The 47,091-nt window shown below is 39.3% G+C and carries 36 protein-coding genes, 1 other RNA gene and 1 pseudogene; 34 read left to right on the top strand and 4 right to left on the bottom strand.

What is annotated here, in order from left to right:
• The 12 genes from IJ535_RS14195 to IJ535_RS11750 all read left to right on the top strand — a co-directional run.
• On the top strand, nt 1-88 hold an 88-nt coding region (locus IJ535_RS14195), incomplete at its 5' end, for a 50S ribosomal protein L31 (RefSeq protein WP_294303095.1).
• A 67-nt stretch (nt 89-155) separates the two neighbouring features.
• The gene (locus IJ535_RS11800; RefSeq protein WP_294292844.1) at nt 156-1,094 is read left to right on the top strand and encodes a DUF1385 domain-containing protein; all 939 of its coding nucleotides are present in this window, start codon (nt 156-158) and stop codon (nt 1,092-1,094) included.
• The gene (prmC, locus tag IJ535_RS11795; RefSeq protein WP_294303092.1) at nt 1,084-1,914 is read left to right on the top strand and encodes a peptide chain release factor N(5)-glutamine methyltransferase; all 831 of its coding nucleotides are present in this window, start codon (nt 1,084-1,086) and stop codon (nt 1,912-1,914) included. The genes IJ535_RS11800 and prmC overlap by 11 nt, the downstream gene beginning before the upstream one ends.
• A 13-nt stretch (nt 1,915-1,927) precedes the next feature.
• Nucleotides 1,928-3,001: a peptide chain release factor 1 gene (gene prfA, locus IJ535_RS11790; RefSeq protein ID WP_294303089.1), complete on the top strand. Its 1,074-nt coding sequence runs from the start codon at nt 1,928-1,930 to the stop codon at nt 2,999-3,001.
• Nucleotides 3,002-3,019: 18 nt separating this feature from the next.
• Nucleotides 3,020-3,871, top strand: coding sequence for a YitT family protein (locus IJ535_RS11785; protein ID WP_294303086.1), 852 nt, complete (start codon nt 3,020-3,022; stop codon nt 3,869-3,871).
• 268 nt (nt 3,872-4,139) lie between these two features.
• Nucleotides 4,140-5,528 (top strand): magnesium transporter, encoded by a 1,389-nt coding sequence (gene mgtE, locus IJ535_RS11780; protein WP_294303082.1) that lies wholly within the window; start codon nt 4,140-4,142, stop codon nt 5,526-5,528.
• 29 nt (nt 5,529-5,557) lie between these two features.
• Entirely contained in the window at nt 5,558-6,445 is an 888-nt protein-coding gene (locus IJ535_RS11775) for a ribokinase (protein ID WP_294303079.1), read from the top strand.
• Nucleotides 6,446-6,612: 167 nt separating this feature from the next.
• Complete coding sequence (locus tag IJ535_RS11770; RefSeq protein WP_294303077.1) at nt 6,613-7,896, top strand: PhoH family protein; 1,284 nt, start codon at nt 6,613-6,615, stop codon at nt 7,894-7,896.
• A gap of 215 nt (nt 7,897-8,111) precedes the next feature.
• Entirely contained in the window at nt 8,112-9,383 is a 1,272-nt protein-coding gene (locus IJ535_RS11765) for a DUF3298 and DUF4163 domain-containing protein (RefSeq protein ID WP_294303073.1), read from the top strand.
• 200 nt (nt 9,384-9,583) lie between these two features.
• Nucleotides 9,584-12,094 carry a response regulator gene (locus IJ535_RS11760; RefSeq protein ID WP_294303070.1) on the top strand — a complete coding sequence of 837 codons (2,511 nt, stop codon included), beginning with the start codon at nt 9,584-9,586 and terminating at the stop codon, nt 12,092-12,094.
• Between the two features lie 17 nt (nt 12,095-12,111).
• A complete protein-coding gene (locus IJ535_RS11755; protein ID WP_294303068.1) occupies nt 12,112-12,867 on the top strand; it encodes a response regulator in 756 nt (251 codons plus the stop codon).
• 63 nt (nt 12,868-12,930) lie between these two features.
• Nucleotides 12,931-17,169, top strand: coding sequence for a hybrid sensor histidine kinase/response regulator (locus IJ535_RS11750; RefSeq protein WP_294303066.1), 4,239 nt, complete (start codon nt 12,931-12,933; stop codon nt 17,167-17,169).
• A 694-nt stretch (nt 17,170-17,863) separates the two neighbouring features.
• Here IJ535_RS11750 and IJ535_RS11745 read toward each other — a convergent pair.
• Nucleotides 17,864-18,760 carry a DNA/RNA non-specific endonuclease gene (locus tag IJ535_RS11745; RefSeq protein WP_294303063.1) on the bottom strand — a complete coding sequence of 299 codons (897 nt, stop codon included), beginning with the start codon at nt 18,758-18,760 and terminating at the stop codon, nt 17,864-17,866.
• Nucleotides 18,761-19,087: 327 nt separating this feature from the next.
• Between IJ535_RS11745 and ispF the strand changes: the two genes are divergently transcribed.
• The 5 genes from ispF to IJ535_RS11720 all read left to right on the top strand — a co-directional run bounded on the left by ispF (nt 19,088) and on the right by IJ535_RS11720 (nt 23,186).
• Complete coding sequence (gene ispF, locus IJ535_RS11740; protein ID WP_294303060.1) at nt 19,088-19,630, top strand: 2-C-methyl-D-erythritol 2,4-cyclodiphosphate synthase; 543 nt, start codon at nt 19,088-19,090, stop codon at nt 19,628-19,630.
• Between the two features lie 193 nt (nt 19,631-19,823).
• Nucleotides 19,824-21,251, top strand: coding sequence for a cysteine--tRNA ligase (gene cysS / locus IJ535_RS11735; RefSeq protein ID WP_294303057.1), 1,428 nt, complete (start codon nt 19,824-19,826; stop codon nt 21,249-21,251).
• Nucleotides 21,236-21,676: a Mini-ribonuclease 3 gene (locus tag IJ535_RS11730; protein WP_294303054.1), complete on the top strand. Its 441-nt coding sequence runs from the start codon at nt 21,236-21,238 to the stop codon at nt 21,674-21,676. The genes cysS and IJ535_RS11730 overlap by 16 nt, the downstream gene beginning before the upstream one ends.
• Before the next feature lie 173 nt (nt 21,677-21,849).
• A complete protein-coding gene (rlmB, locus tag IJ535_RS11725) occupies nt 21,850-22,599 on the top strand; it encodes a 23S rRNA (guanosine(2251)-2'-O)-methyltransferase RlmB (RefSeq protein WP_294295172.1) in 750 nt (249 codons plus the stop codon).
• 8 nt (nt 22,600-22,607) lie between these two features.
• On the top strand, nt 22,608-23,186 hold the full coding sequence (locus IJ535_RS11720) for a sigma-70 family RNA polymerase sigma factor (RefSeq protein ID WP_294303046.1): 579 nt from the start codon (nt 22,608-22,610) through the stop codon (nt 23,184-23,186).
• A 45-nt stretch (nt 23,187-23,231) separates the two neighbouring features.
• Here IJ535_RS11720 and aroD read toward each other — a convergent pair whose 3' ends face one another.
• Nucleotides 23,232-23,993: a type I 3-dehydroquinate dehydratase gene (aroD, locus tag IJ535_RS11715; RefSeq protein WP_294303043.1), complete on the bottom strand. Its 762-nt coding sequence runs from the start codon at nt 23,991-23,993 to the stop codon at nt 23,232-23,234.
• Between the two features lie 184 nt (nt 23,994-24,177).
• On the opposite strand from aroD, the pseudogene IJ535_RS11710 reads away from it, so the two are divergent.
• A pseudogene (locus tag IJ535_RS11710) lies at nt 24,178-24,696 on the top strand (shikimate kinase); the annotation flags it as partial.
• A gap of 22 nt (nt 24,697-24,718) precedes the next feature.
• Here the strand turns inward: IJ535_RS11710 and IJ535_RS11705 are convergent.
• The gene (locus IJ535_RS11705; protein WP_294303040.1) at nt 24,719-25,525 is read right to left on the bottom strand and encodes a histidinol-phosphatase HisJ family protein; all 807 of its coding nucleotides are present in this window, start codon (nt 25,523-25,525) and stop codon (nt 24,719-24,721) included.
• Between the two features lie 220 nt (nt 25,526-25,745).
• Here IJ535_RS11705 and gap point away from each other — a divergent pair, with 220 nt between their 5' ends.
• From gap to gdhA, 14 genes are all read left to right on the top strand, one after another.
• The gene (gene gap, locus IJ535_RS11700; RefSeq protein WP_294303036.1) at nt 25,746-26,762 is read left to right on the top strand and encodes a type I glyceraldehyde-3-phosphate dehydrogenase; all 1,017 of its coding nucleotides are present in this window, start codon (nt 25,746-25,748) and stop codon (nt 26,760-26,762) included.
• Between the two features lie 276 nt (nt 26,763-27,038).
• Entirely contained in the window at nt 27,039-28,262 is a 1,224-nt protein-coding gene (locus IJ535_RS11695) for a phosphoglycerate kinase (RefSeq protein WP_294303032.1), read from the top strand.
• A 292-nt stretch (nt 28,263-28,554) separates the two neighbouring features.
• Nucleotides 28,555-29,301, top strand: coding sequence for a triose-phosphate isomerase (tpiA, locus tag IJ535_RS11690; RefSeq protein ID WP_074790640.1), 747 nt, complete (start codon nt 28,555-28,557; stop codon nt 29,299-29,301).
• A 129-nt stretch (nt 29,302-29,430) separates the two neighbouring features.
• Entirely contained in the window at nt 29,431-30,684 is a 1,254-nt protein-coding gene (locus IJ535_RS11685) for an SEL1-like repeat protein (RefSeq protein ID WP_294303022.1), read from the top strand.
• Entirely contained in the window at nt 30,671-32,050 is a 1,380-nt protein-coding gene (locus tag IJ535_RS11680; protein WP_294303019.1) for a CapA family protein, read from the top strand. The genes IJ535_RS11685 and IJ535_RS11680 overlap by 14 nt, the downstream gene beginning before the upstream one ends.
• Nucleotides 32,051-32,092: 42 nt before the next feature.
• Nucleotides 32,093-33,637, top strand: coding sequence for a 2,3-bisphosphoglycerate-independent phosphoglycerate mutase (gene gpmI, locus IJ535_RS11675; RefSeq protein WP_294303018.1), 1,545 nt, complete (start codon nt 32,093-32,095; stop codon nt 33,635-33,637).
• 49 nt (nt 33,638-33,686) lie between these two features.
• Nucleotides 33,687-34,553 (top strand): phosphoribosylaminoimidazolesuccinocarboxamide synthase, encoded by an 867-nt coding sequence (locus IJ535_RS11670; RefSeq protein WP_294303016.1) that lies wholly within the window; start codon nt 33,687-33,689, stop codon nt 34,551-34,553.
• An 84-nt stretch (nt 34,554-34,637) separates the two neighbouring features.
• Nucleotides 34,638-36,083, top strand: coding sequence for an amidophosphoribosyltransferase (gene purF / locus IJ535_RS11665; RefSeq protein ID WP_294303014.1), 1,446 nt, complete (start codon nt 34,638-34,640; stop codon nt 36,081-36,083).
• Between the two features lie 280 nt (nt 36,084-36,363).
• Nucleotides 36,364-37,815, top strand: a complete 1,452-nt coding sequence (purB, locus tag IJ535_RS11660; protein ID WP_294303011.1) for an adenylosuccinate lyase — start codon at nt 36,364-36,366, stop codon at nt 37,813-37,815.
• 167 nt (nt 37,816-37,982) lie between these two features.
• Nucleotides 37,983-39,746 carry a methyl-accepting chemotaxis protein gene (locus tag IJ535_RS11655; RefSeq protein WP_294303009.1) on the top strand — a complete coding sequence of 588 codons (1,764 nt, stop codon included), beginning with the start codon at nt 37,983-37,985 and terminating at the stop codon, nt 39,744-39,746.
• A gap of 110 nt (nt 39,747-39,856) precedes the next feature.
• Nucleotides 39,857-40,945: an FAD:protein FMN transferase gene (locus IJ535_RS11650; RefSeq protein WP_294303006.1), complete on the top strand. Its 1,089-nt coding sequence runs from the start codon at nt 39,857-39,859 to the stop codon at nt 40,943-40,945.
• Nucleotides 40,946-40,949: 4 nt separating this feature from the next.
• Nucleotides 40,950-41,327, top strand: coding sequence for a NusG domain II-containing protein (locus IJ535_RS11645; RefSeq protein WP_294303002.1), 378 nt, complete (start codon nt 40,950-40,952; stop codon nt 41,325-41,327).
• Nucleotides 41,328-41,342: 15 nt separating this feature from the next.
• The gene (locus IJ535_RS11640) at nt 41,343-41,843 is read left to right on the top strand and encodes a Gx transporter family protein (protein WP_294302999.1); all 501 of its coding nucleotides are present in this window, start codon (nt 41,343-41,345) and stop codon (nt 41,841-41,843) included.
• 106 nt (nt 41,844-41,949) lie between these two features.
• A complete protein-coding gene (gene gdhA / locus IJ535_RS11635; RefSeq protein WP_294302996.1) occupies nt 41,950-43,311 on the top strand; it encodes an NADP-specific glutamate dehydrogenase in 1,362 nt (453 codons plus the stop codon).
• Nucleotides 43,312-43,456: 145 nt separating this feature from the next.
• Here the strand turns inward: gdhA and IJ535_RS11630 are convergent, their stop codons facing one another.
• The gene (locus tag IJ535_RS11630) at nt 43,457-44,830 is read right to left on the bottom strand and encodes a citrate/2-methylcitrate synthase (protein ID WP_294302994.1); all 1,374 of its coding nucleotides are present in this window, start codon (nt 44,828-44,830) and stop codon (nt 43,457-43,459) included.
• Between the two features lie 236 nt (nt 44,831-45,066).
• Here IJ535_RS11630 and pckA point away from each other — a divergent pair, with 236 nt between their 5' ends.
• On the top strand, nt 45,067-46,680 hold the full coding sequence (pckA, locus tag IJ535_RS11625) for a phosphoenolpyruvate carboxykinase (ATP) (protein WP_294302991.1): 1,614 nt from the start codon (nt 45,067-45,069) through the stop codon (nt 46,678-46,680).
• A gap of 226 nt (nt 46,681-46,906) precedes the next feature.
• Nucleotides 46,907-47,089: non-coding RNA, 6S RNA (gene ssrS, locus IJ535_RS11620), on the top strand.
• Nucleotides 47,090-47,091: the final 2 nt, after the last annotated feature.

The raw sequence follows: 47,091 nt of genomic DNA, 5'->3' as shown, positions 1-47,091 counted from the left end.
TCCATTCTACACAGGCCAGCAGAAAGCTACACAGGCTCGTGGACGTATTGACAAGTTCAATAAGAAGTACGGCATTGACGCAAAGTAGTTTGTTATTTGGACTCTTAAGGGTTGAGATTCGTCTCAGCCCTTTATTACGTTAATTGGAGAATAAAATGAAGTATTCGGGTATTGGTGGCCAGGCTGTTATGGAAGGCGTAATGATGCGAAACGGTGATAAATATGCCGTTGCAGTCAGAAAGCCAGATAAACAGATTGCCATAGAGGTTAAAAACACCAGAGATATCAATGATATTTGGCATAAGATTCCAATTGTCAGAGGCGTAGTTTCCTTTTTTGATTCTCTTATAATAGGGCTTAGCACACTTATGTATTCGGCTAGCTTTTTTGAAGATGAAGATAGTGTAGATAAATCCACCCTATCAGAAGAGGAGCTTACTAAGCTTGAAAAGAAGGAAAAGGTCGAGATGGGAGGCACACTTTTTGTGTCATTTGTATTGGCACTTGGAATATTTTTTGCACTGCCATATTTTATATCTCTTGGCTTAAATCGCTTTGATTTTTCATCAGCTACAATTGCTTTTGTAGAGGGAATTATTCGCATAGGCATTTTTATTGGATATGTAATGCTGATTTCAAGAATGGAAGATATTAAGCGCACCTTTATGTATCACGGAGCTGAACACAAATGTATTAATTGTGTGGAGACAGGACTTCCACTTACTGTGGATAATGTTAGAAAATCCACCCGTTTTCACAAGCGATGTGGAACAAGCTTCATTTTTATTGTTTTTATAATTTCAGTATTTGTTTTTATGTTCATTACCTTTGATAATGTGTGGGCAAAGCTTTTATGCAGGCTGTTGCTCATACCAGTTATTGCAGGTATTTCTTATGAGTTCATCAGGCTTGCAGGCAGATATGATAATGCCTTTGTTAACATTTTTTCGAAGCCTGGTTTATGGCTTCAAAAGCTTACTGTTATGGAGCCGGATGATGATATGATAGAGGTTGGAATCGCTTCTGTAGAGGCTGTTTTTGATTGGAAGGATTTCCAGGAAAAAAATAAGGAGTGTTTTTCAAATGACATATAAGCAGGCTCTAGAAAAAGGAATCAAAATCTTAGAAGCTGAACGAATTATAGATGCCAGAATAGATGCCTGGTATTTGCTTTCTTATGTTAGCCAGCTTACTAAGGCCAAATATTTTCTTGTTCAAAATGAAGAAATAGATGAGCTTACTTTGTTTAAATACAAAGAAGCCTTGCTTAAAAGAGCGGAGCATGTGCCTCTCCAGCACATTACCGGTGAACAGGAATTTATGGGAATTAATTTCTGGGTAAATGAACACGTTCTTATTCCACGTCAGGATACTGAGACTCTTGTGGAGGAGGCACTTAAGGTAACTCCTTCAGGCAGTCACGTTTTGGATTTGTGTACTGGCAGTGGATGTGTTATTATTTCTCTTGTTGTTTTGGGACAGGGGATTACAGGTACAGGAATAGATATTTCTGATGAAGCCATTGCAGTTGCAAGGGATAACGGAAATAGGCTTGCTCCAGGCAGAATAGATTTTATAAAAGGAAATCTATGGAATCCAGTACTTGGTAAATACAACACAATAGTTTCTAATCCGCCATATATCCCTACAGAGGATATTAAAGGATTAGCAGAAGAAGTAAAAGATCATGAGCCACTTATTGCTTTAGATGGTGCAGAGGACGGCTTGTTTTTCTATAGACAGATAGTAGGTCATGCGGCAGAATATCTTGCCAGTGATGGCTGGCTATTGGTAGAAATAGGATTTGATCAAGGGCCAGATGTATATGCTCTTTTTGTAGAGAATGGCTTCAAGGATGTTGAGGTTGTTAAGGATTTGGCCGGAAACAATAGAGTAGTTAAAGGACATCTATAAACAGGAGGTTATTATGTTTGATAGATTAGAAGATTTAGTTTTGAGATACGAAGAGGTTATGAATCTTTTATCTGAGCCTGATGTTGCTAATGATAATGCAAGATTTAGATCTCTTATGAAGGAACAGGCTGAGCTTGCCCCAATCGTAGAGGCATACAAGCAGTATAGTGCTCACAAGCAGAACATCGAGGATTCACTTGCTCTTTTAGAGGAAGAGACAGACGAGGAGATGAAGGAACTTGCTAAGGAAGAGCTTAACGAATCTAAGGCAGAGGTTGAAAGACTTGAGCAGGAGCTTAAGATTTTACTTCTTCCCAAGGACCCTAATGATGATAAGAACGTTATCGTAGAAATCCGTGCAGGTGCCGGTGGTGAAGAGGCAGCTCTTTTTGCAGCTGAGATTTATCGTATGTACGTGCACTATGTTGAGTCACGTGGATGGAAGGTTGAACTTCTTGAAGCTGATGAGACAGGTATCGGCGGTATGAAGAATATCGAGTTCATGGTTAAGGGTACAGGTGCATACTCTATCCTTAAGTACGAATCTGGTGTACACCGTGTACAGCGTGTACCTGAGACAGAATCTCAGGGTCGTATCCAGACATCTACATGCTCTGTAGCAGTTATGCCTGAGGCAGAAGAGGTAGATGTTCAGATTGATGAAAAGGATATCCGTATCGATGTAATGCGTGCATCTGGTAACGGTGGTCAGTGTGTCAACACAACTGATTCGGCTGTACGTCTTACTCACTATCCTACAGGTATCGTTATCTACAGCCAGACAGAGAAGTCACAGCTTCAGAATAAGGAAAAGGCTTTCGCACTCTTACGTGCTAAGTTATATGATCTTGAGCTTCAGAAGCAGCAGGATGCTGAGGCGGCTGAGCGTCGTTCACAGATTGGTACAGGTGATAGAGCAGAGAAGATTCGTACATATAACTTCCCTCAGGGTCGTGTAACAGACCATCGTATTAATCTTACACTTTATAAGCTTGATAAGATTATGGATGGCGATATCCAGGAAATCTTAGATGCACTTATAGCTGCAGATCAGGCCGCTAAGCTTGCTAAGATGAACGATAAATAATTAAAAGTAGGTGGAATAATGAAGCAGATAATAAAAACAGCACTGATTGTCATTTTAGGAAATTTTACTTATGCCCTTGCTGTTGCATTTTTGATTGAGCCTTCGGGGCTTATTACAGGAGGCGGAACAGGTATTGCTTTGTTTTTCCACCATTTATTTGGTTTTAAAACGGCACACGTTGCATTTGTTATAAATACAATTCTGTTTTTGGTTGGCTGGCGTATTATGGGCAGAAGATTTGCAGCCAACACATTACTTTCAAGTTTTTGTTTTCCAATCGAATTACATATTTCCGAGATGCTTGCTTCTCATTATGCATTAACTGATGATATAGTGCTATGCACTGTTTTTGGCGGAATCATTATTGGAGCCAGCCTTGGAATTGTTATTCGTACTGGTGCATCTACAGGTGGAATGGATATCCCACCAATTGTTCTCAACAAATATTTTGGAATTCCAATATCAGGATTGATGTGGACCTTTGATATCTGCATTTTAGTTCTTCAGGCAATATTTACAGAAAAATCATTAGTGCTTTACGGCATTATCCTGGTTATTATTTACACTAATGTTTTAGATAGAATGCTGATTCTTGGTAAGGCTAAGACACAGATTAAGGTAGTGAGCAAGAAGAGCGAAGAAATCAGAAGAGCAATCCTTCAGGATATTGATAGAGGTGTTACTGTAATTTATGGCAGAACAGGATATCTTGGGAAGGATACTGAAATCACACTTTCAATTGTATCTACAAGAGAGCTTGCTAGAACAGAAAAGCTCGTACATGATATCGACCCAGAAGCATTTATTATTGTTAGCCGTGTATCAGAGGTTAAGGGTCGAGGCTTTACAGAACAGAAAAAATATTTGTAATACAGTTATTTATTTGCAAAATAGGGTTTACAAAAAGCCTTTTTGTATGTTATGTTTTTTGTGTACAATTCAAACAATTAATTTCTAATTCAAGAAAAGAAAGGAGAACAGCTATGGACAAATCAGACAGTCATGGGCGATTATGCTGCGACGAGACATTCATGATACAGATGAGTAGCTGTTCTTTTAAATAAAAGAGCTTAGTTTTCATGTGCAAGGAATGTCATCGTCTGAACATGACATTCTTTTTTTATAGCGGAGAAAGAACATGGAAACAAAAGAGATTTTAGAGGATAACAAGATCCAAGAAATTATCGATTTGCTACGCTCTAATTTAGGTGCAGAGGCTTTAATGGAGGCTCTTGACGATTATCATGAGAATGATATTGCCGAGGCATACGAGGCCTTAGATACAGAGGACCGTAGGAGATTATTCGGCGTACTTGGTGCCGAACGTCTATCAGAAATTTTCCCTTATATTGAGGATGTAGGTGAATATTTAGCAGAAATTACACCGGAGCAGGCGGCTGATGTCTTAGAGAACATGGATGCCGATGATGCGGTAGATGCCTTAGAGGACATCGAAGATGAAGCTCAAAGAGAGCAACTCATTTCTTTGATGGATAAGGAAGCATCTGCAGATGTACGACTTATCAATTCCTATGATGAGGATGAAGTAGGTAGCATGATGACTACTAACTTCATTGTTATCAAGCAGAATTTCACAGTAAAGCAGGCAATGCGTTCTTTGATTTCTCAGTCAAAGGATAACGATAATATTAACACTATTTACGTAGAGGATACTGATAATAAATATTATGGTGCTATTGAGCTTAGGGATTTAATACTTGCCAGGGATTACACACCACTTGATGATATTATCAGTCACAGCTATCCTAGTGTTAAGGCTGATGCCCTTATTTCAGAGACAATCGAAGATTTAAAGGATTACGCTGAGGATTCGATTCCAGTCCTTAATCCAAATGATGAGATTATTGGTGTTATCACATCTCAGGATATCATCGAAGCTGTAGATGATGAGATGGGTGAAGACTATGCTAAGTTGGCTGGTTTGACTGCCGAGGAGGATTTGAACGAAAGCTTACCAGAGAGTATCAAAAAGCGTATTCCTTGGCTGTTATTGTTACTGGGCCTTGGCCTTGTGACAAGCTCGGTAATAGGCATATTTGATAAGGTAGTTGCTTCAGTAGCAATCGTAGTAGTGTTCCAGTCACTTATTCTTGATATGGCAGGAAATGTTGGTACACAATCACTTGCTGTTACAATTCGTGTGCTTATGGATGAGGAAATTTCAGGTCTGGAAAAGGCTAAGTTTGTGCTAAAGGAAATGCGAGTTGGTGGAACAAATGGCTTTATCTTAGGAGTTCTGGCACTGTTTTTCGTTGCATTATATTTGCATGGACTTAAGGGCTATGTTTGGGCAGCAGCATTTAAGGTTTCAGGAATCGTAGGATTTTCACTTTTTATTGCTATGATAGTATCAAGCTTTATTGGAACCATTATTCCAATATTCTTCCATAAGATTAAGGTAGATCCTGCAGTTGCATCTGGTCCACTTATCACTACTGTTAACGATTTGGTGGCAGTTGTTACATACTATGGATTGGCAGGATTACTTTTAGTAGGTCACATTTAAGAACTGGCTTTTGTAATACGGGGGTGTTTATGAAAGTACTTAATTTTGGGTCTCTTAACTTGGACTATACTTATCAGGTAGCTCATATTGTAAGGGCAGGTGAGACAATACTTGCTAAGGAAGTTAATATGAACTTAGGCGGCAAGGGCTTTAATCAGTCTGTTGCACTTTCAAGGGCAGGGCTTGTATGCTTTCATGCAGGTCTTGTAGGAGAGGAAGGATTAGAGTTCTATGATGCCTGCGAGACTTTTGGAATCAAGACTGATTACATAAAAACAGTTACCGGTAGATGCGGACATACTGTAATCCAGGTAGATGAAAATGGACAGAATTCCATTGTATTATTTGGCGGAGCCAATCAAAAGAATTCCAAGGAATATGTAGATGAGGTTCTTAATAATTTTGATACAGGAGATGTAATCATTCTTCAAAACGAAATTAACGAATTGCCATACTTAATCGACCAGGCCTTTGCCAAGGGAATGACAATTGCTCTTAATCCTTCACCTTACGATGAAAGATTAGAAGAATGTGATTTAGGCAAGGTTTCGGTATTTGTCCTTAATGAAACTGAGGGGCAGCAGATGACAGGAATGACTACACCGGCTACCATTATATCTGCAATGGCTGCAAGCTACTCAAATGCTAAGATAGTTCTTACCTTAGGAGAGGGCGGTAGCATTTATCATCATGGGGATGAGGAATTGTACCAGCCGGCATTTAAGGTAGATGCGGTAGACACTACAGCAGCCGGTGATACATTCACTGGATATTTTGTTGCCGGACTTATTAAAAAGCTTCCTATGAGGGAAGTGCTTATTAATTCTTCTAAGGCGGCAGCCCTGGCAGTTACTAAGCATGGTGCTGCAAGCTCTATACCTTTTATGTCAGAGGTGGAGCTATTTAATACAGATTAAAAAGAGCGTAAAGCTCTTTTTTTATGCCAAAAACAAAAGTTAGACAATATAACAATATCAAGTGTAAAATTCACACAAATTACATATAAATATACAAAATATTGTAGAACTTAAAGGCTACTTAGTATAAAATTATATTATCAAAGTTAATAAAGGAGCGTGACCCTATGAAGAAAAACTACGTATTAGACACCAACATTTTGATTCACTGCCCTACAGCGCTTTTCGGTTTCGATGATAATAATGTTATTATCACAACCACTACTCTGCAGGAGCTTGATTCAAAGAAAACAGCCTATGCGGAGGTGGGCTACGGCGCACGTGAAAGCATTCGAAACATTGAATCTGTTGAAGGAGATTATGCTAATGGGGTTACGATGCCAAACGGCGGAACCTTTATTATTGAAAAAGAATCTGAATATGAAAAGCTGATTCCAGCAGAATTTACATTAGACAGACCAGACAATAGAATAATTAATTGTGTGCTTGGTATTGCTAAGAAATCCGAGCTAGAAACAATACTGGTAACAAATGATATTTCCATGAGAATCAATGCTACCATGTGTGGCTGTGTGGTACAGGGCTATCACAACGAAATGATTCTCGATAATGAAAACTATACTGGTAGAAGAGATATAACTCCAGAAGATTTGGAGAGCCCATTCAACAAAGGGTTTATTGAAAATGAATTTGGTATTTGTAAGGATGGCAGTAATTCAGCACTTTATACATTTAAGACAGACGGCTGGCATATCCTAAAGGATAGAGATTACTACACGCCATATTGTCAGCCTAGAAATGTTGGACAAAGATTTGCCCTCTATGCACTTTTGGCAAATCCCGATGAATTACCACTGGTGATTCTAAAGGGTAGTGCTGGTACAGCCAAAACCTTCCTTTCACTGGCAGCAGGTTTGCAGGGATATTATCACAATGGTTTTGATAGAATTATGATTACTAGAAGTAATACCCTTTCAGATAATGATTTAGGATTTTTGCCAGGTGATTTGGAAGAGAAGATGACTCCTCTTATTGCTCCATTTATGGATAATCTACAGGTACTTTTAAAGGGTCAGAACGAGGAGAAGGAACAAATCAAAATGCAAATAGAGGACATGTTTGAGACAGGCATAATTGAGATTTGTTCATTGGCATACATGAGAGGTCGTTCACTGGTTAATTCATTTATCATAGTAGATGAAGCTCAAAACTGTACAATAGGACAGATATTAGAGATTATCACACGTGCAGGCAAGGGCTCAAAGGTTGTGCTTTTAGGTGATCCAGATCAGATTGATTCACCAAAGCTTGATAGAAAAAATAATGGTCTTACTTTTGCGGCAGAGAGAATGAAGGGCTCCACACTTTGCGCTCAGATTACCTTTGAAGAAAGTGAGACAGTTAGAAGTCCATTAGCGGCCGAGGGAGCCAAGAGATTAGTTATTAAATAGCTTATTTCCTAGTTTTCTATAATAAATCCTCCTTTCATCAGGATTCCTCGTGGGGTCGGGGAATCCTGATCTTTTTTTGGAGTGATGTAATAGCTAACCGTATTTCTTAAATAAATGTAAAGAATTCTAAAATATTAAGTGTACTACTTGAAATAATACGGACTTTATGTATACTGAATCTTAACTAGGATTTGTTTAAACATTGGAGGTGTGTAATGAAAAGAAGATTAGCACTTGTACTTGCCTTGACACTTGCTGTTACAGCTTGTGTTGGATGTGGTAAAACAGAAAATACTAAAGATACAGCTGTTACAAATAATCAGGAGCAGAAGGATAATAGCAATAAGGAAGAAGCGGTGGCAGAGCCTTCAAAACCTGAATATGCAATCACATCTGTTTCAGCAGAAGGATATGATTACTTTGAAGGAAGCATAGAATGCTTGCAGATAACAGACGACAAGCATGAAGCACTGGCTACGGCTATAGATGAGTTTTTCGATGGCCGCGTATCAAACTTTAATGAAGGCGTGGAAGACCAGAATAAAGAAGCCGAGCAGCAGAATGAAGAACAAAAACAGTATGCTGAAGAAGAAGGCTTTGATTACGAACCAATTAAATATCAGGAATATGAAAATGTTAAGGTAGTTAGAGCTGATGAGAATATTCTTAGCTTTGTTATAGAATCTTCTTATTACTCAGGTGGTGCCCATGGTGGTGCAATGTATGGTGGATATACATTTGATGTTAACACTGGTGCACAGCTTTCAGTGAAGGATTATGGCGATGAAAGTAAGATTGCCGCCACATCAAAGGATTTCATACTTACTACTATAGAGGAATCTCCTGAGGCTGCTAAAGAAACTCTCTTTGATGATGATGTAACATCTTACAAGCAGGTAATAGAGGATTATTTTACAGGTGATGCCTTGCCAGAAAACTATCTTGATCATACTGGAATTACATTTATGTTCCAACAGTATGATTTGGCACCTTATGCAGCAGGAATTGTAAGCTTCACTGTTCCATATTCTGCCTTTGAAGACTTTAATGAAGCATATATTCCAGGAGATGAGTTATATACTAAGGAGCTTTCGCTTCAAGGCTTTAATGACAAATTTGATGTAAAGAACAATGGTGAGCTTGCAACAGTATGTTTAGTTAATGAGACTTCCGATGATGGGGCATCTTCATATCAGCTTATTGTAGGGGATGCCAATGTATCTCGTGACTTAGGTGAATATGAATATGCATCAGGTACATACGTCCATGGAAAGGATGGTAACTACGTAATAATTACTGCTAGTGGAAAGGTTGTTTTGTTTGAGGTATCTAATGGTATCAGAGAACTTGGTACACTAGAAACAGATAAGAACGTTAAGGAAATTAAAACTGGCGAGATAGTCCTTGCTGAACTAAGCTATGATGAAAACGGTGAAAGCTGGGGCGAAAGTGAAGTTCATAAATTTTCAAAATCAGGAATAGAATAACTAATAGAATAACTAATGAAAAGGGTGTTTGCTAACACCCTTTTTTCATAATTATGTGGTATATTGCAGTGGCGGATGTATTTGATGCACTGTCTTCAAAGAGAGCATAATTTATTGATGCTAAGGATGAGGTATTGCAGGTTATGGAAAAATATAAGGAATAGGTTAACGGAGACACAAAGGCTTGGGAGATTTTTAAGATGATGGATTTTTTACGAGAATTCCAATTAAGTGTAATGCTCTTCTTGAGTGGAGCTTGTGGAGTACTTATTATACTCACCAAGAACACTAGAACTGTGTCTAGAAGAAGAAGAGGTGCACTTTTATATATGCAAATCTCAGCTATGCTGTTGTTGATAGCAGATAGATTTGCTTATATATATAGAGGTGATGTTAGCACCACTGGCTACTGGATGGTTAGAATATGCAATTTTTTAGTGTATTTACTATCTTTAGCCTTGGCTCATGCCTTTAATCAATATCTAATGGAATTGTATCGCAATGAAGCACATATGACAGTTTTGCCTAAACGTTTTGCAATAAGCGAAGGTTTATTTACTATGGGCTTACTGATGCTTATAGTATCTCAATTTACAGGTATGTATTACACATTTGATGCTAATAATAATTACCAGAGAGGTCAATTTATATACCTGTCCTATTTTTTCCCTTTAACAATGATTGCTTTACAGTTTTCAGTTAATTTTCAATATAAGAAAAAGCTAAGAAGACGTACCTATATACCTCTTTTGTTCTTTACGGTATTTCCATTTGTAGCATGTATTGTACAGTTTTTTGTTTATGGGCTTTCATTGACCAACATCACTATGGTTGGAATGGTTGTGCAGCTTTACTTCTCTGAAATCCTAAACATGAATGATTTGCAGGCAGCCAAAATAAAAGCAGAAAAGGCAAACACTGCCAAGTCAAGATTCCTTGCTAATATTTCCCATGAGATAAGAACTCCCATAAATACCATTATGGGAATGAATGAAATGATTCTCAGGGAAGACCATACAGATGTCCCTACTGAATATTACAAGAAGATAAGTAAGTATGCCTCAGATATTGAGTATGCATCAGATTCCTTACTTTCACTGATAAACGATGTGTTAGATATATCCCAGATTGAATCTGGAAAGATGCGACTGGTTGAGCAGGAATATGATACAACTGAACTTCTTCGAGGACTTATAAATATGATAAGAGGGCGAAGCGATAAAAAGGAGCTTCGCTTTGATATAAAGATAGACCAGGAATTACCCAAAAGATTATATGGTGATATGGGAAAGGTTAAGCAGATTGTGTTAAATCTACTTACCAATGCTCTTAAATATACCGAGGAAGGCGGCTTTGAGCTAAATGTAAAGGTTTTAGAGAAGTATGAAAAAAGCTGTAAAATAGAATTTTCAGTAACGGATACAGGACAAGGCATCAAAGAAGAAGATATGGAAAAACTTTTCTATGCCTTTGAGCGTTTGGACGAGGTTAAAAACAGCAACATTCAAGGTACTGGCTTAGGCCTTGATATATCAAGGCACTTTGCTGAATTAATGCATGGAACCCTTGAGTGTAAGAGCGAATATGGCAAGGGCTCTACTTTTACATTTACAATCACTCAGATAGTGATTGATCCTACGGAAATAGGCTTTTTTGAGGAACATGTGGAAGAAGCACCAAAGGGACCTTATATTCCTAGCTTTGTGGCTCCGGATATAAGCATTCTTGTGGTTGATGATAATCCTATGAATCTGGCAGTAATCAGAGGCCTCCTTGCATCTACCAAAATGTATGTAGTTACTGCGGATTCAGGAGAAGAGTGTTTAGTAAAGCTGGATGAGGGAGATTATAACTTAGTTTTACTTGACCATATGATGCCAGGAATGGATGGCCTTGAAACTGTTGCAAAAATACGTGAAAAATATCCAGAGCTTCCAATTATTGCCTTGACAGCAAACTACATTGCAAACGGAAAAGAGTATTACATCTCAAAGGGCTTTAATGGATATCTTCCAAAGCCTGTTGATGGGCAGACCTTGGAAAATGTTATCAGACTCTTTTTGCCGGATGATGCGGTTATGGATTCTGATGCAGCAGCTGTGGCGGAATTTTCTAGACTCCCAGAGGGGTATGAATGGCTGTATGATGTTGATGGAATAGTGGTTGATGATGGTATAAAATATAGTGGCGGGGCAGAAAGCTTTATATTTTCATTAAAGCTGTTTTTAGATACAATAGAAGAAAATAGTGAAGTAATAAATAAGGCTTTTGAGGACAAGGATATAAAGCTGTTTACTATAAAGGTACATGCTCTGAAAAGCTCAGCACGAATAATAGGCGCCCATGAACTATCGGAGAAGGCCAAGTGGTTAGAGGAAGCAGGAAAGAAAAATGATATAAAATACATTGAGGAGAACTATCCTGCAATGCTAGAGGAATATCTTGAATACCAAAATAAGCTTGAAGGATTAAATCCTTCGGCAAGTACAGATTTAGATAAGGAACCAATACCTCTTGATGAGTTATCTGGAGCTATTGAGGCCATTAAGGAATTGGCACCTCAAATGGATTATGATTCAATAGATATGATTATCACAGAGGTAAATGAGTACAAGCTTGAGGAAGAAGATTACAAACTTTTTAAAGACTTGGAAAAAGCTCTTAAAACTTTTAATTGGGATAAGATAGAAGCTTTACTAAAAAATAAATAAGGACGTCGGAGGGGATTATGGAACAGAACAAAATACTTATAATAGGCTCAAAGGAATCATTCATAATTAGAGTCCTTTTAAAGAAACTGGCTGATGCAGATATTGATGCCAAATTTGTTACCACTAAGCTTGATTTAATTCATGATCTTTGGGATGAAACAGCTCTTGTTACCTTTTACATGGAGCCGGATGATAGACTAGAGGATGACATTCGTACATTCCTGGTAGATAAAATGGAGGATGATGATAAACAAATTATCCTTATAGGGGACCCTGTAGATACTAATGAGGTTGCATCGAGTATTCCTTCACAATTGATTTATAAGATTCTATCAAGACCACTTGATTATGATACCTATATCGATTGTGTTAATGCCTATACCAAGCAGGCTGCAGCAGATGAGTTTAAAAGGAGCATCCTTATAGTGGATGATGACCCAAACTATATGAGTCTTGTCAGGGAATGGCTTAAGGATTCTTACAAGGTATCTATGGCAACATCGGGACTACGAGCAATTAAATGGCTAGGAAGCAACAACAAGGTGGATTTGATTCTGCTTGATTATGAGATGCCTGTTACAGATGGTCCACAGGTGCTTGAAATGCTTAGGGCTGATGACGACACTAAGAACATCCCTGTAATGTTTTTGACAGGAAGGGATGATAAGGAAAGCGTAATGGCAGTCCTTGCTCTTAATCCACAGGGGTACTTCCTCAAGACAATAGGTAAGGATGAGCTGTTAAATAAGCTTAAGGTTTTCTTTATGGGGTAACACTTCACAAACATACAATAATTTGTTAACAGTTTGTAGATTCTTCTTTTATATAATTCGAATATGAGAAAAAAGACAGGTAGTGTATGTGCTCTTATTGCATTGATATTTGCATTTGCTGTTTCGCAAGCTAATGCAAGCTTTGCTAAGGAAGCCACAGCTATAGAGGGGAAAGTAAATATTGGCGGAGGTTATGCTGCAACGAAGCAGCTTGATAATATGGGCTACTATGCTCAAATTTATGATGCCAAAAATGGGCTTCCTACATCTGAGGCTAATTTCATTATAGGCGCTTCAGATGGCTATATCTGGATTGGCGGATACAGTGGAATCATTAGATATGATGGTTCCAGCTTTTTTAGATTTACAAATACTGAAGGGCTTACCAGTGGGCGAGGTCTTTTTGAGGATTCAAAAAAACGAATCTGGGTAGGAACTAATGATAACGGAGTTGTATATTTTAACTCCTATCGTGAAGCAGTTCATTTAACAACTGAGGGAGGGCTTCCATCTTCATCTATACGTACATTTGCAGAGGATGAGGCTGGAAATGTCTTCATAGGAACTACTGAGGGTATTGCCTATGTTGATACCAACGAAAATCTCTGTCACTTGGATGATGACAGAATAAATAGCGAACGAATCTTAAGGATGGATTCTGGCAAGGACGGTACCATTTATGGCTACACCAAAACCGGAGCTATCTTTTCTATTAATGCATGTCAATTATCTTCATATTATGCAGGAGATTCATTAGGAGATATTGATATTTCAAACATCTATGCTGACAGCACTAATGATGGGAAAGTTTATATTGGCACTAAGTCTGATAAGCTATACTACGGAAATTATGGCGATAAGCTTGAGGATATGAAGGAAATTTCCGTTGCACCTTTAAATACAATCAAGTGGATTATGTCTGCCTGTGATCGCATTTGGGTTGCATCGGAAAGCGCATTTGGTTATGTGGATGAGGATGAAAGCTTTCATGTAATAGATAATACACCTATAAATAGTGGCATAGAAATGATGACGGCTGATTATCAAGGAAACATTTGGATTGCATCATCACGCCAGGGTGTTATGAAGCTGGTTTCTAACAATTTCACCAATGTGACGGCCGAGGCAGGAATTGAAGATTTGGTGGTTAATTCCACATGTCTTTATAATGATTCCTTGTATATTGGCACCAATGAAGGTTTGATTTATCTCAAGGATAAGACCACTGTAGAAGAAACAGCGTTGACTGAATACGTGGGAAATGCCAAGGTAAGAGATGTGGCAAAAGATTCTAATAATAATCTTTGGATTTCTACCTTTACAAATGGTCTAGGTGTAGTCTGTCAAAAGGCAGATGGCACTATCATTAATTTTACAAAAGCAGATGGTATGCCTAGCAATGAGGTTAGGTGTACAGATGAAGCTAAGGATGGCACAATCGTTGCTGCTACCAATGGCGGTATGGCCGTGATTAAGGATTTTAAGGTGGTAGGAAGCATTGACAAAAGCTCTGGTATAAAGAACACCGTATTTTTGGATTTGCAGACTGGCCAGGAAGGTGAGGTTTACATAGCCACAGATGGAGATGGAATCTATGTGGTAAAAGGCGATTATATTACAAAGCTGGGTAAGAGTGATGGACTTACAAGTGATGTAATTAATAGAATAAAATGGGATGAAAAGCGTAAGCTTTATTGGATAGTTACATCTAATAGTATTGAGTATATGAAGGATGGGGTGATTACTCATGTAAGCACCTTCCCTTATAACAATAATGATAATATCTTCTTTGATAACAATGATGGACTTTGGGTATTAGCATCCAACGGTATTTACGTGGTAAAAGCAGAGGAGATGTTAAATAATGAGGTGCAGGATTATAGGCTGCTTACACTTGCCAATGGTCTTACAAGTATGCCGATCCTTTCTGAATACAGTGCAATAGATGATGATGGAAATCTTTATATTGCAGGAATGACTGGCGTATCTTTAGTAAACATTAATGATTACAAGTCAGGCAATGTCAGAATCAAAACGGGTGTTACTAGGATAAGCTGTGATGATGTAAACCTTGCACCTGAATTAGATGGAACATACATCATTCCTGCTTCCAATGGACGTGTCCAGATTAATCCTGCAGTTTTGGACTATTCTATGACAAATCCACTTGTTAGAGTATTTCTAGAAAATAGTACCGACCCTGGATTTACTATTCACAGGGAGTCAATGTCAACCTTGGAATTTACTGGAATGAGATATGGTAACTACACCTTACATATTCAGATACTTGATGAATCTACATCTGAGGTGCTTATTGATGATACGTATAAGCTTGTTAAGCAGCCAATGTTTTTTGAACGCACCCTTGTAAGAGTTGTACTATTGATTCTTCTTGCAGTATTTGCAGGTTTTGTTGTTTGGCGTGTTATGACCTGGACTGTTATTCGTCGTCAGTATGATGAGATACAGGCAGCAAAGGATGAGGCGGAGCGAGCAAATAGCGCTAAGAGCCGTTTCCTTGCAAATATTTCTCATGAGATTCGTACCCCTATCAACACTATTATGGGTATGGACGAAATGATTCTCAGGGAGAATCCAGAAGGGGTTCCAAAGCCATATCTTATGACTGTTATTAATAACGCCATGGATATTCGTACGGCTACTGAGTCCCTTCTTAGTCTTATAAATGAGATACTTGATATTTCAAAGATTGAATCTGGCAAGATGCATTTGGTTGAGCAGGACTACGAGCCTGAGACCCAGCTTCGTGCAATCATTACCATGATTAGAGTAAGAAGCGAGCAGAAGGATTTAAGCTTTGATGTTAACATTGATGAGAATATCCCAAAGGTTCTATATGGTGATGGAGGCAAGGTTAAGCAGATAGTATTAAATCTTTTAACAAATGCGGTTAAGTATACTGAAAAGGGTGGCTTTACACTAACAGTTTTGGTTGAAAGTATTGTTGATGATATCTGCGATGTTAGAATATCAGTTAAAGATACAGGTATAGGTGTTAGAACAGAGGATTTGGAAAAGCTGTTTACCGCATACGAGCGCTTAGATGAAAAGAAGAACAGCGGAATTCAAGGCACAGGCTTAGGACTTGATATTTCCCGAAGATTTGCTGAGCTCATGGGCGGAAAGCTATGGTGCGAAAGTGTATATGGAGAGGGTTCAGAGTTTATATTTACCTTTAAACAAAAGATTACTGACCCTACTCCTATTGGCAAATTTAAGGAGAGAATCGAGGAGGCTCCACCGGGATTCTATGTACCTCAGTTTATAGCGCCAAATGCAAGAATCCTTGTAGTAGACGACAATCCAATGAATCTAAATGTAATCAAAGGATTACTAAAGCCTACTCAGATTAATATTACAACAGCAGCAAGTGGTGAAGAATGCTTATCAATCCTTGAAAAAGAGAAGTTCCATATAGTGCTGTTAGATCACCTGATGCCTGGCATGGACGGTATTGAAACAATGGGCAAGATAAAGGCCTTGTATCCTAATCTTCCTGTATACGCCCTTACTGCAAATGCTATGCCGGATGCTGAGCAGTTCTATAAAACAAACGGCTTCTTAGGTTATATAGCAAAGCCTATTGATAGTAAATTCCTTGAGTCAACTATCATGAAGCATATTGGGGATGAAATCATCAAAAAGCCAGCAAGTGAGCAGGTTCAAAACGAACCTCAGGAATTGCCAGAGTACTTACAGTGGGTTAAGGAAGTAGATGCCATTGTGCTGGAGGATGGTATTAGAAACAGTGGTGGAATTGCTGTGTACGAGCATAGCTTAGTTGATTTCTACGATACTATCGATATAAATGCAGACACCATAGAAAAGGCTTTAAATGATAATGATATCAGGCTATACACTGTAAAAGTTCATGCCCTTAAATCTTCTGCAAGAATAGTAGGTGCCATGGAGCTGTCATCCCTAGCAGAGCAGCTAGAGGAAGCGGGCAAAAAGGAAGATTTAACCTTCATCAACAGCAATACACCTAAGCTTTTATCTGACTACAGAAGCTTTAAGGAAATCCTCTCAAGGGTTAAGGCTGGTGAGGAAGCTTCTGATACTGATGCAGCGGCTAAGTTACCTATTGATGCTGACGAACTATCAAGCGCCTACGAAGCCTTGACAGAGCTTGTATCACAGATGGATTACGACGGCGCCGAAATGGTAATTAATGAGGTAATGTCATACAAGCTCCCCGACGCCGATGCAGCTAAGTTCAAGGAGCTGCAAAAGTACCTTAAGCGCTTTGATTGGGATAAGATGGAAGAAATACTTGGCTAGTTTAATAATTAGTGTTAAGCAGCGCCCAACCTTGTTGATGGTTGGGCGCTGTTACTATCTTAGGGGGATTTTTTCCGTGGGGTAGTAGTAGATTTTGGAATGGTTACTATCTGAGGGAGATATTTGTAGTGGGGTAGTAGTAGATTTTGGAATGGTTACTATCTGAGGGAGATATTTGTAGTGGGGTAGTAGTAGATTTTGGAATGGTTACTATCTGAGGAAGATTTTTGTAGTGGGGTAGTAGTAGATTTTGGAATGGTTACTATCTGAGGGAGATTTTTGTAGTGGGATAGTAGTAGATTTTGGAATGGTTACTATCTGAGGGAGATTTTTGTTGTGAGATAGTAGTAGATTTGAAAATACTTACTATCTGTGATGATTTTTTTGCAGGGGATAGTAGTTGAGATGAAAATACTTACTATCTACCCTGATTTTTATGTATGAGATAGTAGTTGAACTGGTTTATTACCCCAGTGGAGAGAATAGGCATAGATACAGTGGTAAAAAATCTTTGAAATTACCACTGTCAAGCATAAAATGTTATATACAGTGGTAAAGTAAAGCCATTATTACCACTGTAAAAGTGAACACTATCCTACCAGTGGTAAAAAGAGACCTGAATTACCACTGGTAGAAAATATATTATTATACAGTGGTAAATTAAAGAGCAGGACCCGAGTCCTGCTCAATATACTTACCAACATTTTGAACATTTACTGTAACCTTGGGAAACTGCGTTTGCTTCTGTTGTAGTAGTAGCTTTTGCCGGGTTCATACGGCCGCAGTTATTGATGCTGTGATAGCAGCTTCCTGTAGCAGATAAGTATACAGTTTGACCGCTAGAAGCTTGAGCCTGTAAATCTGTATTGCTACTAGTTTGGCTAGGTGTAGGTACAGCAACAGTTTGTTGAGCGGAAGCAACACTATTTCCGTTTGAATAATCTATAGTGATACCAGGTTGAACATTATAGCATAAAACATTATATCTAATGCCAGCACCATTATCTTCTACGGACCATGCTTCAATCTGCACATAGCTTGCAACAAGATTGTTTCCTTCAAAGATAGGGGTTACTCGGTATAAAACATGATTATTTGTTTTAGTTACGTAATCGGCAACTGCATTTTCGAAAGGCAACATTCCTGTTACATTTAGATAGCGTGTTCCAGTAATAAGATTCTTTTCATTTGCGTTCTCGCCAGCAAGCTGATAACCGATTAAATGGCATCTATTATACAAGTAGTTTCCATCGATCAAATCATTATATTTAACAGTTTGCCAACCCGATGGACGGATTTGTCCTATTTCACCGCGTTCCTCTGTTGGCATAATTTCTTTACTAATATTCGCATAAGCAACTCCACAACGACCGAGTCCATCTAATTCAGAATAGGTCTCAAATGCATCAGTTCGCGTTTTATCTGAATCTGCAAAAGCTGGAGTATTATTATTAACTACATAATAAGCCTGTCCACTATATTGTGGAATTCCTTCAGCTAATACGGGATATGACAATTCTGGTAGGAATGAGACAAATAAAAAAGATACAATAATTGAAAGTGATATTCTAATCTTTGTTATATTTCGCATAGCTTGGCACCTCCTAATGTTATAAATTATATTTATAAATGTTATAAAAGCGTGAAATATAACATCGGAGAATGGAACAAAATGCATACACTATTTTTGTATTGATTTAATAAAAAAGCGAATTCAATATTAAATTGATTCACTTTGTTATTCGTCTTCGAATTTAGTTTCGTTCATTTCTGGAAAATCAAGTAGTTCAGACACGGTCATGCTATAAATGGGCACCATTTCTCTTACTAAAATGCCCCTATTAAACTTGAGGATTTTTTGATATAATACTGTAGTTTAATAGGTAATAAATTTGTTTTATATAGATTAGGAGGCAGCATGAGAATAGGTACAGGTTATGATGTACATAAGCTTGTGGAAGGCCGAGATTTGATTATAGGTGGTGTGAAGATTGAGCATACACTTGGGTTACTTGGTCATTCTGATGCGGATGTACTTTTGCATGCAATAGCGGATGCTGTGCTTGGTGCAGCAGGATTAAAGGATATAGGGGCACATTTCCCTGATACTGACCCTAAGTATAAAGGGGCAGATTCCATGAAGCTTTTAGAGCAGGTTAGAGAGCTTGTTATGGATGAGGGTTATGTAGTTGGTAATGTGGATGCTACAGTTATCGCCCAGGCTCCAAAGCTTCGTCCTTACATTGATAAGATGGAAGAAAACGTAGCAAAGTGTCTTGGTATCGATGTTAGCCAGGTTAATATCAAGGCTACTACAGAAGAACACCTAGGCTTTACAGGGCGTGAAGAGGGCATTAGCTCCCAGGCAGTCTGTTTGCTCTACGAGTTTTATGATGGCAGCAACGTAGTATTTGATAGCGCCCGCAGCTGCGAAGGCTGTGCAGGCTGCGCCCGTAAATAAATACAGTATATTATTAGGTGAGTAGATTACAGGGTTTAAAATATGTTATTCAAAAGACCTTTGAAAAACGTCAGCACTTAGCGAACATGTAATGTGAGCTTAGTACTGCTACGTTTTTCGCAGAGCGCAAGCGTGTCGTTGAATAATATATTTAAAACTCTGTAATCTGCGGACTATAGATTGGAGAATAACAATGGCAAATAAATTTACATTTTATAATACTTTGGATAGAAAGGTGGAGGAGTTCCACTCTAGAGAAGAGGGCAAGGTAGGCATTTACACCTGCGGCCCTACAGTATACCACTTCGCTCATATCGGAAATATCCGTACATATATCATGCAGGATGTGCTTATTAAGGCACTTGAGTATGCAGGCTATGATGTTAAGCGTGTTATGAATATCACTGATGTTGGTCATCTTTCAAGTGACGCAGATACAGGTGAGGATAAGATGGTAGCTGGCGCAAAGCGTGAGCACAAGACAGTTATGGAGATTGCAAAGTTTTATACAGATGCATTCTTCAAGGATTTTGATGCAGTTGGAAATAAGCGCCCAGATGTGGTTGAGCCTGCAACTAACTGCATTCCAGAGTTTATTCACATGGTAGAGGTTCTTCTTGAAAAGGACTACGCTTACGTTGCTGGCGGCAATGTATATTTTGATACTAGCAAGCTTGATGATTATTATGTATTTTCATCATCAGTTGAAAAGGAAGCACTTGAAGTAGGCGTTCGTGATGATGTAGAAGAGGACGTTAACAAAAAGAACAAGACTGATTTTGTTCTTTGGTTTACAAAGTCTAAGTTTGAAGACCAGGCTCTTAAGTGGGAAAGCCCTTGGGGTGTGGGTTACCCAGGATGGCATATTGAGTGCTCATGCATTTCTATGAAGCACTTAGGAGAATATATTGATATTCACTGCGGTGGTGTAGATAATATCTTCCCACATCACACTAATGAGATTGCACAGTCTGAGGCTTATCTTGGTCATAAGTGGTGCAATTACTGGTTCCATAGCAATCACCTTAATGACCAGTCAGGTAAGATGTCTAAGTCAAAGGGGGCAATCCTTACTGTTTCTGTTCTTCAGGAAAAGGGCTATGACCCACTAGTTTATAGATTTTTCTGCTTGCAGTCACATTATCGTAAGCCACTTGTGTTCTCTTGGGAAAATCTTGATAACACAGTTACAGCATACAATAAGCTGGTTAAGAGAGTATCAGAGCTTAAGGCTGAAGGTGCTGTTGATGAGGCAGTAAAGGCAGAGTACGAAGGTAAATTCTTAGATGCTGTTTCAAATGATTTGAACACATCAATGGCTATCACTGTTTTATATGACGCTCTTAAGGCAGATACAAATGATGCTACAAAGCTTGCCTTAGTAGAAAGCTTTGATAAGGTGCTATCACTTGATTTAATAGGACATGCAAAGGCTCTCGCTGATGCTGGTTCATCAGTAGATGCTGAGCTTGAAGCATATATTAACGATGCTATCGCTCGCCGTGCTGAAGCTAAGAAGGCAAAGGATTTTGCAACAGCTGACGCAATCCGTGATGAGCTTTTAGCAAAGGGTGTTGAGATAAAGGATACTCGTGAAGGTGTAGTATGGCATCTAGTTTAAATGAATATTTAAATGACAAGTTTAATATTGAACCAAAGGATATCAGAACATATTCCCCACTGACACTAGCTTATATTGGTGATGCAATTTTTGATGTGGTTATTCGTTCTATACTTGTGAATAAGGGGAATACTCCTGTAAATAAGCTACATCAACGTGCCAGCCAGATAGTTAAGGCTACCACTCAGGCTGCCATGATTATCGCACTTATGGATGAGCTGACAGATGAGGAACGCGACTGGTATCGTAGAGGACGTAATTCCAAGCCTCATACCAAAGCCAAAAACGCTAGCACAATGGATTATCTGGAGGCTACAGGCTTCGAAGCCGTAATGGGATATCTCTACCTAACCGGCGACATGGATCGTATATGCGAATTAGTTAATCGTGGAATCGAACTGACAGGTCTAGATATTTTGGATTAGTAACTATAGTAAGTTTATTTAGAAAGAGTAAGGCAGTTTCAATAAATTATAGGACAGTATTCAGATAACAATGTATTAGATTTCTGAATGAGACATAAGTCGAATGAAGAATTCTAATTATTGTTAGCGTAGAATACTGTATAAATATTTGGACAACTGCCGTAGGTTTTAGAATGGAAGAAAGTAGAATTGTAGAAGGTCGTAATGCAGTATTAGAGGCCTTCAGAAGTGGAAAGACAATCGACAAGCTGTTTGTTCTTGAAGGCTGCAAAGATGGTCCAGTTCAGACGATTCTTAGAGAAGCTAAGAAAAGCAAAGATACAGTAATTAGCTTTGTTAAGAAGGAGCGCTTAGACCAGCTTTCAGAGACAGGAAAGCATCAGGGCGTTCTAGCTTATGCTGCAAGCTACGATTATGTAGAGCTTGATGAAATCATGGCACGTGCCAAGGAAAAGGGCGAGGCTCCATTCCTTATCATCCTTGATAACATCGAGGATCCTCATAACTTAGGCGCAATCATCCGTACAGCTAATCAGGTTGGCGCGCACGGTGTTGTTATTCCAAAGCACAGAGCTGTTGGTCTTACAGCTACAGTAGCAAAGGCATCTGCAGGAGCTATCAACTATACTCCAGTTGCAAAGGTTACAAACATTTCTAAAACTATGGAAGAGCTTAAAGAACAGGGTATGTGGTTTGTATGTGCCGATATGGGTGGCACCACCATGTACGACCTTAACCTTACAGGTTCAATAGGCCTTGTTATAGGTAATGAAGGCCACGGTGTTTCTGATTTAGTAAAGAAGAACTGTGACATGGTAGCTTCAATCCCGATGTACGGTGATATCGATTCACTTAATGCATCGGTGGCTTGCGGTGTACTTGCATACGAAGTAGTTAGACAGAGAATTAATAATACTAAATAGAGGATTCGATGATAACTTATTCTAATTATTCAGATGAAGAACTTGTTAAAATGTATCAGGATGGCGACCAGGCCGTCCTGAATTTTATATGTGAAAAATATAAGCCTCTAGTGTTGAAAAACTCCAAGAAATATTTTCTTGTTGGTGGAGAAAATGAGGATTTAATACAGGAGGGGATGATAGGACTTTTTAGTGCAATAGGAGATTATGACATTACCTCTGAGGTTACATTTTTTCATTTTGCCCAGATGTGTATTGACAGGCAGATGATAAAGGCTATAGAGGCAAGCAACAGAAAGAAGCATTCTCCTCTTAATGCCTATGTATCGCTGTATGATGAAGAGGGGGAAGAACTGGAAGAACCAGCATACTTAGCTGATGATCCAGCGGAATTGGTAATAGAGGCTCAGGAGAATCTTGATTTAATTGATAGATTAAAGCAGGCTCTCTCTCCAATGGAGAAGCAGGTGTTTGATTTGTACATGCAAGACCTTGATTACAAGGAGATAGCTGCAAAGTTAGGTAAGCCTGAAAAATCTATTGATAATACTCTTACACGTATAAAAGCAAAAGCAAAGAATATTTAAAAGGTGGTAGCTTACAAAAGCTGCCACCTTTTAGGTTGAATAAATCTAAATATATTCGTGAATCAGACTAAGTATCTTACTAAGGTCTTCTACATTCATTTGACCTGGGGCAGAAGTCTTGCCTATTGCGCCAAAGGTAAGTGCAGAGCCAAAGGCTTCCCCACACAATCTACTGATTAGCCCCATGCTACCCATGGACATGGTAATTATTGGGGTGTCGCAATGATTTGTAGCCATCTCTTCTGTGGCTGCAAGTAGTGTGATAACATCCTTCTTACAGGTAGGCATGACAGCAATCTTTGGAATATCAGCCCCAAGCTTTTGCATTTTTATTAGGCGTTCTAATATTTCATCCTTATCAGGTGTTTTGTCAAAATCATGATTAGACGCAATAACTTTCACATTATTAGCATGTGCCGTTGTAACGATTTTACTTACTATATCATCACCTGAAAACAGCTCTACATCAACAAGGTCAATAAGATTTGTTGATATTACATCTAAATTTAATTTAAGGTAATGCTTCTTATCTAAGGCCTTTTCGCCACCTTCATTGGCTGTGCGAAAAGTAAAAAGTAGTGGTGTATCCTCAAGGAGAACTCTTAGCTCCTTTAACACCTCAGTAACTTTATCAAAATCTAATGCATCCTCAAACCAGTCTACACGCCATTCTACTATGTCATGACTAGTAGCCTTAATTACAGCAGCAGCCTTAAGAATATCTTCCTTTGTTTTACCAACAATAGGGACGCAAATCTTTGGCATGCCTTCACCTATAACTACATTTCTTACCTTTACAGTGCTCATACAGGAATCCTTTCAAGCTTAACAATTAGTTTGCTACATTAGTGTACCTAAGATTTATAAATAATCCAAGGTCTACATAAAAACTTATAAAAGTTTAATTTAAAAATAATTTTAGCTTCTTCTTAATTTTTTGTTTTATTCACCATATTTTTTTGTTACTATATTTTTCAAAGTGACGAGGAGAAATGCTATGAAGCTTAATTACAACATTGTTCTTATAGGATTTATGGGAACTGGTAAATCTACAATATCGGCTCATCTTTGCAGATGCTTTGATATGGAAACAGTAGATATGGATCAGGTTATTGCCGAAAAAGAGGGAATGTCTATTTCAAAGATTTTTGAGACCTATGGAGAAGAGTACTTCAGAAATGCTGAAACTAATCTTTTGAAGGAGTTGCAATCTAGAAAAAATGTGGTTATTTCTTGTGGTGGCGGAACTCCCCTTAGAGAGGAAAATGTTAAGGAAATGAAGAAAAATGGCAAGGTTGTTCTTCTTACAGCAAAGCCTGAGACTATATTTGAACGTGTTAAGGATAACCATGACAGGCCTTTACTTGAAAATAATAAAAGTGTTGGATATATAGAAGAGCTTATGCTTAAACGAATGGACAAGTATCTGGCTGCAGCAGACATTGTAATAGAAACTGACAACAAGGATAAGCAGAAGATTTGCGAAGAATTGATAGACGCTCTTAAATAATGTGATAAAAGCCTGGTGTTATCTAAATAGGATAACACTCAGGCTTTCTGTTTTTATAGACAACAAATTCCCTGAAGCCACAGTCTTTGAGCAAATCAGGTAGACGATTAAAATCTGCGGCAACATCGGAAGGTGTGTGAGCATCAGCGCCAATAGTTATTAGCTTTCCTCCCAGCTCATGATATCTTTTTATTATGCTAGGGGCAGGGTTAGGTGCATTCATCCCTTTTCTAAAAGCGGCAGTATTTATCTCTAAAGACTTGTCCAACTTGACTATTCTTTCCAATATTGCATCAATTATATCTGCATAAGGTTTGTGGGTATTATGCTTTTTTTGCTCAGATGGTGCGTAGCGGAATGCATAATCTAAGTGACCTAAAGTATCAAAATCAGTAAATGCAGTAATATTTTCTAATATACACTCATAGTATCTTTTTAATAGTATATCCTCGGAATCTCTTTCCCAAAAGCTTTCAAAGTAAGGATCCCATTTATCAACTAAATGGGTACTTCCAATAATAAAATCATAAGGGAATGCATTTACGGCCTCCCTGCATTTATCTACGATATGAGGCTGTATTCCCACCTCTAATCCTGTAAGAACTGTGAAGTTTTCGTTGGATTCTGACAGTGCTAATTCATGTTGTGTAGGATAGTAGCTTTCCAAATCTAAATCAAAGAATCCAAATTCCTTAGGGTAGTCTAAATCCAGATGGTCAGTGAAAGTAATGCCCCGCAACCTCTTAAGCTTTGCAACTTTTATCATATCAATAGGTTCGGCGTCAGAATCTCCTGAAAAATTACTGTGCATGTGATTGTCCCAAAGCATATCTGCCTCCCAAAAATATATTCATAATATTCAAATAATTCTACCATAGGCCTTGATTTAAAACTAGTTTTGGATTCATAAAATAGTAAAGTTTGAGAAAAATTTAACAATATTTCATTTTGGGGTTGAAATCTATTTAGACATTGTATAAAATGAAGTGCATAAGGGCGCTTTGAGCGACCTAAGAAAATTTTAAAAGAATCTTTAGGAGGATTTAAAAATGGCAGTAAGAGTAGCAATCAACGGTTTTGGCCGTATCGGACGTCTTGCATTCCGTCAGATGTTCGGCGCAGAAGGTTACGAAGTAGTAGCAATCAACGACTTAACTAGCCCAAAGATGTTAGCACATCTTTTAAAGTATGATTCATCACAGGGAAAGTACGAGCATGCAGCTGAGGTTTCTTACACAGATGATTCAATCATCGTTTGCGGTAAGGAAATCAAGATTTATGCATTCCCAGATGCAAACAATTGCCCATGGGGAGACCTTAAGGTTGACGTAGTTCTTGAGTGCTCAGGCTTCTACACATCAAAGGAAAAGGCACAGGCTCATATCAATGCAGGTGCTAGAAAGGTTGTTATCTCTGCACCAGCAGGAAACGATCTTCCTACAATCGTTTACAATACAAACCATGAGACACTTAAGGCTTCTGATAACATCATTTCAGCAGCTTCATGTACAACAAACTGCTTAGCACCAATGGCTGACGCACTTAACAAGTACGCTCCAATCCAGTCTGGTATCATGGTAACAATCCACGCTTACACAGGTGATCAGATGACACTTGATGGCCCACAGAGAAAGGGTGATCTTCGTCGTTCACGTGCAGCAGCAGTTAACATCGTTCCTAACTCAACAGGTGCAGCTAAGGCTATCGGTCTTGTTATCCCTGAGCTTAACGGAAAGCTTATCGGTTCTGCACAGCGTGTTCCTACACCAACAGGTTCTACAACAATCCTTACAGCAGTTGTAAACAAGAAGGATGTTACTGTTGAGGGTATCAACGCAGCTATGAAGGCAGCAGCTAACGAGTCATTTGGTTACAACGAGGATGAAATCGTTTCTTCAGATATCGTAGGTATGAGATTTGGTTCTCTCTTCGATGCTACACAGACAATGGTTTCTAAGATTTCTGATGATCAGTACGAAGTACAGGTTGTTTCTTGGTATGATAACGAGAACAGCTACACATCACAGATGGTACGTACTATCAAGTACTTCTCAGAGTTAGCTTAAAAAATTGTCTATTTGTCCATCTGCTTCGTTATGTTGCGCTTGCAGTACTTAGTACAGCTTCGCTTACATGCCTTGCATATGGCCAAATATCCGAATTTTTGGATTTGTTAGGGGTCCGGTCCTTATGGACCGAACCCCTTTTTATTTTAGATATTTAAGTGAGCTAGTAGGTAACAAGCTATCAGATTTTTGAATGAGGCATTCTAGCCGAATGAAAAATTCTGATGCTTGTGACCGTAACTGGCGGACTTGGATTTATTAAGGAGGAATAGAATAATGGCATTAAATAAGAAGACAGTTGATGACATCAACGTAAAGGGCCGTCGTGTTCTTGTTCGTTGCGATTTCAACGTACCACTTAAGGCAGGAGAGATTACAGATGATACACGTATCAAGGCTGCTCTTCCTACAATCAACAAGCTTATCGCTGATGGTGGAAAGGTTATCCTTTGCTCACACCTTGGTAAGGTAAAGAATGGTCCTAACGAGGGCGAGTCACTTGCTCCAGTTGCAAAGCGTCTTTCAGAGAAGCTTGGTAAGGAAGTTACATTTGTATCTGATTACAACGTAACAGGCGAAGCTGCTACAAAGGCAGTTGAGGCTATGAAGGAAGGAGATGTTGTTCTTCTTCAGAATACTCGTTTCAGAGGTGAGGAAGAGACAAAGAACGGTGAAGCATTCTCTAAGGAGCTTGCTGATCTTGCAGATGATTATGTATGCGACGCTTTCGGTTCATCACACAGAGCACACGCTTCTGTAGCTGGTGTTACAAAGTTCATCACAGCTAAGGGTGGTTCTAACGTAGTTGGATACCTTATGCAGAAGGAAATCGACTTCCTTGGCAATGCTGTTGAGAATCCAGTACGTCCATTCGTAGCAATTCTTGGTGGTGCTAAGGTAGCTGATAAGCTTAACGTTATCAACAACCTTCTTGAGAAGTGCGACACACTTATCATCGGTGGTGGTATGTCTTACACATTCCAGAAGGCTCTTGGATACGAAATTGGTACATCACTTTGCGATGATACAAAGCTTGATTACTGTAAGGAAATGCTTAAGAAGGCAAAGAGCATGGGTAAGGAAATCCTTCTTCCACTTGATGCTGTTACAATCAAGGAGTTCCCAGATCCAATCGATGCTCCAGTAGAGTGCATTACATATGATACAGAGGATATGCCAGCTGACAGAGAGGGCTGCGATATCGGACCTAAGACAGTTGAGCTTTTCTCTAACAAGGTTAAGACAGCTAAGACAGTTCTTTGGAACGGACCAATGGGTCTTTTCGAGAACCCAGCACTTGCTGTAGGTACAAAGGCAGTTGCTCAGGCACTTGCTGAGACAGATGCTACAACAATCATCGGTGGTGGTGATTCAGCAGCAGCTGTTAACCAGATGGGATTCGCTGACAAGATGAGCCACATCTCTACAGGTGGTGGTGCATCGTTAGAGTTCCTTGAGGGTAAGGAGCTTCCAGGTGTATACGCAGCAGACGACAAGTAGAATTTCCTTCTTTAGCTTGATTGCTGCGTTAGCAAATGGCTCGCAGTACCTTTGTACAGCTTCGCATTTGCTGCCTTGCACTAAAGCAAAATCAGAAAATTCTTGTTTAATATTTAAATAAATTATATGACCTGAACATACTTATATATTTCTCAAGTGACCTTCTTTTTCCATCCCTACTTAGATGGCACGAAGTGGCATCTTACGTAGGGCAATGAGAAAAAGCAGAGCGAAAGCGTGTCACGGAGAACATATATAAGTATGAGAAGGTCTCATAGAGAAGAGGTAAATTATGGCAAGAAGAAGAATTATTGCCGGCAACTGGAAGATGAATATGACACCTTCTGAGGCTGTAAAGCTTGTTGCTGAGCTTAAGGATTTAGTTAAGAATGATGATGTAGACGTAGTTTACTGCGTTCCTGCAATCGATATTGTTCCTGTAGTAGAGGCTGTTAAGGGTACAAACGTAAATGTTGGTGCTGAGAACTTCTACATCGAGGACAAGGGTGCTTTCACAGGCGAAATCTCAGCTCCTATGCTTGTAGATGCTGGTGTTAAGTACGTTATCATGGGTCACTCAGAGAGACGTGATATCTTTGGTGAGAATGATATTCTTATTAATGCTAAGGTTAAGAAGGCATTTGCTGCTGGCCTTACACCAATCCTTTGCTGTGGTGAGTCTCTTGCACTTCGCAAGGCTGGCACATACAAGGAGTGGATCGAGCGTCAGATTACTTGGGATCTTTCAGGCGTAACAGCTGACCAGGTAAAGAACCTTGTTATCGCTTATGAGCCAATCTGGGCTATCGGTACAGGTGAGACAGCTACAGCTGACCAGGCTGAAGAAGTTTGTGCATTCATCCGTGAGCTTATCGCTAAGCTTTATGATGGTGCTACAGCAGAGGCTGTTCGTATTCAGTACGGCGGTTCGATGAACGCTTCAAATGCAGCTGAGCTTCTTAGCAAGCCAAACATTGATGGTGGTCTTATTGGTGGCGCTTCACTTAAGCCAGATTTCGGTAAGATTGTAAATGCCTAATAGGCTTATAAAAAACTCCTAAAGTTTTTATAAATGCATCAGGTTTCTGATGCATTTTTTTTATTTCAATAGAGCAGGTTTTATGATATAATTTGCGCTGATGGACGTTTACATGTCTTGGAGGAATTTATGAAACGTAACATTCGTTTGTTTTTTATTTTAGGTATGTGTTCTCTTGCACTCACTTCTTGTGCAAAGAAGGAGGTAAAAGAGGCAGAAGATACAGTGGATACTACAGAACAGGTAGCCCTTGATGATGTTGAGGTAGAGGACTATACAGTTCTTAAATATAACGAGCTGGAAGTATTAGCCTACGAGGGCGACACCGATGCTATGGTTATGCTAGGTCGTATGCTTGAATATGGTGCTGATGATGTTAAACAAAGCTTTACTGAGGCAATATCATGGTACCAGATGGCTTCCGATTCAGGCAATATAGATGGAACCTGTGCTCTTGGATATTTTTATCTTACAGGTACAGGGGTTGATAAAAATTTAGAAAAGGCTACAGAGCTTTTTGATGCAGCCATTGAAGGCGGCGCTGTTAATGGTTATGTTGGTAAGGCCAGAGTGCTTTTGGCACAGAGGGACGCTGCAGAGGAAGAGAATGAAGCTGAGGCTTTAGCATCAGATAAAAAGGATACAGATTCTTCAGAAGATAAGAATGATAAAGAAGATAATAAAGACACTAAAGACACTATTTCCGATGAGGATAAGGCTATTTATGATTTATTCTATAAAGCACAGATAGCTGGTGATGTAGATGGTTCTTATTATCTAGGATATGCTTATGAGAATGGAATTGGTACAGTTGTTGATTATAAAAAGGCCTTTGATTATTATTCAAGGGCTGCTAAGAGCACTAGTACTGATTTAGCTGACCAATATGCTAAGAATAAGGCTAATGTTGCAATAGGCCTTCTATATATTAAGGGCAATGGCGTTGAGGAAGATAGCGAACAGGCTATTTCATTTTTTGAAGCGGCCTCAACAGCTGGCTATGCAAAGGGAAGCTATTACTTAGGTCAGATATATGAAAATGGTGTAGGTGTAGATAGGGATTATGAAAAGGCCATGGAGTATTATCTTTTGGCTGCTGATTTGGATTATGCACCTGCTTTAAATCAGATTGGTTACATGTATTACAATGGATATGGCGTAGATGTTGATTTCGCATCTGCTGTTTATTATCAAAAACTTGCAGCGTTGCAGGGTTATGCAATTGCGCAAGTTAATCTTGGTTTTTTATATGAAAACGGATACGGGGTTGAGAGGAATTTGGAAACAGCTTTGTCCTATTACGAAATGGCAGCCGATTCAGGGTACGAGGGAGCCATGGAAGCTGTTGTCCGAGTAAAGGCACAAATAAATGAAGAAATGTAGCAAACACATTATAGGCGCTTGCGTAATCATCTCTTTACTTACTGGATGCGGCAGCAGTACTACAGAGGTTGCTAAGATTAATCTTGGCAAGACTCAGCCGCAAAAGATAGAAATAGTTGATTTAACAGATGCTTGGGACACAATACTTAATAACAGCACAAGAGAATTTATAGGAGGGCATCCTGTTGATGAATCATTCCTTGGAATGGTTACGGCAGATTATGGCAATGATACAATAGAAGAAATTGCCAGTTATGCCAATTTTGATACACCAGAGATATGGTATCAGCTTACAGGTAAAAGTATACATGTGCTTTGGTATGAATATTGCAATATGACAGGTATTCAGCAATATTCCTATGACAAGACTTATGTTTTAGATAAACAGACAGATGGTGATATAGTAATAGATTTCACCGGTGATGTATCCTTTGCAGAAGGGGTTGCCACCACAGATTATATGGATCATCAGATGAATGGCGTGTATGATTGCTTTTCAAAGGAGTTACTTGATGAAATGCAGTCTGCAGACATATTAATGATTAACAATGAGTTCGCATACACTGATAGAGGAACTGCTTTGGCTGGTAAAGCCTATACATTTAGAGGCAATCCTAGCAGGGTCTCACTTATGTCAGATTTAGGCGCAGATATTGTTAGTGTAGCCAACAATCACGTATATGATTACGATGAAATAGGGCTTTTAGATACACTTAATACTCTATCTGAGGCAGGATTGCCTTATGTAGGAGCAGGAGTTAATTTGGCAGAGGCAAGGAAGCCGGCCTACTTTATTATAGGCGGTCGAAAGATTGCCATTGTTGCTGCAACACAGATAGAAAGAACCCTTAATTACACTAAAGAAGCTACTGGCGTTACACCAGGTGTTATGAAATGCTTACATCCAGAGGCTTTTTGTGAGACAATCAGAGAGGCCAAGGCCAATGCTGATTATGTGTTAGTTTTCCCACACTGGGGAACAGAGGGAAATGCAAATTATGGTGCTGACCAGGTAGCCTTAGCCAGAGCCTTTGTGGAGGCAGGGGCTGATGCAATAATCGGAGGTCACACTCACTGCTTGCAGACAGTTGAATACATGGATGATGTTCCAATTTTTTATAGCTTGGGTAATTATTGGTTCGCAACAACAGGCAATATGCCAGCGGATTATGATACAGGCTTAGCTCAAATTCACATTACCCCAGAGGGTAAGATTGAGCCATATTTCATTCCATGTCAGTTTAATGCTGGTGTTACCAAACAGCTTAATTCAGAAGATATAGCATATAGCAATATCATAGATAGCCTTAATGGCTTATCTTCAACAGCCCACATTGATAAGGCTGGACATATTACTAAAAAATAAATAGTTTTTTCTAGCAGTGCTAGATAATAAGGAGGAATTTCTATGAGTAAGAAACCTGTAGTACTTATGGTTCTTGATGGATATGGTCTTAATGACAATCCAAAGGGAAACGCCATTGCAATGGCAAACACACCTGTTATGGATAAGTTAATGGCTGAGTGCCCTTGCGTGGCAGGACAGGCCTCAGGCATGTTTGTTGGTCTCCCTGATGGACAGATGGGTAACTCAGAGGTAGGTCACATGAACATCGGTGCAGGCCGCATCATCTACCAGGATTTAACACGTATAACAAAGGCTATTAACGATGGTGAGTTTTTCCAGAACAAGGTTTTACTTGAAGCTATCGAAAATGCTAAAAAGACTGGCGGAGATATTCATCTTTGGGGTCTTCTTTCTGATGGTGGTGTTCATAGCCACATCGAGCATCTTTATGGAATGCTTGAGATGTGCAAGAAGAACGGCCTTACAAATGTTTATGTACATGCATTCCTTGATGGTCGTGATACTCCACCAGCATCTGGTAAGGATTTCTTAGCACAGCTTCAGTCCAAGATGGATGAAATCGGCGTTGGTGCAATTGCTTCTATCTCTGGACGTTATTACGCAATGGACCGTGATAACAATTGGGATCGTGTTGAGAAGGCTTACAATTCACTTGTTAAGGGCAAAGGTGTTCTTGCAACTTCAGTTCCTGATGCAATGCAGGCTAGCTACGATGAAGGTGTAACTGATGAGTTCGTTCTTCCAACAGTTATTACAGATGCAGCAGGAAATCCACTTTCGCTTGTTAAGAATGGTGATTCAGTTGTATTCTTCAATTTCCGTCCAGACCGTGCTCGTGAAATTACTAGAGCTTTCTGTGATGACAAGTTCACAGGCTTTGACAGAGAGTTCCTTGATTTATATTATGCTTGCTTCAAGGATTATGATGAAACAATTCCTAACAAGCACATCGCTTTCGAAAAGGAGAGCATTACAAATACATTCGGTGAGTTCTTAGCTAACAATGGTAAGAAGCAGTTAAGACTTGCTGAGACTGAAAAATACGCACACGTTACATTCTTCTTCAACGGTGGTGTTGAAGAGCCTAATAAGGATGAAGAAAGAATCCTTGTTAATTCACCAAAGGATGTAGCTACATATGACCTTAAGCCGGAAATGTCGGCACCAGAGGTTGGAGCAAAGCTTGTAGAGGCTATCAAGTCTGATAAGTACGATGTTATCGTTATCAACTTTGCTAACCCGGATATGGTTGGTCATACCGGCGTTATAGAGGCAGCTGTTAAGGCTGTAGAGCGTGTTGACTCACTTGTAGGAGATGCCGTAGAAGCAATCAAAGAAAAGGATGGAGCATTATTCATCTGTGCTGACCACGGTAATGCTGAGAAGATGATTGATTATGAGACAGGAGAGCCACACACAGCTCACACAACAAATCCTGTTCCATTTATCTTAGTTAACTACGATAGTGACTACACACTCCGCGAGGGCGGTGCTCTTTGTGATATCGCTCCTACACTTATCGAGATTATGGGTCTTGAGCAGCCAAAGGAGATGACAGGTAAGTCATTATTAATTAAGAAATAAATAGCATTGCTATTTAAATAAACTAAATAAAAAGAGAGAGGATTTGATTATGAAACCAATTAAAGAAGGAAAAGTAAGAGAAGTATACGATAATGGAGATAGCATTATCATGGTGGCAACAGATCGTATATCTGCATTCGATGTTATTCTTAAGAACAAGATTGTAAACAAGGGTGCAGTGCTTACCCAGATGTCTAAGTTCTGGTTTGACCTGACAAAAGACATCGTTCCAAATCACATGCTTTCAACTGATGTAAATGATATGCCTGAGTTTTTCAGAAATGATGAATACAAGGGTAAATCAATGATGTGCAAGAAGCTTACAATGCTTCCAATTGAGTGCATCGTCAGAGGTTACATCACAGGCTCTGGCTGGGCTAGCTACAAAGAGAATGGTACTGTTTGTGGCATTAAGCTTCCAGAAGGTTTATTAGAATCTGATAAATTACCTGAGCCTATTTACACTCCTTCTACTAAAGCAGAAATTGGTGATCATGATGAAAACATCTCTTATGAACGTTCCATAGAAGTTCTTGAAAAGGAATTTCCAGGTCACGGCGAAGAGTACGCTAAGGCTCTTCGCGATAACACAATCGCTCTTTACAAAAAGTGTGCTGACTATGCTCTTTCAAAGGGTATCATTATAGCTGATACAAAGTTTGAATTTGGTCTTGATGAGAATGGTAATATTGTTCTTGCAGACGAGATGCTTACACCTGACAGCTCACGCTTCTGGCCACTTGAGGGTTATGAGGCAGGTCATGGTCAGCCTTCTTTTGACAAGCAGTTTGTACGTGATTGGCTTAAGGCTAATCCTGAGTCTGATTACCTTCTTCCACAGGATGTTATCGATAAGACTATCGATAAATATTTGGAAGCCTACAAGCTACTTACTGGTAAAGCGCTTGAGGTATAAAGGTAGTTTAGTGACTGCAAAACTTTAGAACATGTGATTTGCAAAAGAATCACATGTTCTTAGACTAGTGTATTAGGAGATTTTATGACAGATTTAAGACACAAGGACATGCCATGGGACGATTTGCATGAGGAGTGCGGCGTCTTTGCCATGTATGATTTTGACGGTGGAGATGTTGCCTCCTCTATTTATTATGGCCTTTTTGCTCTCCAGCATAGAGGTCAGGAGAGCTGCGGTATTGCAGTATCTGACACAAACGGCCCAAAAAGAAATTATGCCTTAAATAAGGGAATGGGTCTTGTAAACGAAGTATTCGATGAAGAAATTCTTGAGGGAATGCATGGAGATATCGGTGTAGGTCACACCAGATATTCTACAGCCGGTTCATCCTGCAGAGAAAATGCTCAGCCTCTTGTTATATCTTATTTAAAAGGAATCCTTGGAATGGCTCACAACGGTAATCTTATCAATGCTGAGGAGCTTAGGGATGAACTTTCCAGAACAGGAGCTATTTTCCAAACAACTATAGATTCTGAGACTATAGCATATCTTATTGCAAGAGAACGCTTAAACAGTGCTACTGTGGAGGAAGCTGTTGTTAGAGCCTGCGATAAGATAAAGGGCGCTTATTCTCTTGTAGTAATGAGTCCAAGAAAGCTTATTGCAGTTCGAGACCCTCAGGGCTTCAGACCACTTTGCATTGGCAAACGTGACAATGCTTATGTGGTTGCATCTGAAACCTGTGCTCTTGATACTGTTGGTGCAACATACATCAGAGATGTTGAGCCAGGGGAGATGATTACAATATCTCCTGAGTTTGGTATTAAATCCGACAAGAGCAGATGTATAGATAAGAGCCAGCATGGTCGCTGTATCTTTGAGTACATATATTTTGCCAGACCAGACAGTATCATAGATGGTCAATCAGTATATGAGTCCCGCATTAGAGCAGGTCGCTTCTTAGCTCAGGATTCCCCTGTAGATGCTGATTTAGTAGTTGGCGTACCAGAATCAGGAAATGCTGCTGCCCAGGGATATTCCTTAGAATCAGGCATTCCTTATGGAACAGCATTCGTTAAAAATAGCTATGTAGGTCGTACCTTCATTAAGCCAAAGCAGGCCAGCCGCCAATCATCGGTGCAGGTAAAGCTTAACGCATTACGTGAGGTCGTTAAGGGCAAGCGAATTATTATGATTGATGATTCCATCGTTCGTGGCACCACATCTGATCGTATCGTAAAGATGCTACGTGACGCAGGTGCCACCGAGGTACACGTGCGTATATCATCGCCACCATTTTTATGGCCATGCTATTTCGGTACAGATGTACCTTGCCGTGAACAGCTTATTGCCTACAATCATTCCGTAGATGAAATTCGTGACATCATCGGAGCTGATTCGCTGGCTTATCTAGATTTAAATCGTCTACCACAAATGGTTGACGACCTTGAAATCTGCCACGGCTGCTTCGACGGCGCCTATCCAATGGACCCACCCGAAGGTGACATCCGAGGCGAATACGAGAAGTAGTACGCTAATTTGTTACGCTTACAAGCCTGAAAATACTCCGCTCGACAACACGTCTCGCTTGAGTACTTTTCAGAGCTTGATTGCTACAAATTAGCTCACATAAACGCCAACATACACTTGGCAAGCGCGAGTAGGGAGGCACCATGCCGAGTCTGGGAGGGACCCACGCCGGCGGGCGGGTGCCCAGACGAAGGTATGGCGGGTGCCCTACGGGAGCATGAAAACCTACGGTGGCGTGCTTGTAAGCGTAACGGATGGCGAGTAATAAAAAGGAGACAATATGAGTACAGATAGATACACAAGCCCACTTTCAGAGAGATATGCAAGCAAGGAGATGCAGTACATCTTCTCCCAGGATAAGAAGTTTTCTACATGGCGTAGACTTTGGATTGCCCTTGCAGAAACAGAGATGGAGTTAGGTCTTTCACAGGATGGAAAGCCTGTCATCACTCAGGATATGATTGATGAGATGAAGGAGCATATTGAGGACATTAATTATGATGTTGCTGTAGCTCGCGAGAAGGAAGTAAGACATGATGTAATGAGCCATGTGTATGCGTATGGTAAGCAGTGTCCTAAGGCTGCTGGTATTATTCACCTTGGTGCCACTAGCTGCTATGTTGGTGATAACACAGATATTATTATCATGCGTGATGCACTTCTTCTTATCAGAAAGAAGCTTGTAAATGTTATTGCAGAGCTTGCAGGCTTTGCAGATAAGTATAAGAATCAGCCAACACTTGCATTTACACATTTTCAGCCAGCACAGCCTACTACAGTGGGTAAGCGTGCTACACTTTGGCTTAATGAGTTTGTAATGGACCTTGAGGACCTTGATTATGTACTTTCTACACTTAAGCTTCTTGGTTCTAAGGGTACAACAGGTACTCAGGCTAGCTTCCTAGAGCTTTTCAATGGGGACAACGACACAATCGACAAGATTGACCCAATGATAGCTGAAAAGATGGGATTTAAGGCTTGCTATCCAGTTAGTGGACAGACATATTCTAGAAAGGTTGATACTAGAGTTTGCAACATCCTTGCAGGTATTGCAGCATCTGCTCACAAGATGTCAAACGATATCAGATTACTTCAGCACCTTAAGGAAGTTGAGGAGCCATTTGAGAAGAGCCAGATTGGCTCATCAGCTATGGCTTATAAGCGCAACCCTATGAGATCAGAGCGAATCGCGTCATTATCAAGATACGTAATGATTGATGCACTTAACCCAGCTATCACATCAGCTACTCAGTGGTTCGAGCGTACTCTTGACGATTCTGCTAACAAGCGCCTTTCTATTGCAGAGGGCTTCCTTGCTACAGATGGCGTCCTTGATCTTTGCTTAAATGTAGTAGATGGTCTTGTTGTTTACGATAAGGTTATTACAAAGCGTCTTATGTCAGAACTTCCATTCATGGCTACAGAAAACATCATGATGGATGCTGTTAAGCTTGGTGGCAACAGACAGGAGCTTCATGAAAAGATTAGAACACTTTCTATGGAGGCAGGTAAGAATGTTAAGGTAGAAGGTAAGGAAAATAATCTTTTAGAGCTTATCGCAGCTGATGATGAGTTCCCTATGGGTCTTGAGGAGCTTGAAGCTACAATGGAGCCAGCCAGATATGTAGGACGCAGTCCTCGTCAGGTAGAAGTTTATCTTCGCGATGTAATTAACCCTATTCTTGAGGCTAATAAAGATATACTTGGAGTTAAGGCAGAAATTAATGTGTAAAAATACATATTTTTAACACAGAATATTCAAAATTACTACACGCCACGGCATTGCTGTGGCGTTTTTTTGATGTTAAAATTTAATTGATTGTAATATTTGGACTTTTCGCCGATAGAACAGGGAATTGTCAGATTGTTACTGTGAATGGGTTTTAAGGAGTAATTATTATGATGAAGAGTTTAAAAACAAAAATTTTGGCATGTATCGTGATTTTAGATTTGGTAATGATAATAGGTGTATCTATTATTGGATTCAATTTTAGAACTGCGGTAGATGCGGCGAATACCATGTCTGAAACTTATCTACAAATCGAAAGAGATTTTGGAAATGCAAATACTAATCTTCAAAACCTTGTCAAAAGATTTTTCCTGGTTTGTACCATGGATAACATGGGCGCTATGGCAGACCCTGATACAGCAGCAACCATGATTGACCCAGGTAAAGCTGAGTATGAAGCTATGGTCGAAGCAATTAATGACTTAGGCGAACAGGTAAAAAAGGTGGATGATAAAGAGTTTTCTGAGGAATATGCTATATTAAGCTCTTCAGGACTAGGATTTGCTGATTTATATAAGCAGATGGAAGAATTGTTTTATGCAGGTAAAATTGCAGACGCCTCTGGATTATATTTTGCATCAGCCCATGAGCTTATATTAGGCTATGAAGATAATGTTAAGCTAATGTCAGAAAAGCTTGAAAAGCTAGTTGAAGCAAATGATGTAAGGCTATATAAAGCTGAAAGAGAAGTACAAAAGGCTATATTAATAGGTCTTATATTACTGATTATATCTTCAGTTGGAGCAATTATTATGGTTATCAAATCAGTAGCTCCACTTATGAGTGCAGCAAAAGAGTTAGACGATATACTTGAAGATATGAATGCAGGAAATGCCGATTTATCCAAAAGAATTCTTAATAAATCAAATGATGAGGTTGGAGTATTAGTAAAAGGAATTAATAATTTCCTTGAAACCCTTGAAAATATAATTATTACTATCAAAGATGAGTCTGGAAATATTTACACATCAGTAGAAAATACAGTTGGAATAGTAAATGCATCAAAGGATGACGTAAGTAATGTATCAGCTGTTATGCAAGAGCTTACAGCTAGTATGGAAACAGCAAACAATACATTGATTTCATTAAACGATGAAGCAACAAATGTAAACAATGCTGTTGGCCAGGTTTCAACTCAGGTTAGTGAGGGTACAAAGCATGTTGGAACAATAAAAGATCATGCAACTGTTATTCGTGAAAAGACTGAAAAGAAAAAGGAATCTACAAATGAAATGGTTTCTTCAATTAGAGATACATTAGAGAACTCTATTGAAGAAAGCAAGAATGTTGAACAGATTCAAACACTTACAGAGGATATTCTTTCTATTGCAGCACAAACTAATCTGCTTGCATTAAATGCATCTATTGAAGCTGCAAGAGCCGGGGAGGCAGGTAAGGGATTTGCCGTAGTAGCTGATGAAATAAGACAGCTTGCAGAACATAGTAAGGACACTGCCAATTCTATTCAGGAAATCAGTAATCAGGTTATATCAGCTGTTGAAGCATTGGCAGATAATTCTAATGAAATGTTATCTTACGTTAGCGAGACGGTGCTTCAGGATTATGATGATTTCGAAAATGTTGCAAAGCAGTACTATCAAGATGCGGAGGATATTAATAAAGTTCTTGATAATGTAAATGATAATACTATCCTTCTCAATACTACTATTAATGAAATGACTTCTGAAATCAACCATATTTCCAGTGTTATTAATGATTGTACACAAGGTGTTTCAGATGCAACTGAATCTACCACAGGAATTCTTGAATCTATTACAGTTATTCATGATGATTCAGAAAGTAATAGGGAAATTTCGGAAAGACTTCAGGAAGAAGTTAGTAGATTTGAGGTCGGAAATAATACAGAAGACTGACGTAACTAATTTATAAAAACTGTTGCCTGTTAGACGAAACTAATTTAAAATGGATAAGGCAGTGGGGAGTGTACATTGTACACTCCCTAATATTTTGAGCAGGTAGGAAAATGAAACATTTTAAATTAATCTCAGTAATTATTATTTTAGCATTAATAGCCATTATCATAGGTGTACAGTATGGCGGTAGAAGCAAGGCTGGCATAAAGGATGATAGCGATGCAGTCCTTAACAAATACACAGTCAACTTCTTGGATGTATTTGATACCAGCACTGATATTACAGGCTTTACCACATCACAAGAGGAATTTGATAAGGAAGCATCAGTGATTAAAGAACAGCTTACCTATTACAATAATCTTTATGATATATATAATGATTATGATGGAATCGATAATATCAAAACTATTAATGACAATGCAGGCAATGAGCCTGTTAAGGTTAATTCTGATATTATAGATATGCTACAGTTTGGTAAGGAAATGTATACGCTTACTGATGGCAAGGTTAATATTGCAATGGGCTCTGTTCTAAAGATATGGCACGAATATCGGGAGGAAGGCCTTAATAATCCAGAAGCTGCCAGTGTGCCACCGCTTTCAGATTTGCAGGAGGCAGCTAAGCATTGTGATATTAATAAGCTTATAATCGATAAAGAAAATGGCACAGTTTATTTAGACGATGCAGATATGTCTCTTGATGTGGGAAGTATTGCAAAGGGGTATGCAGTGCAAAGGGTGCTAGAATACTGCAAGACAAAAGGAATGGATAATATTCTATTTAGTGTTGGTGGTAATATAGCAGGGCTTGGTACTAGGGCAGATGGAGAGAATTTTAAAATAGCAATCCAAAATCCTGACCTTGAGAGTGCAAATCCATACATAGAAAAGGTTGAAATTGCAGATGGTCAGTGTGTGGTTTCATCTGGTGATTATCAGCGTTTTTATGAGGTAGATGGCAAGAGGTATTGCCATATCATCAATCCTGACACTCTGTTTCCTGCAGAAAGCTTTGCAGGAGTTTCTGTCATTACCGACGATTCTGCAAAGGCGGATGCCTTATCCACAGCACTTTTTAACATGACAATAGAAGAGGGGCAGGCATTTGTTGAAAAGCTTGATAATGTTGAGGCTATGTGGGTATACCATGATGGAACAAAGGAATATTCTAAGAATTTTAAGGATAGCATTATAGAATAATATTATGAAGAAAAATGATTATTATTTGATTATAGGTATTTTATTATTAACAGGAATTGTAGTGCTTGCCTCAAATTTAATCCTCCGTAATAATTCAGGTAGTGCAGCAGTTGCTGTGGTAACAATAGATGGCAAGGAATACGGAAGATTCCCATTAGATAAAGATGTAACTGAACGAATTGAATTATCAGATGGTGTCTACAATGTAATATCAATCCATGATGGCATTTGCGAGATTAAAGAGGCAAGCTGTAGGGATCAAATCTGTGTGCATCATATGAATGTTCAGTATGATGGTCAGACCATTGTATGCCTTCCCAACAAGCTGGTTGTTACAATAGTAAACAGTGATGAAGATGATATAGATGGGGCAACTCATTAGCATATTGGAGAATATATGAAAACAAAAAGAATTGCGTGCTTAGGCCTGTTTATAGCCTTGGCATTTGTATTATCCTATGTGGAATATTTACTTCCACTTAATATTGGAATCCCTGGAGCTAAGGTAGGTCTTGCCAATTTAGTTGTAATGGTAGCCCTTTATACCTTAGGAAAAAAGGATGCAGCTTTACTTTCTGTTGTAAGGGTTGTGCTGGTTGGATTTACCTTTGGTAATCTTGCTATGATGCTATACTCTATGGCAGGTGCTTTGCTATCATTTGTTGTTATGTTAATCGCCAAAAGAACAAAGCTCTTTTCAATTACAGGAGTCAGTGTGCTAGGTGGCGTTTTTCATAATGTGGGTCAGATAATAGTGGCAATGTTTGTTCTTGAAACAGCAAGTCTTTTATATTATCTGCCATTTCTTATTGTAATTGGTACAATTTCAGGTATAGTTATTGGCGTTATATCAGGCTTGATAACCGTAAGGGTTGACAGACTTTTTGATATAAAATAATGTGATAATATTTTTAGAAAAACTTTATTGCATTAAAGTGGTGAATGATGTAAAATTTGTTCTAGATTTTATCTGAACTACACAATCTGAAAGGAGATATATTGTAATGAAATTTAAAAGTAGTTATTTACAGCGCGTTTATGACGGACTTGAGTCAAGAAACGCAGAACAGAAGGAGTTCCTTCAGGCAGTTAGCGAGGTTTTAGAGTCATTAGAGCCAGTTGTTGCTGCTAATCCAAAGCTTGAGGAACTTGGCGTTATCGAGCGTATCGTTGAGCCAGAACGTATTATCCAGTTCAGAGTATCATGGGTAGATGACCAGGGCAAGGTTCAGGTCAACCGTGGATACAGAGTTCAGTTTAATTCAGCCATCGGACCATACAAGGGAGGTCTTAGACTTCATCCTTCAGTAAATTTATCAGTTATTAAGTTCTTAGGCTTCGAGCAGATTTTCAAGAACTCACTTACAACACTTCCTATCGGTGGTGGTAAGGGTGGTTCTGATTTCGATCCTAAGGGCAAATCAGATATGGAAATCATGCGTTTCTGCCAGTCATTCATGACAGAGCTTGCTAAGCACATTGGTGCTGATACTGACGTACCTGCTGGTGATATCGGTGTTGGTGCACGTGAGATTGGTTTCATGTACGGACAGTACAAGAGACTTCGCAACGAGTTCACAGGTGTTCTTACAGGTAAGGGATTATCTTACGGTGGTTCACTTGCTCGTACACAGGCTACAGGTTATGGTGTATGCTATTTCACACAGGAAATGCTTAAGTCTGCTAAGAATGATTCATTCTCAGGCAAGACAGTAGCAGTTTCAGGTGCTGGTAACGTTGCTATTTACGCTATCGAGAAGGCTTATCAGCTTGGCGCTAAGCCAGTTACATGTTCAGATTCTACAGGTTGGATTTATGATCCAGAGGGAATCGACCTTGAGCTTCTTAAGGAGGTTAAGGAAGTTAAGAGAGCTCGTCTTTCTGAGTACGCTGCAGCTCGTCCATCAGCTGAGTACCATGAGAAGAAGAACGGTGAGCACGGTGTATGGCAGTACAAGGTAGACATCGCTCTTCCATGTGCTACACAGAACGAGCTTAACGAAGAAGATGCTAAGATGCTTATCGCTAACGGCGTAACAGCAGTAGCAGAGGGTGCTAACATGCCTTCTACTCCAGAAGCTGTTGCAGCATTCCAGGCAGCTGGCGTTTTATTTGGACCAGCTAAGGCTGCTAACGCAGGTGGTGTTGCTACATCTGCACTTGAGATGTCACAGAACTCTGAGAGACTTCACTGGACATTTGAGGAAGTTGATTCTAAGCTTAAGGGACTCATGGAAGGAATCTTCCACGCTTGCGATGATGCTTCTAAGAAGTACGGTATGGAAGGCAACTATGTTGCAGGCGCTAACATTGCAGGCTTCGAGAAGGTTGCTGACGCTATGATGGCACAGGGTATTGCATACTAAATTATAACTGAAATCAAAACTTGATTTTGATTTCAGTTATACTGGAGCAGCTTTTGCCGAAGGCAAATTTCCAATAGCTGCGACTGTCCTTGTTTATTAAAAGAGCTAGCTATGAAAAATCATAGCTAGCTCTTTGCTTTACGGTTTAATCTACAATTCTATCTTCGATTGGTACATATTTCTTATGAGGACATACAGTCATATAGGCTGGTCTCATAATCTTGCCCTTGTGGCAAACTTCTTCCATTCTATGAGCACTCCATCCCGCAATACGAGCAATGGCAAATATTGGAGTAAATAGCTCTCCTGGAATGCCAAGCATCTGATAAACAAATCCTGAATAGAAATCCACGTTAGGTGAAACACCCTTATAAATCTTGCGTTCCTCAGCGATAATCTTTGGAGCAAGCTTTGCTACCAATTCATAAAGGTTGTATTCCTTTTCCATACCCTTTTCAACCGCAAGCTTTTCTACAAAAGAGTGGAAGGTAATGGCACGAGGATCTGATACAGAATAAACAGCGTGTCCCATACCATAAATAAGTCCTGCATTATCAAATGCTTCACCGTGTAGCAAGGCTCTAAGATAATTACCTACCTCTTCTTCATCATCCCAGTTCTTAAGATGGGCTTTCATATCCTCAAACATCTTTACGACCTTGATGTTGGCACCACCGTGCTTAGGTCCCTTCAGAGAACCAAGAGCAGCAGCAATAGCAGAATATGTATCTGTTCCAGAAGAAGATACCAAGTGAGTGGTGAAGGTAGAGTTGTTACCACCACCGTGCTCCATGTGGAGAATAAGGGCTACATCAAGAAGCTTAGCCTCAAGTGGAGTGAACTTGCTATCTGGTCTTAGACAGTGAAGAATGTTTTCTGCTGTAGAATAATCAGGCCTTGGCTGATGTATGATAAATGATGCATCATTATAATAGTAATCATAAGCTGCATATCCATAAACAGAAAGCAAAGGAAAGTTAGCTATAAGCTGTAAACACTGACGAAGAACATTAGGCTCAGATGTATCATCGGCACATTCATCGTATGAATACATTGAAAGTACTGAACGAGCCAGGGAATTCATCATATCCTTTGAAGGCTTCTTCATAATAATATCTCTTACGAAATTCTGTGGAAGAGAGCGGTAGTCAGACAGAAGCTTCTTAAAATCTTCAAGTTGTTCTACAGTAGGAAGAGAACCGAAAAGTAGCAAATATGTGCATTCCTCAAAGCCAAAATGCTGTTCCTGAGGAAGTGTTTTTACTATTTCCTGTACATTATAGCCTCTATAGAATAACTGACCATCACAAGGAACTTCTTTTCCGTCTACAAACTTTTTGGAATTTACTTCTGATATTTCTGTAATACCAACAAGAACACCTCTACCATTTAAGTCACGCAAGCCACGTTTTACATCGTAGGTTGTATATAATTCCGGGTCTATATATGAGGACTTCTTAGAAAGCTCAGCCAGCTGTTCTAGCTCAGGAGTAATCTCACTGAAGTTTTCGATTGCCATTATCATTATTCCTCCTTTAACGTGCTAAAGTGATTTAAGCTATGTTACCATAAACGGTGTAATTGCACAAGTTTTATTACTGAAAATTGTACAAATCTGAAAACAATTTTTTATAGAAAACATTGACTTTAATTTAACGAAAAATTAAAATGGTAACTAGCGAAAATTAGTTTTTGCTCCCAGATTATTTCTGGGGTGAACTAATAAATAAAAATAGAAAAGTGAGGTAAGACAAGATGGCTAATGTTGATTTAACTAAGTATGGCATCACAGGAACAACTAGTATTGTACATAATCCTTCTTACGAGGATCTCTACAAGGCAGAGGTAGATCCTTCTTTAGAGGGTTATGAGAAAGGTAAAGAGACAGAGCTTGGTGCTGTTAATGTTATGACAGGTATCTATACAGGTCGTTCACCTAAGGATAAGTTTATCGTTGTGGATAAGAACTCTGAGAACACTGTATGGTGGACATCTGAAGAGTATCCAAACGATAACCACAGAATGAGCGAAGAGACATGGGCAGTAGTTAAGGAAATCGCTAAGAAAGAGCTTTCAAACAAAGGCCTTTATGTAGTAGATGCTTTCTGTGGCGCTAACAAGGACAGCCGTATGGCAGTTCGTTTCATCGTTGAGGTTGCTTGGCAGGCTCACTTTGTATCAAATATGTTTATTAAGCCTACAGCAGAAGAGCTTGCAAACTTCGAGCCAGATTTCGTTGTTTACAATGCATCTAAGGCAAAGGTTGAAAACTACAAGGAGCTCGGTCTTAACTCTGAGACATGTGTAGCTTTCAATATCACATCTCGCGAGCAGGTTATCATTAACACATGGTACGGCGGAGAGATGAAGAAGGGTATGTTCTCAATGATGAACTACTTCCTTCCACTTAAGGGTATGGCTTCAATGCACTGCTCAGCTAACTGCGATATGGATGGAAAGCACACAGCAATCTTCTTTGGTCTTTCTGGAACAGGTAAGACTACACTTTCTACAGATCCAAAGCGTCGTCTTATCGGTGATGATGAGCACGGCTGGGATGATAACGGCGTATTCAACTTCGAAGGTGGTTGCTATGCAAAGGTTATCGGTCTTGATAAGGAATCTGAGCCAGATATCTACAACGCAATCAAGAGAGATGCTCTTCTTGAGAACGTAACAGTAGCTGATGATGGAAAGATTGATTTTGATGATAAGAGCGTTACAGAGAACACTCGTGTATCTTACCCAATCGAACACATCAACAATATTGCAGCTGAGGTAAATAAGGTTTCTGCTGGTCCTGACGCTGAAAACGTAATCTTCCTTTCAGCTGATGCATTTGGAGTACTTCCTCCAGTATCAATCCTTACACCAGAGCAGACAAAGTACTACTTCCTTTCTGGTTTCACAGCTAAGCTTGCTGGTACAGAAAGAGGTATCACAGAGCCTACACCTACATTCTCTGCTTGCTTCGGTCAGGCATTCCTTGAGCTTCATCCTACAAAGTACGCTGAGGAGCTTGTTAAGAAGATGGAGAAGTCTGGAGCAAAGGCTTACCTTGTAAATACAGGTTGGAACGGAACAGGCAAGCGTATCACAATTAAGGATACAAGAGGAATCATTGATGCAATCCTTTCAGGTGACATCAAGAAGGCTCCTACAAAGACAATCCCAATGTTCAACTTCGAAGTTCCTACAGAGCTTCCAGGTGTTGATCCTAAGATTCTTGATCCTAGAGATACATACGCTAACGCTTCTGAGTGGGAAGAGAAGGCTAAGGATCTTGCTGCTAGATTCAACAAGAACTTTGTTAAGTACACTACAAACGATGCTGGTAAGGCACTTGTTTCAGCAGGTCCACAGTTATAAAAATATTCACCTATTAGGCTTCCCCTTGAGGGGAAGCTGTCACCGAAGGTGACTGATGAGGTGGAAAATTAAAAAGGATATAAAGTTTGGCTTGTTATAAAAGAGAATAACAAGCCAGGCTTTTATTTGTTTATAACACAAATGAGGACATTCTGTGAAAAATTCGTTCTTTATTTTGTCACAATTATGTAGTACTATAATTGCAGGTAGTAAATACCGAAGTCATTCTAACCTGGGATGTACGATTTAACTTATCCTTTTTGAACCTACATTTACTTTAAATGGAATGCTTATATTTCTAGTTGGCTGTCAGGCCTCCATCACGCAGGGGAAGGCAAAAGATTAGTTGCGGCGATCCACCTAGCTGGAGCTAGGAGTCAATTGATAGGCCCGGCATTTTGGGTTAGATAT

Source organism: Pseudobutyrivibrio sp., assembly GCF_017471675.1.
Taxonomy (GTDB): Bacteria; Bacillota; Clostridia; order Lachnospirales; family Lachnospiraceae; genus Pseudobutyrivibrio.
The sequence above is the reverse complement of the archived record's forward strand: the minus strand, read 5'-3'. Positions and strand labels throughout refer to the sequence as shown.

Coding starts and splice junctions, on each gene's coding strand:
- cysS (WP_294303057.1), top strand. CDS start 19,824: ATGGCAAATAAATTTACATTTTATAATACTTTGGATAGAAAGGTGGAG.
- IJ535_RS11650 (WP_294303006.1), top strand. CDS start 39,857: ATGAAACATTTTAAATTAATCTCAGTAATTATTATTTTAGCATTAATA.
- ispF (WP_294303060.1), top strand. CDS start 19,088: ATGAGAATAGGTACAGGTTATGATGTACATAAGCTTGTGGAAGGCCGA.
- IJ535_RS11670 (WP_294303016.1), top strand. CDS start 33,687: ATGAAACCAATTAAAGAAGGAAAAGTAAGAGAAGTATACGATAATGGA.
- aroD (WP_294303043.1), bottom strand. CDS start 23,993: ATGAGCACTGTAAAGGTAAGAAATGTAGTTATAGGTGAAGGCATGCCA.
- gdhA (WP_294302996.1), top strand. CDS start 41,950: ATGAAATTTAAAAGTAGTTATTTACAGCGCGTTTATGACGGACTTGAG.
- IJ535_RS11630 (WP_294302994.1), bottom strand. CDS start 44,830: ATGGCAATCGAAAACTTCAGTGAGATTACTCCTGAGCTAGAACAGCTG.
- IJ535_RS11745 (WP_294303063.1), bottom strand. CDS start 18,760: ATGCGAAATATAACAAAGATTAGAATATCACTTTCAATTATTGTATCT.
- prfA (WP_294303089.1), top strand. CDS start 1,928: ATGTTTGATAGATTAGAAGATTTAGTTTTGAGATACGAAGAGGTTATG.
- tpiA (WP_074790640.1), top strand. CDS start 28,555: ATGGCAAGAAGAAGAATTATTGCCGGCAACTGGAAGATGAATATGACA.
- IJ535_RS11695 (WP_294303032.1), top strand. CDS start 27,039: ATGGCATTAAATAAGAAGACAGTTGATGACATCAACGTAAAGGGCCGT.
- purF (WP_294303014.1), top strand. CDS start 34,638: ATGACAGATTTAAGACACAAGGACATGCCATGGGACGATTTGCATGAG.
- IJ535_RS11685 (WP_294303022.1), top strand. CDS start 29,431: ATGAAACGTAACATTCGTTTGTTTTTTATTTTAGGTATGTGTTCTCTT.
- IJ535_RS11645 (WP_294303002.1), top strand. CDS start 40,950: ATGAAGAAAAATGATTATTATTTGATTATAGGTATTTTATTATTAACA.
- pckA (WP_294302991.1), top strand. CDS start 45,067: ATGGCTAATGTTGATTTAACTAAGTATGGCATCACAGGAACAACTAGT.
- IJ535_RS11760 (WP_294303070.1), top strand. CDS start 9,584: ATGATGGATTTTTTACGAGAATTCCAATTAAGTGTAATGCTCTTCTTG.
- IJ535_RS11775 (WP_294303079.1), top strand. CDS start 5,558: ATGAAAGTACTTAATTTTGGGTCTCTTAACTTGGACTATACTTATCAG.
- IJ535_RS11655 (WP_294303009.1), top strand. CDS start 37,983: ATGATGAAGAGTTTAAAAACAAAAATTTTGGCATGTATCGTGATTTTA.
- mgtE (WP_294303082.1), top strand. CDS start 4,140: ATGGAAACAAAAGAGATTTTAGAGGATAACAAGATCCAAGAAATTATC.
- IJ535_RS11640 (WP_294302999.1), top strand. CDS start 41,343: ATGAAAACAAAAAGAATTGCGTGCTTAGGCCTGTTTATAGCCTTGGCA.
- IJ535_RS11705 (WP_294303040.1), bottom strand. CDS start 25,525: ATGCTTTGGGACAATCACATGCACAGTAATTTTTCAGGAGATTCTGAC.
- purB (WP_294303011.1), top strand. CDS start 36,364: ATGAGTACAGATAGATACACAAGCCCACTTTCAGAGAGATATGCAAGC.
- IJ535_RS11785 (WP_294303086.1), top strand. CDS start 3,020: ATGAAGCAGATAATAAAAACAGCACTGATTGTCATTTTAGGAAATTTT.
- prmC (WP_294303092.1), top strand. CDS start 1,084: ATGACATATAAGCAGGCTCTAGAAAAAGGAATCAAAATCTTAGAAGCT.
- gpmI (WP_294303018.1), top strand. CDS start 32,093: ATGAGTAAGAAACCTGTAGTACTTATGGTTCTTGATGGATATGGTCTT.
- IJ535_RS11730 (WP_294303054.1), top strand. CDS start 21,236: ATGGCATCTAGTTTAAATGAATATTTAAATGACAAGTTTAATATTGAA.
- IJ535_RS11765 (WP_294303073.1), top strand. CDS start 8,112: ATGAAAAGAAGATTAGCACTTGTACTTGCCTTGACACTTGCTGTTACA.
- IJ535_RS11750 (WP_294303066.1), top strand. CDS start 12,931: ATGAGAAAAAAGACAGGTAGTGTATGTGCTCTTATTGCATTGATATTT.
- IJ535_RS11680 (WP_294303019.1), top strand. CDS start 30,671: ATGAAGAAATGTAGCAAACACATTATAGGCGCTTGCGTAATCATCTCT.
- IJ535_RS11755 (WP_294303068.1), top strand. CDS start 12,112: ATGGAACAGAACAAAATACTTATAATAGGCTCAAAGGAATCATTCATA.
- IJ535_RS11800 (WP_294292844.1), top strand. CDS start 156: ATGAAGTATTCGGGTATTGGTGGCCAGGCTGTTATGGAAGGCGTAATG.
- gap (WP_294303036.1), top strand. CDS start 25,746: ATGGCAGTAAGAGTAGCAATCAACGGTTTTGGCCGTATCGGACGTCTT.
- IJ535_RS11720 (WP_294303046.1), top strand. CDS start 22,608: ATGATAACTTATTCTAATTATTCAGATGAAGAACTTGTTAAAATGTAT.
- rlmB (WP_294295172.1), top strand. CDS start 21,850: ATGGAAGAAAGTAGAATTGTAGAAGGTCGTAATGCAGTATTAGAGGCC.
- IJ535_RS11770 (WP_294303077.1), top strand. CDS start 6,613: ATGAAGAAAAACTACGTATTAGACACCAACATTTTGATTCACTGCCCT.